Below are 55,999 nucleotides of genomic sequence, written 5' to 3' on the forward strand. Positions count from 1 at the left end.
GGACAAAACTTTCTCAGCAGGCGAGAACGGCAAACCCACCAGGTTTTGCGTTCGGAAGGACCTGTGTGCGATGCCGGTGCTGCAGTTCGACCCGTTCCGCGATATCAGCCGGTTGGCCAACGAGGTGTTGACTGCGGCGCGCACGCCGCAGCCCATGCCGATGGATGCCTACCACCGCGGCGAGGAGTACGTCGTCGAGTTCGACCTGCCTGGCATCGACCCCGAGTCGCTGGAGGTCACCGCCGAGCACAACACGCTGACCGTGCGCGCGCAGCGCAGCGCGACCGAGTCCAGCAGTTCGGACGTGAGCTACCTGGTCACCGAGCGCCCCACCGGCACGTTCGCCCGGCAACTCCAACTCGGCGCCGCGCTGGATGCCGACCGCGTCCGGGCGGAGTACCGCAACGGGGTGCTGACCCTCGGCCTTCGTCCACATGGCTGCCGAGCTCGGCGGCCTGAGCCAGCTGCCATTCCGCGTGGTCGGTGACGCCCGGTTCCGCCGGGGAGAACACCGAGAAGTGCTGCCCGATGATCTCCTCGCTGCGATAGCCCATGATGCGTTCTGCCCCGTCATCCCAGCCATCCACCCGACCGGCCGCATCGAGCGCGAAGATCGCGTACTCCTGCAAGCCCGCGGCCAGCAGACCGAGGCGCGCCTCAGCCTTCGACTGCAGCCGCGCAATCCCACCGTGCCCACCCCGGGTCACGAACTCGGTATCACGTTCCTCGACCATCAGGCCCCGATGTGTTCGATCCTCACCCTGATTTTCGCACCAACGCAGCCGGACTACGACTACAGCTTGCCGTCGAGCAGCACCCCGGGTCGGCTCATCGAGCTTAGGCCTGAAGGTCGACGACGACTTTCAACTCGTCGGGGCCCGTCTCGAAGACTTGGGTCCAATCACCCAGCGGGATCCGGCGGCTGATCAAGGATCCCAGCCAGCTCCGGTCCGCGCCGGCCAGCGCCTGCACGGCTTGGTTGTAGTGGCGCAGGTTGGCATTCACGCTGCCCAGAACGACGTCGTTGTCCAGCATCAACTGGTTGTCGATCGCCGCTGCTGGGAAGGGCACGGTGCGGTGGTGGCCCGTGCTGCCGGTCAGCACCGTGATGGAGTTGCGCGCGGTGTGCCGCAGCACCTCGAACACGACCTTCCCGGATCCGGTCGCCTCGATCACGACATCCGGTTCACAGCCCAGATCGTCCAGCGAGGTGTGGTAGGTGGCGCCCAGCGCGCGCACCAGATCCGGCTTGGGCCCCTCGGTGGCGTGGTCGAGAACGTGCATGTCCAGGCCGCGTTGCGCGCCGAGCAGCGCACCGAGCAGGCCGATCGGTCCGGCGCCGGTCACCAGCGCGTGACGGGGAGCGAAGTAGGCTCGTCTGCCGATCGTGTCGACCTGCTCCCACGCCTTGGCCACCGCCGATGCGGGCTCGGTCAGCACTCCCAGATCACCGAGCGCCGGGGTGACCTTGATCGCGAACTGGGGCTCGACCGTCCATTGCTGAGCACCGAATCCGTCCAGTTCCTTGATGCCGCGCTCGGTGTACTCGCCGTTGAGGCAGAAGTCCCACTGCCCCGCCGTGCACGCCTCGCACGGCTGCGGGTCCGGACGCCGGACGACGCCCACCACGTAGTCGCCCTCCTGGAAACCGCTGACCGCGGGCGCGTGGATCACCCGACCCACAGATTCGTGAAAGAGAACCATCCGGTCTTGCCCCGGCGGCAACACGCCACGCGCGCGTTCGGTGACATCACGATCAATGTCGCAGAACCCCACCAACAGGCCACGCACCAGCAGCTCCCCCGGCTGCGGCACGGGGCCAGGAACCGCGGCGCGGGTGCATGACCTGCGGGAGATCGTGAACGCGATCCTGTATGTGTGCCGGATCGGGATCGCCTGGGAGTACTTCCCGCCCTGAAAGACGGTGTATGACTACTACGCCAAGTGGGAGGCTGGCGGACCGGTGAATCCACCCAAACCTGGCGAACGGAACCACCCGAACAGGACATCAGTACCTAAATCAAGATCAGATGCCCTCTTCGGCCACGCGCTCCCAGGGAGCAACGTCCGCGGGGAAGGATGGACATCAGCCACCGAATGTCCCCATGCGCCTCTTCCTCGGTGTCAAGACCGATGCGCGCGTGTGGTTCCCCGTGGGTGAGGTACGTGACCAACCACTTATCCGCGGCGTGCTCCGAAACGATCTCGAAGCAGCCGTCCTGATGCCAGTGACCGTGCCCTGCGCACCACCGGCCAACGACCTTGCTCATTGACTGCTCATCTCCCCTTGCGGCCATGTTGCCAGCAGCGCCGAACCCTGGGGAGCGCTACCGCCGCACTCAACCACAGGCATGCCGCTGTTCGAACCTCCGAACAGAGGCTTCTGACTCAGAGCTTGCGGTGTCGGCCCGTGGCTGGCTTTGGGTCCGTGACCTCCCCGTCGAGCCAGGTCCGTCCGATAGCCGACAGGTGGCCGCCTCACCCATGTCCCTGTTCAAGGTAGCGCGGAGATACGGCATGTCGGCGCTCAGGTTGGGTCCCTTCACCGGGATGCCAGCACTCCTCCTGCCTGACCAGGGCTGCGTGGCTAGGCTGGGTGAATGGCCGAGCAGCTGGTCACGGAGCGACTCGTGCTGCGGTCGTGGCACGTCGACGACGCCCGAGCGGCACTGGATGTGTTCGGGCACGCCGACGTGGCACGGTGGCTCAGCCCGATCATGGAGCAGGTTCCCGACCTACCGGCCATGCGTCTGCTGCTGCGGCAGTGGATCGCTGAGGACGCCAGGTCGATCCCACCCGCCGGACGATGGGCCATCCAACAGCGCAAGGACGAGCGCGTGATCGGCGGCGCGACGCTGCTGCCCCTGCCACCCGGCAACGAGGACCTCGAGATCGGTTGGCAACTGCATCCGGACGTGTGGGGACAGGGTTATTCCGTCGAGACGACGTACGCGCTGGCGCAATGGGCATTCCAGCACGAGGTCGACGAGATCTTTGCGGTCGTTCGGCCCGGCAACACACGCGCCGCAGCTGCGGTACGCCGCAACGGCATGGAATGGGTGGGGGAAACCAGCAAGTACTTCGGGCTGAGCATGGAGGTGTTCCGACTCCGCGTAGCCGACCTCGACCTGGCGGCCAAACAGCAGCGGCTGCCCCCCGGCTTCGAAGCGGAATGACTCCATCCGCCGGCCTTCGCCAAGTCCGTATACGCGACGCATTGGCAGCCGAGGAGCTCCTGTGTGGATTGGAAGATAGCCGTCACGTGTTGGGCGTTCCATGCAAGCGGAGGCAGAAACAGGCGCCTTCGTCGCCGTTGGGCTCGTACCAGGCGTCTCTGCCGCTGGCTCGGGTGAGGCTGCGGACGATCCACGTCCGAGTCCTGGCTCAGCTTGCTTCCGACGGGTGACATCGAGGAGCGCGGCGACGTAGATGTGCTAGCCGTGCAAAGTCGTGGCGGTGACCCGCATTTCGACCACCCGGGCCCCTCCGTCGGGCCGGATCAAGTCGATCTCGCTGGTTTGGTGGACGACCGTCGGGGCACCGAACGCGCTGCCGACGAGATCTCCGTTTGGACGGGCGAAGAGCATCTCGGCGGCCGGATTGGCGAGACGGATGATCCCTCGCTCGTCGACGGCGACGATCCCGTCCGCCGACGCCTCCACCGTGTCCTGGTTCCCACCGTCGCGAAACCGCGAGCCGGCGGCCCGCTCTGGCTCGGCGCCTGCCCCAGCACGCTGGTCGGGATGAGGGTTACTCATCGGTGCTCGGCCCTTGTGTTTGCTCGGGCCTTGTCGGCCGCTGCGGATCCGCGACAACGCGGGAATTCGCGGGAGGATGTGGGAGACGCCGCGCAGGGGTTCGCCGATGTGCATTGCCGGCGTTGTCGATCGTCACCTGGCGAATGCTGTGGTCATGCGCGGTGCCCCGGGCCTGCACGACGGCGATGGCCTGCTGGATCTCGCTGGCATGTTCGAAGTTGCGGAGCAGAATCCAGACAAGTCACTGTCCGCATGGCGCCACGGTGCTCGGCGTGGACCTCGCGCAGGCGGGGGTGGTCCCAGCGGGGTGGTCCGACGTTCGCCGGGGGTGGTCCTGGGGACCGGGACCACCCCCGCCTGCGCGGGGAAAACCACCCTGCCTGCGCGTCGATGCCGTCCTCGCCGGCATCACCACCGGCCTCACCGTCCGCTACCGGATCCTGGCCAACCCCACCCGCATCGACACCACCGACAGCAAGAAGAAGCGCCGCTGGCTCCGTGGAGACGACGCACTCACCTGGGGTCGCCGTAGTATGTTGTCCGGCGTTCTGGATGAGGACGTGGAGCCCTGTCGGCGGCTGGCCGCAACCCAACATCGGCCTCGGCGACGTCCGGGTTCGCCTCTCGCGCCCAGTCGGCAGCCGACCGGGGCCCGCACCACGGCAGCGGGGATAGCGAATAGCCGGGTGGGTCACATGCGGCTGTCGAAAGAGGCACGTGATCTTGAGAACGTAGGTCCCCGCGAACGTCACGAACACACCATCAGGTGGTCGGAAAAGTGGGCGTACAGCAGGTCCCGCTGCAGGGCGTGCAGCGACTCGCCCTTGTTGAGCTGCCTGGAGGACAGCGTGCCGGAGCCGAAGACCGGGGTCAGCGGCAGCTTCTGGTGGTAGCTGATCAGCGCCAGGTTCGCCGCGCGCAGCGTTTCCTCCCGCACGTACCACTCGGCGGTCCAGGCCAGGATGTCGTAGGAGATGCCGCAGGCATCGGCCATGCGGGTCAAGCCGAGGTTGGTGGAGTGGCTGAGCAGCACCGCGATCAGGTTCCGCTTCAACTCCGGGCTGCGGGACTGCTTGCCGCCGGCGTGGGTGAAGCAGTCCAGGAATCCGGTGCGCTTGTCCAATCTCGATCAGCAGCGACACGATCGGCGCGAACGGCAGCATCTCGGTCAGCTCGGCCTTCAACGCGATCGCCTCGGCCGGGATGTCCTCCGCCGACAGCGGGGAGATCACCAGATCACCCTCGTCGTCCAGGCGCACCGGCCCGTCGCCGTCGGAGAGGGTGGCTTCCAGCTCGCCCAGCGCGGTATGCAGCTCGTCTTCGACTTCGGCCAGGCCCTTGGCGGCGTCGGCGGGTTTGCCGACCAGCCGACAGAACTCCACCCGCTGATCAGCCCACTTGCTCGGGGTGAGCAGGTAGGCGGCCGGGTCGGAGTAGCGGCGCGAACTCGGAGCGGCGAGATCGCGCTCACACACGAGACATTCCACCAGCTCCAGCCCTGGCGGGCTGCCGCTCATCTGCGTGAGCTACTCATGACCTGCGGTCTGCTGCCCGTCATCGACAAGCAGATCTGCCTGCTCGAACGATGGCTCGCCCACCACCTCGCGAGCATCACCAGCAGCGAGCACGCGCAGATCGTCCGCAGGTTCGCCACCTGGGACATCCTGCCCAGGCTGCGAACCCGTGCCGAGCACAAACCCGTCACCCCGGCAGCACGCACGTTCGCAGGGGACCAGATCAGGCACGCCACCGAGTTTCTCGCCTGGCTCGCCACCCGCCAAAAACTCTCGCCGACTGCCGACAGGCCGATATCGACACCTGGCATGCCGGGCACAACGAGCACGGCCGCAACGCCGTTCGCCGTTTCTTGTTGTGGTGCACGGAAAACAAGCTCACCCGGAAATTCGTGCTGCCATCAGCGAAACCCAGACAGGCCGCCCCGCTCACCCGCTCCAGACGGATCGAGCTGCTGCGCCAAGTCCTCACCGACGCCGACGCGCCACTGCGCAGCAGGATCGCCGCAGGCCTCGTGCTGCTCTACGCCCAGCCGGTCAGCCGCATCGTCCGGCTCACCGTCGACGACATCATCCAGGACGACGACCAGGTCCTCATCAGCCTCGGCGACCCGCCGTCACCGGTCCCTCCGCCCTTCGCCGCGCTGCTGCTGGACTACGCGGCCCACCGCGCGAACATGCACACCGCGACGAACCCCGCCGCCACCTGGCTATTCCCCGGCCGCCGCGCCAACCAGCCACTACGCCCCGAATACCTCGCACGGCTCGTCCACCAACTCGGGATTCCTGCCGCCGCCAGCCGCGGAGCCGCAATCCGCCAGCACCTCCAGAACATGCCAGCCCCGATCGTCGCCGACGCCCTCGGCTACCACCCCGTCACCACAACCAGGCTCGCCACCCAGGCCGGCACCACCTGGAGCCAATACGCCCCTGGCGATCACTCACCGCTACATCCACGGGGAACTCGCGAGCGTTGAATACGCGACCTCACCAGTCAGGGACCCCTACCTGGTCAGCGACGCCGCTGGTCGAGGTACGTGAGTGGTTTCGGGTGCTGTGGCACCCAAAAACGCTCACGGTCCTGGCCACTACAACTGTCCACATAGGACATCGTGAAGCTCGGGATCTCCGGCCGCTGGACAGCTCCGCGACTCCGACCTCGGGCCGTGACCGTTACGCTTGCACCATGAGCGTTACCCAGGCACTGCTCGGTCCGCTGCTGGCCAGCGGGGCGCCGAAACCGCTGATCACGCACTACGACGACGCCACCGGTGCGCGCATCGAGCTGTCCCGCGCCACCACCGCGAACTGGGCGGCGAAGACGGCGAACTGGCTGGTCGACGAGCTCGACCTGGAGCCGGGCGCGCCGGTCCTGGTGGCGCTGCCGGCGCATTGGCAGACCGTCGGGGTGCTGCTGGGGGCTTGGTGGTGCGGGGCGCACATCACGGACGACCCGCAGGGCGCCGAGGTGGCGTTCGTTCCGGCGGCCGACCTGGACCGCGGCAAGGACGCACACACGATCGCCGCCGTGGGCCTGGACGCGCTCGGAGCTCCGGTGCGCGACCTGCCCGGCGGCGTCGCCGATTACGCGTCGGACATCCGCGTGCACGGCGACGACTTCAGCCCGCTCTCGCCGGTCGGCGGTGACACCCCGGCGCTGCTGGAGCTGTCGGTCGACGAACTTGTCACCGAGGCGCGGCAGCGCGCCGAATCCTTGCACATCGGCCGCGACGACCGGGTCATGTCCACATTGGAATGGTGGCTGCCGGGCGGGGTGGTGGACGGCTTGCTCGCGGCGCTGGCCGCGCAGGCCTCGCTGGTGCACTGCACCAACCCGGACCCGCAGAAGCTGGACCAACGCCGCTCCGACGAGCGCATCACCGTCGAGCTGAACTAGGGACTGCCCCCGAGCTCGTTCTGCGTGGCGGTGCGGGTAGCGGAATCCCGGACGCCGCATGGGCTGCGGGATCGCCGGTTCACGCATGCCCTTCGGGACTGCCCTCGCCTGACGACGCCTAAGGACCCGCAGAGGTGCAAGAGCCGTTCCGCCGTTTCCTCAAGGTGAAGGGCGCCTCCTGCCAGTCAGGTTGGCTAAAGGCGCCCTTCACAATTCACTCGATCACGCCGCGGCCTTCTCACTGCGCGTCGCCGACTTGCCATTGAACAGCGCGGCGAGCGTGAAGCGCGGACCGCTGAAACCGAGCGCCAGGCTGGCCGCCGCGAGCACCAGCACGTACTCGAAGCCGCCGTCCGCCGAGAAGAAGCCGCCGCTGAGGTGCGCGGTGAAGATCGCGCCCACCATGACCGCCGCGAGCAGAACGCCGGCGACCGGCATCAGCACGCCCAGGATCAACCCCAGGCCGCCGAGCAGCTCGACCAGCGCGGTGAACCACGCCGCCACCGGGGGCAGGCCCATCTTGCCGAACGAAGCGACGACGTTGTCGATTCCGTAGAGCACGAACTTCTGGTAGGCGTGCGCGAGGAATGTCGCGCCCACGACGAGGCGCGCGACCAGGGCCGTCACGTCACGAAGACTGTGCTGCATGGGAAGAACCTTTCGGGGTCGATGTCTGGCGAGACGCCATCAAGCATTGCATGAACCTTCAAGTACTGTTCCCCGCTGAGAAGATCTTCACAGGTCTCCCGCGATCCGGAACGAGTCCCGCGACAAGTCGCCACAAGAGTGGCAAACGAGTAGTACCACCATGAATACTGGCGGGTAACATCGGGGATATCGCTACCGCTGCTGCCCGGTGGGCCGCTGAGCCCGCTCAGTCACGTCGCGGTGCTCGTCGACTGCATCAGCGCGGCCAGCCCGACCGGACCGATCTTCGGACCGTGGATCAACACCGACATCACGCTCTACCTGCACCGGCCGTTCGAAGGCGAATGGCTCGGCATGGAGATCCAGCGGGAAGGGCAACCCACCGGCATCGGCCAGGTCCGATTTCAATGGAAATTGCGGCAACCCCGGGTGGGGTCAGCGCTGGGTGGCCTTCTCCTGGAGGGCGGTGTGCTTGCCGAGGACCATCTCTTCCAGGTCGGACTGGAACTTGGACATGTCCGCGCGCAGGCGGGCACCCAGCTCTCCGGAGTCCGCCGCCAGCGTCCGGACCGCGAGCAGACCGGCGTTTCGGGCCCCGCCCACCGACACCGTCGCCACCGGCACCCCGGCGGGCATCTGCACGATCGACAGCAGCGAATCCATCCCGTCCAGGTACTTCAGCGGCACGGGCACGCCGATCACCGGCAGCACGGTGGCCGAGGCGACCATGCCCGGCAGGTGCGCGGCACCACCGGCGCCGGCGATGATCACCCGGATGCCGCGGTCGGCGGCGGTGCGCGCGTAGTCGAGCATCCGCTGCGGCGTGCGGTGCGCGGAGTAGACGCCCGCCTCGAACGGCACGTCGAACTCGGTGAGCGCGTCCGCGGCGGCCTGCATCACCGGCCAGTCGGAGTCGCTGCCCATGATCACGCCGACCAGGGGGTTCTCGCCTGCCACGCTCGGACCTCTCGCTTCGCTGCGTCGTGTTTCGTCAGTGGATCTGGTGGCCGTCGAGCCATTCGGCGTGCGACAGCCAGTGTGCGGCCAGCCGCGCCTGCTCCCGCACCTCGTCCATCCGGTCCCCGAGTACGGTCACGTGGCCGAGCTTGCGCCCCGGGCGCTCGCTCTTGCCGTACAGGTGGACCTTCGCGTGCGGGTAGCGGGCGAACAAGTGGTGCAGCCGCTCGTCCACGCCCATCTTCAGCTCGATCGGCGAACCCAGCAGGTTGGCCATCACCACGGCCGGCGCGGTCTGCTCGGTGCTGCCCAGCGGGTAGTCCAGCACCGCGCGCAGGTGCTGCTCGAACTGCGAGGTCCGGGAGCCTTCGATGGTCCAGTGCCCGGAGTTGTGCGGGCGCATCGCCAGCTCGTTGATCATCAGGCCGTCGTCGGTCTCGAACAGCTCGACCGCGAGGACGCCGGTGACATCGAGCGATTCGGCGATCTTCAGCGCTAGGCCCTGGGCCTGCTCGACGAGTTCCGCCGACGCGTTCGGGGCTGGCGCGAGCACCTGTACGCAGATGCCGTCCTCCTGCACCGTCTCCACCAGCGGCCACGCCGCGCCCTGCCCGAACGGCGAGCGCGCGACCAGCGCGGCGAGCTCGCGGCGCAGCGGCACCCGCTGCTCGACGAGCAGCTGCGCGCCACTTCCCAACAGCTCGGTGACGGTGTGCTTGGCGCCGTCCGGGGTGTCGAGCACCCACACGCCACGGCCGTCGTAGCCGCCGCGGGCGGTCTTCAGCACGCACGGCCAGCCGTGCTCGGCGCCGAACTCCAGCACGTCGGCGACCTCGGTGACCTCCGCGAACGGCGGCACCGGGAGACCGAGTTCGGCCAGCTTGCGGCGCATCACAAGCTTGTCCTGCGCGTGCAGCAGCGCATCCGGGGCCGGCTGCACGGAAACCCCCGCCGCAGCCAGCACGCGGAGGTGTTCGCCGGGCACGTGCTCGTGGTCGAAGGTGACCACATCGCACCCCTGCGCGAAGTTCTTCAGCGCGTCGAGGTCCGCGTGGTGCCCGATCTCCACGTTCGGCACGATGAGCGCGGCGGCGTCGTCCGCCGAGGTGGCCAACACCTTCAGCGACTGCCCCAACGGGATCGCAGCCTGGTGGGTCATCCTCGCGAGCTGGCCACCACCGATCATGCCGACAACTGGGGTTCCGGTGCGGTGGTCCACCCCGCAAGCCTAAGGCGCGCACGCCCCGCACCCGCGCGGGGACCGCCCCGACGCGACCCACCTCACAGCGCCGAGGTCCTCGGGAATCGGTCCTCCAGTTTCGATTGAAACTGGAGGACAGGCCGACGGCCCCGGACGACTGGGGACTTGCGCAGTTTCATTTGAAACTGCCGTCACAGGGACGCCAGCAGCTCGCAGGCCTGGTCGTGGTCGTCCGGCAGGAGCTCCTCCCGCAGGAGCAACGGCCCGCAACCGTGCAGTGCCGGGTCCGCCGCCAGGCGGTGCTGGATGGTCCAGCGCGCCTGGAGACAGCGGGCCGGCAGCAGCCGGTCGCGCGACGCGAGCACCACCGCCGTCGCGGACCGCAGCAGCGACGTCGTCTCCCCGCCGTCGAACACGATCCGCAGTGCGTCGGCGATCAGCACCATCGCCATCATCCGCGGGTAGTCGTCGGCGTTGACGGCGAGCGACACAGTCACCAACGCGTGCCCATCACCGGCGGCCCGCCCCTCCACGCGGGCCGCCCGGTAGACCTCGTGCAGCCGGGTGCGCAGGTAGCTGGCCGTGGTCAGGCCGGTGAGCGGGTCCTCCACCTCGCGGCCGACCGACATCCGGGCCACCACGTCCGACCAGCCCAGAGCGGTGGCGCGAACCATCGCCGCCGGCACCGCATCCGGGTCGGCGGACACCAGCCCGTCGTGCTCGCCTTCCGACACCGCGTGCAACGCGGCGAGGTCCTGCAACGTCCCGGCGAGGCCGACACCGGCTTCCGCTCGGGACGCGCCGAGATCCGCCAGCGGATCCGCGAGGTCTTCTTCCGCGACGACCGCCGAACACACCGCGTCGACCGCATCCGACGCCCAGTCGCTCGGAAACGGCCACCCCGCCGCTAGGCTCGCGGTGCGCCAGCGCGACCGAAGCGCCCTGCGCCGCCCCTCGTCAGTCATTTCGTCACACCACAGCGGCCACTCCCTCATGCTCAACGCTCCTCCTCTTCAACAACCCGCCGATGGGACGAAGCAGCGGGTCGCCCATGACGGTGGAGTGAATGGCGCGAGCAATAAGATCCAGATCACAATAACCTTCAACTTTTTCGCGTCATGTCATCTGGCGCAGATGATCGTTAGAACACACGGAAAACGGCGAGCGCCCTGCGGGGAGGTAGGTGCGGCGTGGCGACAGTCCCGGCGGAAGTGCAGGGCCCCAGCGACGGTGAACTGCTGGAAGAGGTCCGCAACGGCTCGTCCGCGGCTTACGCGCAGCTGTACGAGCGACACGTCGCAGCGGCGTACAACATGGCTCGGCAGGTCGCGAAGTCCCCGGCGGAAGCCGATGACCTGGTGTCCGAGGCCTTCGCGAAGGTGCTCGACACGCTGCGGGACGGTCGCGGGCCGAACACCGCGTTCCGCGCCTACCTGCTCACGGCCCTGCGGCACACCGCCTACGACCGGACCCGCCGGGAGCGCAAGGTGCAGCTCGCCGACGACGTCGCGGAGGTGTCCGGCGCCGACGTCAGCGTGCCCTTCACCGACACCGCGGTCGCCGGCCTGGAGCGCACACTCGCCGCGCAGGCGTTCGCGCGGCTGCCGGAGCGCTGGCAGACCGTGCTGTGGCACGTCGAGGTCGAGGGCCAGGCCCCGGCCCAGGTGGCGCCGCTGCTCGGCCTGACCCCCAACGGGGTTTCCGCACTCGCCTACCGGGCCCGCGAGGGACTCCGCCAGGCCTACCTGCAGGTTCACCTCGGGCACCTGGACGACGCCGAGTCCGGCGTCGAGCAGTGCCGGGCCGCCGTCGACCGGCTCGGCGCTTGGACCCGAGGCGGGCTGTCCAAGCGGGAAACGACCCAGGTCGAAGCGCACCTCGACGGCTGCTACCGCTGCCGCGCGCTGGCCGCCGAACTCGCCGACGTCAACGGTGCGCTGCGGGTCATCATCGCGCCGCTGGTGCTCGGTGGCTCGGTCACCGGTTACCTCGCGCTCGCCTCCTCCGGCGAAACGGCCACCGGGGCGGCTGTCGCCGCAGGTAGCGCCTCCGGTGTTGGGAGCGCGGCGAGCAGTGCACCCCGCCAAGCGCTCACTGCCGGAGCGGCGACCGCAGTGCTCGCCGCGGCCATCGCCATCGCCTTGACCTCCGGCACGGAACAGCCGGTGCCCGTCGCGTCGACTCCGCCACCCGCGGTCCAGCCGCCACCTCCGGCTCCGCAGCCCCCGGCTCCGCAGTCTCCGGCTCCGCAGCCCCCGGCTCCGCAGTCTCCGGCTCCGCAGCCCCCGGCTCCGCAGTCTCCGGCTCCGCAGTCTCCGGCTCCGCAGCCCGCGCCGCCGCCGGCGACGCCGAGCCTGAACGCCTCGGGCCCGGGCGAGCCGATCCAGCTGGTCGCCGGGGGAGCACCGGCGGCGTTGCCGATCACGGTGAGCAACAGCGGCTCCGGGCGGTCCGAGCCGGTCATCTCGACGCTGAACCTGCCGCCGGGCGTGTCCGCGCAGCTGCCGACCGCCGTGCGGTCCGGGCCTGCCTCGACCACCCCGCAGAGCTGGGTCTCATCGTCTGCCCCGGCCCGCGTCCAAGCCCCGGACGCGCCGTCGGTGAGGTGCACGAACCAGACCGGCTCGATCGCCTGCACCACCGATCGCGGCCTACGGCCCGGCGAGACGTTCGTCTTCGACTACCGCGTGCAGGCCGACGAGTCCGCTACCAGCGGCGATATCACGGCGCGCATCAACGCCGGCACCGAGATCCAGCTGCACCTGCCGGCGGTTCCGGTCGTGGTCCGCCTGCCGGCACCGGTGGACGGCGTGGACGTCCGGACTTCCGCCTGGAACCCGGGCACGCTGCAGCTGTGCGGCACCGGCAGCTTGGACCACGCGCCGTGGCTGTGCAGCCGGATCACGATCGACGTGCGCAACACCGGGACCAGCACCGGGCGCGCCGTAGCCGTGGCCCAGCTGCCCGAGGGCGTCCAAGCGGCCGGGATGTCGCCGCAGTGCGCCGCCGAGCCCGTGGACCAGCGCCGGATCCGGTGCGCCGCCGAGCTGGCCCCGGGCAAGTCCTTCCACAGCGAAATCTGGGTCAGCGCCCTGCCCGGCTTCCCATGGCCGGAACCGATCGGGACCGGTCTCGTCGAGGCCGACCCGGCAGAGCCAACGCAGGCCGGGGCCGAGCCGGACGCCGGTTGGATCATCCGCTACGTGACAATCCCGGTGTCCGGGACCTTGGGTTCGGCCCGCGACAGTGATCCGGTGTCCGTGCGGCTCTGGTACCCGTGGGTGCCGCCTGCACCGCCGGCGCCGGAACCTCCCGCGCCGACCCCGCCGCCCACGAGCACGCTGCCGGAGTGCCCGTGGTGGCCGCCGGGCTGGGGCTACCGCCCGCCATGGACCCCGCCGGGTTGGAGCGACCGGCCGCCGTGGGACGAGCACGGCTGGGGCGACCGGCCGCCGTGGACCCCGCCACACTGCTGGTGGCCTTGGCCGCCGAACCTATCGCAACCGGCCCCGCCGTCGAGCAGTCCTACGACCACCGCTCCGCCGGGCACGACGCCACCGACCACGACGCCACCGCCCAGCAGCACAACACCGCCCAGCAGCACAACACCGCCCAGCAGCTCGACGACGCACAGCAGCTCGACGACGGATTCCACGACACGCCCACACCCGAGTTAAATCGCCGAATGAAGTCGCTCAGTTGGAGTAGCTCCGTAGACTCGAGGACGTGTCCGCTGTCGATTCGGTACTCGCGCGCATCCCGCAGCCGTACCGGTCCCTCGCGATCCGGCACCGCGAGTTGCTCAAGTTCGGGGTCGTCGGCGCGATCACGTTCTTCATCGACACGGGCATCTTCTACGCGCTGAAGCTGACGATCCTGTCGCCGAAGCCGGTCACCTCGAAGGTCATCGCGGTGCTGGTCGCGACGATCGTGTCGTACGTGCTGAACCGGGAGTGGTCGTTCCGCACCCGCGGCGGTCGCCGGCGGCACTACGAGGCGACGCTGTACTTCGTGATCAGCGGCATCGGGGTCGGGTTGTACTCGGCGCCGCTGTGGATCTCGCGGTACATGCTGCACCTGCAGACGCCCTTCACTAGTCGGCTGGTGGAGGAGATCGCCGACTTCACGTCGGGGCAGATCATCGGGCTGCTGGTCGGCATGGCGTTCCGCTGGTGGGCGTTCCGCAAGTGGGTCTTCCCCGCCGAGCAACCCGACCGGCGCCCCTCCCCCCGCGACCGAATCTCAGCCCGCTGAGACCTGTCCGAACTCGTCCCGCCCAGCGCTGCGGGTAGCGGCTTCCGGCCGTGAGTGCCTTGGGGCTGCAAGGGCTGCCTTGGAAGGTGCTGTTTGACGCGAACCGACAGTTCGCGCCACCTACCGACCCGAACAGGCCGCTCGCTTCACACCCCGGCTGGCGCGTCCGGGCCAGGCCATTCCCGATGGGGTCGTTACCGAATCGCCAGGCACGACGGGTTCACAATCAGCCCCTGCCGGTGCCCCAAACCGCTCGCGAGTTTTGAACAGCGGAAGCGTGGTCTTCGCCAGTTAAGTGCGGTGCCGGGTCAGCGGGGGGTGGACTCGCGGTTCCAGGAAACGCCGAGGATGTCGTCTGCTCGGGCGATCGGGAGGAACACCTCGAACATCGCCGGGCGCGCTTGGCTCAGCTCCAGCCGTCCGCCGTCCGCCTCCACCAGGGCTCGGGCCAGCGCCAGGCCGACGCCGGTCGAGCCCCTCCCGGAGAAGCCGCGCTCGAACAGGTACGGCACCAGGGCATCCGGCACACCCGGTCCGGAGTCGCCGACCTCGACGACGACGGTTCCGCCGCCCTGCCTCGCGGCCAGCATCACAGTTCCCTCGCCGTGCCGCAGCGCGTTGTCCAGCAGCACCCCGATCGTCTCCCGCAGGCGCGTGGGGGTGGCCCGCGCGAGCAGGCCTTCCGACACCTTCAGCCGCAGCGTCCGCCCCGCAGCCTTCAGCGGCTCCCGCCACTCCCCCGCGACATCGGTGAGCAGGCTGGACACGTCCAGGGGCTCGGCGTCCCGAGCGCGCGCCGCGGTGGCCGCCGCGAGCAGGTCGTCGAGCACCCCGGAGAGTCGTTCGGCCTGTTCGAGAGCCGCGCTGGCCTCCTCGGCGATCTCCGGGTCGTCCGCCGCGGCGAGCGCCTCCAGCCTCAGGTGCAGCGCGGTGAGCCGACTGCGCAGCTGGTGCGAGACGTCACCCACGAGATCGCGCTCGCGCTGCACCAGCTGCGACAATGCCGCGCCAGAGGCGTCCAGTGCATCGGCGACGCGGTCCAGTTCCGGGACCTGGTGCCGCTGCGGGTCGGCGCGGAAATCGCCGGCACCGAGCCGGGCCGCACGCGCCGCGACGTGCTTCAGCGGGTCGGCGAGCCGCCGGGCGGTGAGCGTCGCGACGATCATCCCGGTGCCGGCTGAGAGCACCACCAGCATCAACACCAACGCCGCCACCTGGAGCTGCTGGGTGCGCACCGGGGCGCTCGGCGCGGCGATCGTGACCGTGCCGCTCTGCACCATCGGCACGCTCTCCACCAGCGGATCCTGCCCGGGATCCGGGCCGTATACGTAGTCGTGCGCCTGCGTGCGCACGATCAGCCGGGCTCCGTCGGGCACCGCCAGCCGCGCCGCGTTGAGGTCGATCGAGCGCTGCGAGGCGATCTGCTCGTCGAGCAGCGTCGCGATCTGCTGCGCCCGGGTGGTCAGGTCGCCGGCCGTGAGGTCCTGGACGAGCTTCAGCGCGCTGAACCCCAGCGGCAGGCCAAGCACGACCGCGGTGACCGCCACCGCGAGTAGCGTGGCCTGCAGGATCCGGCGGCGCATCGCGGATCAGTCCGCGTTAAAGCGGAACCCGACGCCGCGCACCGTGGCGATCCGGGTCTCGTCGAGTCGGCCGTTGCTGTCGCTGAGCTTCCGGCGCAGCCACGAGATGTGCATGTCCAGCGTCTTGCTGCCCTTGCGGTCGGACTCCGGCCAGACCTCTTCAAGGATCTCCTCGCGGGTCACCACCTGGCCGGCGTGCTGCATCAGCACCCGCAGCAGCTCGTACTCCTTGTTCGCCAGCTGCACCTCGTGCTCGTTGACCAGCACGCGGCGGGCGGTCAGGTCGAGCCGGACGCCGGAGGCCTCCAGGGTCTCCGGGGCGCCGCGGCGTAGTAGGGCGCGGATCCGGGCCATCAGCTCCGCGAGCCGGAACGGCTTGGCGACGTAGTCGTCGGCGCCCGCGTCGAGGCCGACGACGAAGTCGACCTCGTCGGTGCGCGCGGTGAGCATCAACACCGGGAGGCCGCGGCCCTGCGCCCGCAGCCGCCGGCACACCTCCAGGCCGTCCATCTCCGGCAGCCCGAGGTCGAGCACCAGGAGATCGATCCCGCCCGAAGCGGCGGCGCGCAGCGTCGATGGGCCGTCTTCGCTCACCTGCACCGAATAGCCCTCGCGCTGCAGCGCTCTGGACAACGGCACAGCGATGGCCGGGTCGTCTTCTGCCAGCAGCACCACGCTCACGCCTTCCAGACTAGAGGGCGCAAATGATCACGTCCGGTGTCCTGGGCGATTCGCCGGAACCGGCTGGTTGCGGGCCCTTCGCGGATCGCCGGGCGCAGCGGCTAGGGTTCCTGCGTGACCCGCGATCTGGACCTCGCCCTGCACCTCGCCGACGTCGCTGACGGGATCACCGTCGGCCGGTTCCGGGCCCGGGACCTGAGCGTGGACCGCAAGCCCGACCGCACACCCGTCACCGACGCGGACCTCGCGGTCGAGGACGCGGTGCGCGAGGTGCTCGGCGCACAGCGCCCGGACGACGTGGTCGCGGGCGAGGAACGCGGCGGCGCTGCCGGGGCGGGCCGGGCGTGGGTGCTCGACCCGATCGACGGCACGAAGAACTTCCTGCGCGGCATCCCGGCGTGGGCGACGCTCATCGCGCTGGTCGACGGCGGCCGACCGGTGGTCGGCGTGATCAGCGCCCCGGCGCTCGGCAAGCGCTGGTGGGCGGCGGCCGGGGCGGGCGCCTGGTGCCGCACCGGCGACGCGGAGCCGGAGCGGATCGGGGTGTCCGGGGTGCGAAACCTCGCCGACGCGTACGTGTCGACGACCCACCTGGGCACGTGGGTGGAGTACCACTCGCGGGAGTCCTACCTGCGGCTGATCGACGCCTGCTGGGAGAACCGGGCGTTCGGCGACTTCTGGCACCACTGCCTGGTCGCGGAGGGCGTGATCGACATCGCCGCGGAACCGATCGTCAACCCGTGGGATGTGGCGGCGGCCCAGGTCCTGGTGGAGGAAGCGGGCGGCACCTTCACTGACCTGTCGGGAAATCCCCGCTACGACGGCGGAAGCGCCCTTTCCACCAACGGCCACCTGCACTCGGAAGCCCTGCAGCTCCTGCAGAAGTAGGGTTCCGGCGGCCGGGCGCGAGGTCGGGCGACGCCCGACCGCCGGGAGGACCGGCGCTCAGTCGGGGAGGGGCAACGCGCCGATCCGGTCTGGGGGTTCTCGACGGGGTCGCAGCAACCGGTGCCGCCCCACGTATTCGGCAGTGGCTCGCCGTTCCTCCTCCGCGGCAAGCGAATCCTGGATCTGCCAGACCGTCGTAGCACCGTCACCGGCACCCGTGTGCTGCCCGGAGCAGTTCCGCACATATCCCGCGACGATGTGGCAGAGGATCAGCAGCAGCGTGCCCGCGCCGACGGCGATGGCGTGCTGCACAGCAGTCCAGATGAGCTCATCGATCATGGTGGCCCCCTCAAAAGTCCCAGTTCCGGCCGGTGAAGCCGCGTTCACCGACCGCATCGGTACACTGTGGACACCGCTCGGTCACGGCTGCGGACCGTGGAGTGCGGCCCGCGAGAGTGGCGAACGGAATCCGCATCCACACCTCGCACAGCGAAGGAACCCACCCGCCGCCGTACTGGGCCCCCGGCCGAACCGGCGTCGCATGCCGCCGATCCAACCCGATCCCCACGATCCAGTAGACCTCTTGCGTCTCACTCCGATACGGATCCGCCAGCATCCTTAACCCCACTTTCGAAGTAATCGCAGATCAACGGCTACGAAAATGGAGATTAAGGAGTTAATCTTGTTTCATCGAATCCGAGACAGTGCAGGTCAGAGCGACGCCGCTCGTCGACTCATCTCACCACTGGGACGCGTTGACACCAGAAACGAAAGGTCGAAGCATGAGCGAGAACGGGCGCGCGTCTCAAGTCGGACTCGGTGTGCAACTGCGGAAACTTCGGGAAAAAGCCGGAATGACCACCCGATCAGTGGCGACCGCGCTTGGCATCTCACCGTCATCGGTAAACAGGAACGAGCTTGGGCAGCGGATGCCGAGCCGCGACGAGGTTGGGGCCCTGTGCGCGCTCTACGGTGTAACCGGAGAGCAGAAAGTTCTTCTCATCGATAGAGCGGGAAAGAGCGCCAAGTCCGCTTGGCTGGAGCTGGCTTCCAAGGTGTCGGATCAGCAAGCGACGATGCTGGTCCTAGAACAAGAGGCGACTTCGATCGTCGGTGTCGAAAACACGCTGATTCCTGGGCTTGCTCAAACAGCCGAGTACGCACGCCTACTAATGTCGATGTCCGCGCTACCCGGTCAGGACTTGGAGAATCGGGTAGCCACCCGGCTCGGGCGGCAAGCAGTGCTGTCGCGGCCGAGCGCCCCGGAGGTCAGGTTCTTCCTCGACGAGGCTGCGCTGCTCCGCACCATGAGCGATGTCCGCATCATGCGTGAACAGCTCGAGCAACTGCTGATCTTGCAGCGCAGGGACAACGTCTCGCTGCGGATGGTGCCGTTGACCGCAACGCCGCACCCGGCCTTGGATGGATCTTTCTCCCTCTACGAGCTGCGCGATGGCACCTCGCACGTCTTCGTCGAAGCCCGCTACTTCGCAGTCGCTCTGACAGAGCCTGCCGACGTGGAGCCATTCATGAAAGCCTGCCAAAAGCTGGACGACTGCGCGTTGGACAAGGAAGAGTCGACCTGCTTGATCAAGGACATCGTGGGGAGGCTCGGCGATGAGTGAACTGGTGTGGCGGAAGAGCAGCCGAAGTGGCTCCGTGCACAACTGCGTCGAGGTGGCGATGACGCCGGATGCGACGGCCGTGCGGGACTCCAAGGACCCCGACGGCGGCACCCTCGCCTTCAACATCGGGCGCTGGCACAGCTTCTTATCCGCCATCAAGGCCGGCCACTACCGGTGAGGCGCCGCGCAGATTGGGACAGGCCGGGTGGCGATTTCGCGCGAAATCGCCACCCGGCAGGCGTGGGGAGTGGCGATTTCGCGCGAAATCGCCACTCCCCAAGGACCTTGGGCGAGCGGCCGGTCAATCCGTTGGTTTGCCCCTGTTCAAGAGGCGGGCGTAGGCGGAGCCTGCCGCCAGGAGGATCAGGCCCGCGCAGAGGAAGGCGATCACCCGGGCGAAGCCGTCCAGGGTCGCCAGGTCGAACAGCAGCAGCTTCGCCAGGGACACCGCGATCAGCACCAGGCCCGCGATGCGCAGGTGCTTCACCCGGACTCCCCGCAGCAGCAACGCGATCGCCGCCACCACCCAGCTCAGGGTGATCAGGATGTGGCCGGTGAGGAAGCTCTCCCGTGCGTCGCTCACCAGCAGGCACGCCGCCATCGTCGCGCTCGCCGTTGCGTACAGCAGCGCCAGTCCCGATGCCGCCCACAGCGGCAGCGACCCCGGCAGTTCCGCCAGCTTCCCGATCCGAGTCGCCGCGACCGGCAGGGCCACCGCCACCAGCGCGACAAGCAGTCCGGCCAGCAGGCCGCGGATCCCGGTGCCGCCGTCGTGCCAGAGGAGCGCGGTGATCGGCAGCTCGTTGAAGAACGCCAGCAGGAACCCGAAGGTCGCGTAGCACGTCGCCCCGAACAGCACTCCCGGGCTCCGCAACAGGAATCCGCCGACGCTGAGCAGCAGCGCTTCGCACAGCAGCGCCGTTCCCCAGCTCGATGAATCCAGGAAGGTCAGGGTCGTCTGCACCGCGGCGACAGCGGCCATGCCGCCGACCGCGGCGACGAACCGGCCCGACAACCGGTTACGGAACGCGGGCGTGAACCGCCCGGCCGCCCAGATCCCCACCAGCAGCACGACCATTGCGGTGCCGATCGCGCCCGCCGCCGGACGCTCCAGCATCAACGGCCCGGTTAGGAAGGCCGGCGTCGGTGCGGCGATGAGCAGACCGATGGCCGTCCCATCTGCATCCGGCCGGGCACCTGCGGTGATCGCCGCGACCGCCACGCCGAGCACCGCGGCGGCGAAGATCGCGACCACGAGCGCGGTGTCGTGAATCCAGATCCCCCGCACGCTAGCTGCCAAAGCAGCCAGCACGGTGGGAACTCCGGCCGCCACCGCGAGGCCAGCCCAACCCCGTCGCACCTGCACCGGGGTCGCCGCGACCTGCACCAGCACTACGAAGCCGACGAGCAGCGAATCCGCCGTCTGCGTGATCAGCGGCGCGCAGATCGCCGAGCTGAGCACCACACCGAGGGCCAACGGCTGCGCCCGCCACCGATCCGCGAGCGCCAGGCCGGCGACGCTGACCGCGAGGCCGACCCCGAGCCCGGTAGGCACCGGCAGGTAGTCGTAAAGCGCGGTGGCCGCCACCACGTCCAGGAACAATGCGCCGAAACCCGTTGTGGCGAGGGCGAATCCGGCGATTCGACCCGCCCCGCCCGACTCGTCGGCCGCGGACCGGCGATGCATCCACCACCCGGCCGGGACCAGCAGCGCGGCGAGCACCGCGCCACCAGCGACCCGCGCGCCCGGCCCCAACCATTCCTGCTGCACGGCGAGCACCAGCAGGAACACCACGCCCAGCAAGGTCACCCCGGCGCCGACCCAGGCCAGGACGCGGCTCGGTTCCAGGTCCGCGCCGAACCGCTGACGCGCATCCCCAGCCGGGACCTGCGACAACCCCGGATACGGCCGCGGTGCCGCCCGCGGCTGCATGGCGGCCGGTTGTTGCGCATAAACCTGATAGTGCTGCGCAGCAGCGATTTGCTGTTCGGGTCCAACCGGATACTGCATCGCAGCCGGTTGTTTCGCCGAAGTATGAGTCTCAGCCGCAGCAGTTTCTTGCTCGGATCCCGCCGGATGCTCCGGTGCTGGAGCCTGACGATGCTCCGCAACGTCAGATTGCTGCTCGGACGTGGCTTGATGCGGCTGCGCAACCGGATACTGCTGCGTTGCAACCGGATACTGCTGCTTTGCAGCCTGTTGCTGGCGCGTTGCAGCCTGTTGCTGGTGCGGGAGCTGTTGTGGCGCCTGCAGCTGGGCTTGCACCATGTTGCCCAGGTACGTCAGCCGCTGGCCGATGGCGTGCAACTCACCTGCGACCAGTTGCAGTGCTTCGCCGGGCTGTTGTTGCGACATGGTCCTGAAGTCTGCGCGCACTCCGGCACACCAGCATCGGTAGCACTACTCAGATGCGATCACAGCTTGATACGGATGCGCACCGAAGCCGGTCGTGAGCCCACAACCAGGCCAGGAACTGCGGAAACCGCGAAACCTCCGGCTCACGCGCGATGTGCGGGGGTGCCCTTCGCCGGCGTGCTGGTGACGTCGACCGGGCCGACGGCCCCGCGCAACGCCTGGGTCCAGGTGAGCCTGCCGAACAGGTAGAAGCACGCCACCTGCTCGCTCGTGAACCGCGCCCAGTCGTAGCGATTCCCCTGCTCGCGCCAGAAGACCTCCCAGGCCGGGGCGCCGTCGACCTCATCGCGCACCAGGCACCAGGCGTCGTCTGCCTCGGCCCCCACGGACACCAGGTCTTCCGGGACGCCCATCGCCACGAGCCAGCCGAGCACGGATTCGGTGTTCACTTCGCGGCCTCCTGCGCCGTCCCGCCATCAGTTGTCGCCGGACCGTCGTCCGCCTCATCGCGCGCGATCCGCAGCTTCGACGCCACGCCGGCCTCGGCCGCCTTGACCTCGACATCGTCCCTGGTGATCCGCTCGGTCGAAGCCACGGCGGTCTTCCCGTCATCCTCCGAGGTCGCCTCATCGCGCGGAGAATCGACGGTCGAAACCACCGCCCCTCCGTCTGACATATCCTCGCGGGCGATGCGCAGGGTCGCCGCCTCGGCGACCTCCCGCGCCTTGGTCAGCTCCACCAGGTAACCGAGCCCGACGAGATCGATCAGCGAATAGGTCGCGCGGTAGCGCTTGCCGCCACCGGGCTGCGCGAACCACGGCGCGGCAACGGCCTGCCACACCGGCAGCGGGCGCATGACCCGATACCGCCGGTAGTCGCGCTCGTCATACGCGGCGGGCAATGACCGCTGCGCGAAAGGCGTTGCAGCGGCGAACAAACTGCGGCCGTCGCCGCTGCCCAGGCAGTCGAGCACCGTGTCCGGCTCCAACACCACCGGCTCCGCCGATTCCACGCCGCCCTCCGGGAACTCCGCCGCCGGCGGCCACGCGTACTCGCTCCGCTCGCCGACGCGTGCCAAGAACCGGCGCTCCCACTCCGGCTCGCTGAGCTCGCCGAGCGGCTCATGGCCCTCGGTGAGCTCCGCAGGCAGCTGCTCGGGCTCGCTCCGCTCGGCCCGATCGCGCTGCGCTGCCGCATAAACCTCGGCCGACCGCGCGCGCTCCAGCGCATCGCTGTCGTCCACCAGGTGCGACTGTGGGTGGTCCTGCGGCGGGAAGCTCAATCCGGGCCGGTCCTCCTCGACCGCCTCCGGCACCGGCAGTTGCCTGCTCGCCCTGCTCGCCGCGACGGGCATGTAGCCGATCGGGAACTGGTGCAGCACGAACGCGACCACATCCGCGTTACGGCTGCCCTGCCGCAACGGGCGCTGCGGCGCGTCCGGCACCGCCGGAGCGGGCGGCTGCGCCGGAGCCGGAAGCGGACGCAACGGAGCGCGCTGCATCCGCTGGTGCGTCTGGGGCTGGTGCGTCTGAGGCTGGTGCGTCTGAGGCTGGTGCGTCTGAGGCTGGTGCGTTTGAGGCTGCGGCGCCTGGGGCTTGTGCGTTTGAGGCTGCGGCGCTTGAGGCGCCTGCGAGCCGGGAGAGCCGAAGGCGATCGGGCCGCGCGGAGCGACCGGCGGCATCGGTGGGCGCGCTGCGGCCGCCGGAGGCGGAGCAGCCGACACCGGCGGAGCCCCCGGCGCACCGGGCTGCGCCACGAAGTGGCCGCCCGGAGCCGCCGGAGGCGGCGGAGCGAAGCCCTGCGACGGCGCGGCCGCGCCCGGCAGCGGCGGCTGCGGAGCCTGCGGCGAAGCCCAGGCGGAGTGCACCGCGTGCGGCGCTGTGCTGGAGGCGGGGTCGCCGCCCTCGGGCGTCCAGCCCGAGCGGGCGGAGTCGCCGATCATCGGGATCGGGCCGGTGCCCGCGTCGGCGAGGCCTGGGGCCCAGCCGCCGGGATCGACCTTGACCGGGCCGGTGTGCTCGGCATCGCCCTGCCAGGGACCTGCGGTTCGTGCAACTTCTTCGACAGCGCCGTGCGCACCTGCTGCGACACCCCCAACTGTTCCGTGCGCAGATCTACCGACACCTTCGACCGCGCCCCCGACGTCCCCAACAGTGTCACGCGCGGCCCGGCCGACGCCCCCCGCAACACCACCAACGGTCTCGTGCGCGGTCCGGCCAATCCCTTCCGCAGCGCCACCAACGGCCTCGTCAGCGACCCGCCCGACACCGTCAGCGGTCTCGCTGGCGACCCGCCCGACACCGTCAGCGGTCTCGCTGGCGACCCGTCCAACACCGTCAGCGGTCTCGTCAGCGACCCGTCCAACACCGTCAGCGGTCTCGTCAGCGACCCGTCCAACGCCGTCGACAGCTCCATGCGCAGTCTCGCCAACAGCACCGGCCGCCCCGGACACAGCATCGGCCCCGTGGGTCACAGCCGCATCCACTGTGGACGATGCTGCGCCCAGGGCGCCACCGTGTGCGGACAACAGGCCTTGCGAGCCGTGCGGTTCCACCAGCACGCCGCTGTCCAGGTCCACCGCCGACGTCAGCGTGTTGTGGACCTGCGCCACGTTCGCCGCCGCGCCGTTCAGCGCCGAGTCCAGCGCGGCCAGCGCCTGCGGATGCCCGGCGGCAGCCGCCTGTTCGGCCGCGTCGGTCTGCTTCGCCAGCACCACCAGTTCCCGCACCAGCTGAACTTTCGCCGCGCCGACCTGCTCGGCCGCGTGGTCCAGGCGGTCCGCAGCGGCTCGGCACTGCTTGGCCGATGACGGCAGCACCCCGTCGTCGGCGACCAACTTGTCCCAGTCCCGGCGCGCCGCCTGGGCGGCCTCGCCGTCGAACGCACCGAGCGCGCCCTGCGCAGTGCGGTCGGCGGCACTGGTGAGCGCCTCGATCGACTTCGCCGCGTCCCGCCACGCCGACGCCGACTCCCGCATCTTGTCCTCGTCGGCTTCCGGCCACTTCGCGCCAGCCCGCGCCGCGACATCCTTGAGTTCGGCGGGAAGTTCGATGCCCACGCGCCGGTCACCCCCGCCCGGCTAGTCGGCCGAGCACGTCGGCGTTGCCGGCGTCGGCCTGCCCGGTCGTGGCGACGGTCGCGGCGAACTTCTCGCCCATGTCGTGCAGCCGCCCGGACATCGCACCGAGGTCGTCCAGCGCCTGGCCGGCGCGCCCGCAATGGGTGCGGGCGAAGCTCACGCCGATTTCGTCGCCGCCCCAGCAGTCACCGGCGACGTCGAGCGCCTCGCGGAGGGTGTCGGCGATCCGCTGCGCCTGCCCGGCGAGGCCGCCGAACTCCCCGGCATGCTTGGTCAGCTGCCCGAGATCACTTCGGAAGCCGCTCATCGTCACCACTTCCGTTCCGCCGGGCCCTGCCGCAACCAGCTCGCATTCGAGAAGTCTTCGTCATCGTCATCGACATTGTCGTCGATGCGCGGCGATTCGTTGCGCCGCGATTCGTTGCGCGGCGATTCGTTGCGCGGCGCCGAATCCGACGCGCCGTCGGCGCGTCCGCCCAGCAGCAGCTCCGGATCAGTCCCGGCAGGCAGCACCTCGGCGAGCACGTCGGCCGCCCGGCGGGACGCCGCCTGCGCCGCCGCCGCTGTCAGCTGCACGATGGTCGCGGCGAGCTGCGCCGGGCGCTGCCGCTCGTAGACGTCGCCGGAGAGGACCACCTCGCGCAGCACGCCCTGCGGCCCGACCACGACCTGCACGCTGCCGTCCTCGGAGCGAGCGGTCTCGGCGATCGAGGACAAGTCGTGGTGCGTCTCGGCGAGCCGTTCCCGACTGCGCCGGTAGTCCGCCATCAGCTCCGCTACCTGGGCACGGTGGTCGGTCGACACGGCCGCTCCCCTCCCTGTTCGCTGGTGGCTCCGTCGCGGGCGCGCGGCGCCCGGCGTCCGGTCGGCAACGGCAAAGCGGTCGTCCGCGGCCGGTGACCGCAGACTGCACCTCGCGACTTGGACGCACGCCGCTGCGCTGATGGTTCCATGCCGGTCGGGGGATTTTTCGCCCGGCCGACCAGCAGAACCGGATTGTCCGATCCGCCCCGGAATCACCGAGTACAGCCTGTGAACACCCTCTCAGCGCGAACCGGGAAAACCGCTGCGACGATGAGACGATGGGCATGATCGCGTACGAAGACCTCGCGCCGGGGCGGGTTTTCGACCTGGGCGACGTGGAGGTCGACCGGGCGGAGATGCTGGCGTTTGCCGAGCAGATCGCGGCGAAGAGCGAGTCATGCGCTTCACCTTCGTCGCGCTGTTCAGCACCCGGGAGCAGCGCTGAGCGTTTCAGCTGTTCATGAGCCGCGAGCGCTTTAGAGCGCTATCGAGGCTGTCGTGTCCCTGAAGCGCCGAGGCTCTTAACACGCCCTAGCGGGGCCGGGGGACCCCGAACTATCCAGGGCAAAGCCCGTGATGTGTGTGAGCGAACGGATCATTCGCGCCACCTACCGACGTGAACAGGCCGTTCGTTCCACACCAGTGACGCCAGGCGTACCGCCGCGGCACACCGAGTTCCCGCACACGTTCTGAAGCTGAAGCGCCCACAGGTACTCCCGGGTGGTTACCGGTCCGGATCTTCGCGGTGGCGCGGGTGCTGGACACGCAGGCCTGCGGTGACCGCCGCGTGCACCGTGCGCGCCAGCCCGGCGCCGACGCGGGAGCGCGGGCCGCCGTAGGGCTCGGCTTCGCCGTCCAGCGGGCAGAGGACCACCGTCGCGTCCGTGACCGTGCCGGTGCCCGCGACACCCGACTCCACCAGGGCTTGTGCCTTGGCCTCGGCGACCGTCGCGACCGCGTTTACCAGCGCCGCCTCGCTGAGCCGTACCGGGGACCAGCACACCGCGTTGATCGTGCCCGGCGTCCAGGCCTGCGCCGCCGGTTCGCGCGCCGCGGCCCAGACGGGGTGGCTGACGCCGGTTGTCACGCTCGCCTGCACACCGCCGTCGACCGAGGTCACCTCGTGGCGCACGTCGACCGCGGTGAGCAACCCGACGCCGCCGCCGGACAACCCGAGCTCATCGGCCATTTCGGCGACGTGGGCCGCCGGATCGGGATGGTCGTAGTCGGTCACCACCGTTGCGTTCAGCACCCACGACCGCGGGCCGATCCCGCCGCCGTGGGTGGCCGACGAGATCGCCAGCCACTGCCGGGCGCAGCGCCAGGCCAGCAGCGGCCGACCGTGCAGCGTGTGCAGCGCCGCGGTCGGCGCGCTCACGAATCTGAAGCGGCGGTTCCCAGGGCCTTGACCACGCGGGACGGGCTAGGTCGGCCGAGCCGCTCGGCCATCCACACGCTGGTCTCCACGAGCTTCCCGAGGTCGACGCCGTGCTTGAGGCCCAGCCCGTCGAGCATCCACACCAGGTCCTCGGTGGCCAGGTTGCCGGTGGCCGACTTCGCGTACGGGCAGCCGCCGAGCCCACCCGCCGAAGAGTCCACTGTGGACACGCCGAGTCGGAGCGCCGCGTAGGTGTTGGCGAGCGCCTGCCCGTAGGTGTCGTGGAAGTGCACCGCCAGCCGGTCCACCCTGACCCCGGCCGCGACGAACGCGCGAACCAGGGCCTCGACGTGCCCGGGAGTCGCCACCCCGATGGTGTCGCCGAGCGACAGCTGCCAGCAACCCATCTCCAGCAGCCGCTTGCCCACCGAAACGACCTGCTCGACCGGCACGGCGCCTTCCCACGGGTCGCCGAAGCACATCGAAACGTAGCCGCGCACGGCCAGCCCTTCGCCGACCGCGCGCTGCACCACCGGGTCGAACATCGCGAACTGCTCGTCCAGGCTGCGATTAAGGTTGCGCTGGGTGAACGTCTCGGTCGCCGCAGCGAAGATCGCGATGTCGCGAACACCCGATTCCAGCGCCCGGTCCAGGCCCCGCGCGTTCGGCACCAGCACGGGGTAGCGCACCCCCGGCGCCCGCTGCAGCCCCGCCAGCAGCTCGGCGGCGTCCGCCAGCTGCGGCACCCACTCAGGGCGGACGAAGCTGGTGGCCTCCAGCACGCCCAGCCCGGCGTCGGCCATCCGCTGCAGGAACTCCAGCTTGACCTCGACCGGGACGACTTCCTTCTCGTTCTGCAGCCCGTCGCGGGCCCCGACCTCCCAGATCGTCACCTCGGTCGGGAGCTCGCCCGGCTCCGGCGAGGCCACCTGCATCGGCAGCCCAAGTTCACGCGGCCCCATCAGTCGTCCTCCCTGGTGCGGTAGCCCCAGTCGTCCCGCGGGTCGTCGTTGACCTCGTGGTACAGCAAGGTGTGCACCCGCTCCACCTGCGGGATGTCGTCGAACTCCAGCGGCTCGTCCGAAGCGGATTCGACGACCAGGGTGCCGCAGCCGAGTATGCGGTCCAGCAGTCCGTGCCGGAACCGCACGGAGTTGATGCGGGACATCGGGATGTCGATACCGGTGCGGGTGAACACGCCCTCGCGCACCATCAGCCGGTGCGTGGTCACCACGAAGTGCGTGGTGCGCCAGCGCACCAGCGGGGCGAGCGTGAACCAGATGATCAGGACCGCCCCGACGACCCCCAGGCCGATCCAGGCGGGCAGGTGCCAGGAGGTGGGCGCGGCCAGCGCCGCCAGGTAGGACCCGCCGCCGACGACCAGGAACAGCACCAGCACCGGAACGATCAGCATCTTCCAGTGCGGGTGCTTGTGCACGACCACGTGCTCGTCCGCGCCGAGCAGGCCGTCTGGGTAGGTCACCGGGTCCTCCTCAGCCTCTTCGCCGGTTGCCGATCACGTTACCGGCTGGGCTCGTCCGATTACGCGGACATCGGTCAAGCCCGTCGCAGGTGCACCACGTCTCCCGCGGACACCGCGGTGGTGCCGCCCTCGGCGGAGCGGACGACGAGCCGACCGGTCTCGTCGATGTCGGTCGCGACGCCGCGCAGCTGGTCATCCGCGCCGAGTTCGACGCGCACCTGCTGCCCGAGGGTGCTGCACAGCCGCCGGTAGCGGTCCAGCAGACCGCTGGCCACCACGTCCCCGGCCGCGCCACGCCACTGGTCGTCGACCTCGGCGAACGACGTGAGCAACGCCACCGCGAACTCCTCGCGATCGACCTCGGCGCCCTCGGCCGCCAACGACGTCGCGGGCAGGCCGCCGGCGCCTCGCGGCAGGTCCTCGCGCTGCTGGAACACGTTGATCCCCATGCCGAGCACGATCGCCATGCCGTCCGGACCGGCCACGGCCTCGGCCAGGATCCCAGCACCTTTCGACCACTCGCCGCCGTCGCCGAGCAGCAGGTCGTTGGGCCACTTCAGCGTGGCGGGGACCCCGGTCGCGCGGTCGACGGTCTCGGCCAACGCGACCCCGGCGATCAGCGGCAACCAGGCGATCGCGGCCTGCGGCACCTTCGGCCGCAGCAACACGCTCAGGAACAGGCCGTGCCCGCGATGCGACGCCCACTGCCGCTGCATCCGCCCGCGCCCGGCATGCTGCTCCTCGGCGATCAGCACGGTCCGGTCGGCGGCACCCCGCCCGGCGGCGGCCACCAGATCGGTGTTCGTCGACCCGGTGGTGGTCACCACGTCGAGCGCGGCAAAAGGACCGCCGTCGACCAACCGAGCGCGCAACCGCTCGCCATCCAGCAAAACCGGAACACCCACCACCCCAGCCTATGCCGCGGCTGAATCCCGCCGTCTTGGGACGATGGTCGCCGCTAGGAGGAGGCCGAATTGGGTTCGATTGATTCGTCCGTACCGCTGCGAGCCATCGTGCGCCGCTGCGAGATGATCCTGCAGTTCGCACCGGCGGATCGATCCGAACTGGATTCCGAGATCGTCGAGGCTGCGCTCGCCCAGTGCCTGATCACCATGGGCGACGCTGGCAGTGATCTTCCTGTCTCGTTCCGGGCGGAGAACGATCACTTCCCTTGACTGACATGAGGCCACGCGTCCGGGTTCGACGCGCCGGCCGACGGGAGCGCGGTCTACGCCGGCCGGTCAACCGAGGACGTCGGCATGATCGGCAAGTCCTACGACGGCACGATCGCCAACGGCGTCGCCGCCAACGGCGTCGGGGGCCTGCGCACCACCGTCGCGATCGTCGCGATCGGCGCGATGAGCTCCTGGTACGACTACTACCGCTCCGACGGCGTGTCGTTCGGGTTCGACCCGGTGGGCCTGACCCAGAGCGTCGAGGAGAGTGGCCGCCCGGATTGCGGCCCGGTCAAGCAGGAGCTGACCGACTGCGCCCCGGCCAACGGCGACGTGACTCCACTGTGGACCGAGCGGGACTACGTGCCGAACGCCGAGCGGGTGACCGCGAGCGTGGGACATTTCTGTCCGGAGCATCCTCAGCCGCCGAAAGACCCGCCCCGGAATTAGAAGAGGTCGTGAGCTGGCACCCCGACCCGGGTTCGCCGCTCGCGTTCGGTGGACTCCGCCTCCAGCGGAACCGCAGCCGCGTCGGCAACTGCAAGCACTAGCATCGGCGGTGTGCGCTTCGTGCTTGCTTCGGCTTCGTCCGCCCGCCTTTCCGTGCTGCGCTCCGCCGGGATCGAGCCGCTAGTCCAGGTCTCCGGCGTCGACGAGGACGCAGTGGCAGCGGCCTTGCCCTATCCCAGCCCAGCCGAGCTGGTCAGCGCGCTCGCTCAAGCGAAGGCAGAAGCCGTGGTCGCCGACATCGCCGCAGCCGAACCGAACGCGGTGATCGTCGGCTGCGACTCGATGCTGCTCATGGCGCACGGGGAGATCGTCGGCAAGCCGGGCACCCGCGAGGCCGCTGCGAAGCGATGGGCGCAGAATGCCGGAACCAGCGGGGAACTGCTGACCGGGCACGCCATCGTCCGACTCCAGGACGGCGAGATCAGCGCGCGCGCCCAGGGGCACCTGAGCACCACCGTGCGGTTCGGCGAGCCGACCGAAGCCGAGCTCGACGCCTACCTGGAGACCGGCGAACCGCTGCACGTGGCAGGCGGTTTCACGCTCGAAGGCTTCGGCGGCTGGTTCATCGAAGGCGTGGACGGCGACCCGTCCAGCGTGCTCGGGATCAGCCTGCCGCTGACCCGCAAACTCCTCGCCGAGGTCGGCGTCAGCGTCGTGACGCTGTGGAGCCCACCGAACACCGAGTGACTCCGGTTCCCGCCACCCAAGTGAATACGAACACAATTCGGTTACCTTCTGGATGGGTCTTCCCGCGCGCGGTTACAAATATTCGCGATGGGAACCCTGCGACGGCTGTACCTGACTTCTCGCCTGCACGTCGATCTGCGACGACAGGCCAGCTCCGTCTGTCTGTGATCGGGCGTTCGGCCCCGCGCTAGCGGCTGCCCCCAGCGAGCGGCGAATCCGCTCCCCACCACCACGCGCACAACTCGTACCTGTACGAGTCCGCGACCAGCACCGCTGCGCAGAACGAGCCCGGAAACCCCCTTCCTCTTCGAAACCTTCCTCCGACACCTCGGAAGATCCCTGTGTCCACCACCGCTGGCAGATCACGCCTGCGTTTCAACCCCAAGCTCTTCGCCGTGGCGGTCATCGCCTCGCTGGTGCTGGGCGCGCTGCTGGCTGGATCGCCAAGCAGACCGACGCGGAATGGCTCGTCACCACGCTGGACACCATCGGCAGCACGTTCACGAAGCTGCTGACCTTCACGGTGCTGCCGCTTATCTTCACGGCGATCGTGGTGGGCATCACCAGCCTCCGCGGCGTCGGCGGCGGTCGCGCCGCGGCGCGACTCGGCGGCAAGACGGCCCTGTGGTTCGCCATCACTTCGCTGATCGCCGTGGTGATCGGCCTGGTGATCGGCCTGGTGATCGGCTGGCTGTTCCAGCCCGGTCGCGGCCTGGTCATCGAGCCCGACCCGGACAAGCTCGCATCCATCGGCAAGAAGACGAGCGGCTCCTGGCTGGACCAGATCACCGGCCTGGTGCCGAGCAACCTGATCCGCGCCTTCGCCGAGGGTGAGACGCTGCAGGTGGTGTTCGTCGCGCTGATCATCGGCGCCGCCGCCTACAGCCTGGGCGACAAGGCCGCCCCGTTCGTCGACTTCAACAAGGCCGCCTTCGAGGTCATCCAGCGCGTGCTGGGCTGGATCATCCGGCTCGCTCCGCTGGGCACCCTCGGCCTGATCGGCAACGCGGTCGCCAGCTACGGCAACGATTTCTTCGTGCCGCTGCTGAAGCTGATCGGCTCCACCTACGTGGCCTGCGCGCTGGTGCTGTTCGCGGTGTACCCCCTGCTGCTGGCGCTCGTGGCCAAGGTCAGCCCGATCCGATTCTTCGCCAAGTCCTGGAACGTGCTGCAGTTCGCGTTCGTGTCCCGGTCCTCCGGCGCCAGCCTGCCGCTGAGCCGGCAGACCGCCCAGGACCTCGGCGTGCCGCCGAACTTCGCGGTGCCGCTGGCCAGCACCACCAAGATGGATGGCTGCGCCGCGAGCTACCCGGCCGTCGGCTCGATGTTCATCGCGAACCTCTTCGGCATCCAGCTCGACCCGGTGCAGTATCTGACGATCATCGCCGTCGCGGTGTTCGGCTCGATCGCCACGGCCGGCGTCACCGGCTGGTTCACCATGCTGACGCTGACCGTCGCCGCGCTGGGCTTCCCGCCCGAGGTGGTGGCCACCGGCATAAATGGGAGTACCGGGTCGGCCACCGGACAGACGTGCGGGGTCGTGAGTGCGCAGCAGGGCTCTAGCACGGTTACGTACTCACGACCCCTCAACGTGGGTAACCTGGCGTTCGTGCACGGGCACGGTGACCGCAGCCAGGATCGGCGACCCGAGGCGCACGCACCGTCGCTGTGATGTCCGCTCGACTTCCGGCTCTTTCGTCACGCCGCTCCCACGCGTTCGATCGCGATGCCGCGCACGGACTTGAGCTCGGACACGAGCTCAGTGCAGACCTTGACCGGCCACGCCGGCAGTTCGAGCCGTGTCTTCCCCAAGTGGATGTGCACCGGGGTCGCGCCGCGGTAGGTACCCAGCGTGTTGCGTAGCTCGGCGATCGTGTCGCTGCTGAGTTTCTTGGTGTCGGCGCGCAGCACCAACGGCGGTTCAGAGCCGGGCGCGTGCTCGGCCGCGGCGATGTCGATCGGCACAGCGTCCGAGGCGAACACGCTGATCTCGCCCTCGCGCTCGTTCACCCGACCCTTGACCGCCAGCGCGTTGTCCTCGATCAGGCAATCGGAGAACATCTCGTAGGACTGCGGAAAGAACAGAACCTCCACGCTGGCGTCGAAGTCCTCCAGCGTGACGATCGCCCACGGCTTCCCGTTCTTGTTGATGCGCCGCTGAATGCCCGAGATCATCCCTGCGATCTTGGGCTGGTCCTTGTCCTTGCCGTAGCCGCCGGGTTCACGTTCACCGCCGACGAGCGCGGCAATGCTGGTGTCCTGGTACGGCGCCAACAACCGCTCGGCACCGTCCAACGGGTGCGCCGAGACATACAGGCCGAGCATTTCCCGCTCGTAGGCGAGTAGCTGCTTACGCGGCCATTCCTCGTCGGTGAATTTCAGATGCGCGAGCGGTGAGGTGTCATCGGCGGGTGCGGTGTCGTCGGCAGTGCCGAACAGGTCGAACTGCCCCATTGCCTCTTGCCGCTTGAGACCGATCACGGCGTCAACCGCGGCCTCGTGGTGCTGGACCAGCGCCATCCGGGTGTGCCCGAGCGAGTCGAACGCACCGGCCTTGATCAGGGATTCCAGGACCCGCTTGTTGCACGCGGTGATCTCGGCCTTGTCGAGGAAATCGGTGAACGAGCTGTAGCGTCCCTTGTCCTTACGGGTCTTGACGATCGACTCGACCACGTTCGACCCGACGTTGCGGATCGCGCCCATCCCGAACCGGATCCGGCCCTCGATCGCGGTGTGCTCGACGACGGATTCGTTCACGTCCGGCGGCAGCACGCGGATGCTCATCCGGCGGCACTCGGACAGGTAGACGGCGGTCTTGTCCTTGTTGTTGGCGTTGGCGGTGAGCAGCGCGGCCATGTACTCGGCCGGGTAGTGCGCCTTGAGGTAGGCGGTCCAGTACGTCACCAGGCCGTAGGCGGCGGCGTGGGACTTGTTGAACGCGTACCCGGCGAAGGGCAGCACCGTCGCCCACAACTGGTCGATGGCTTCCTTCGAGTAGCCGCGCTCGCGCATGCCGGCCTCGAAGCGGGCGAACTGCTCGTCCATCACCTCTTTCTTCTTCTTACCCATCGCACGCCTCAGCAAGTCCGCTTGACCGAGCGTGTATCCGGCGACTTTCTGGGCGATGGCCATGATCTGCTCTTGGTAGACGATCAGGCCGTAGGTCTCGCCGAGAATGTCCTTTAGCGGTTCGTCGAGTTCGGGGTGGATCGGCTCGACGGGCTTCTTGCCGTTCTTGCGGTCGGCGTAGTCGAGGTGCGCGTTGACGTCCATCGGGCCCGGCCGGTAGAGCGCGTTGACTGCCACGACATCCGGGAACTCGGTGGGCTGCAAGCGTTTCAGCAAGCTCTGCATGCCCCCGCCTTCAAGCTGGAACACACCCAAGCTGTCGCCGCAGCCCAACATCTCGTACGTCTTGGGATCGTCGAGCGGGATCTCAAGCGGTTCGATCTCCGTGCCGTGGTTGGTCTTCACCATCCGCACGGTGTCGTCGATGGTGGTCATGTTGACCAGCCCGAGGATATCGATCTTGAGTAGGCCGACCGCCTCACACTGCGGACCGTCCCACCCGGTGATGATCTCGCCGTCGTCCCGCTTCCACAGCGGCAGCACATCGAGCAGTGGCTCACGGGAAATGATGTGCGCACACGCGTGCACACCGGCGTTGCGGATCAGTCCCTCAAGGCCACGGGCGGTGTCGAAGATTTTGCCGATCTGCTGATCGTTCTCGATCAGGCTGCGGACCTCGGTGGCCTCTGCGTAGCGCTCGTGTTGCGGGTCGACGATCCCGGACAACGGGATGTCCTTCGCCGCGATCGGCGCCGGTAGCGCCTTGCTGAACTGGTCGGCGAGCTGGAAACCGGGCTGACCGAGGTGCACGCGAGCAGCGTCCTTGAACGCCGCCTTGGTCTTAATCGTGCCGTAGGTGATGACCTTCGCGAAGTACTCGGTACCGTACTTTTCCTTGGCATACTGGATGACTCGTTCGCGCTGACGCTCGTCGAAGTCGATGTCGATGTCCGGCGGCGAGTCACGTTCGGGGTTGAGGAACCGCTCGAACAGCAGCCCGTGCTGCAACGGGTCGATGTCGATGATGTGCAGCACATACGACAGCAGCGCACCGGCCGCCGAGCCACGACCCGGCCCGACCCTGATCCCGTTGTTCTTGGCCCACCGGATCATGTCGCCGACAACCAGGAAGTACGAGCTGTAGCCCTTCTCCGTGATGACCTTGAGTTCCCACTCCAGCTGGTCGCGGTACTCCTGCGTGAAGCTGTCGCCATGGAACCGGGTGGGGATGAGCTCCTCGACCTCGTCGCGCAGCACCTCGACGTCGGTACGACCGGGCTTGATCTTGGCCTGTGGCATGCGGTTGGTCGCCGCGAACACGTCGTCGTAGCCCTCGACCATCTCGGCGATCAGAAGCGTGCTGTCCGCCGCGCCGGACACCTCGGTGTCCCAGTATTCGCGCATCTCGGCCGACGACTTGATGTGGTAGCCGTCACCGTTGAATTTGAACCGCTCGGTGTCGGCCAGCATCGACCGAGTCTGCAAACACAGCAGCGCGTCATGGTGCCCGGCCTGATCCGCGGTCACGTAGTGGCTGTCGTTGGTCGCCACCGTGCGCAGTTCGAGCTGCTTGGCAATGTCCAGCAGCTCGCCACGGATGTTGCGCTCCATCTGGATACCGTGGTCCATGACCTCGATGAAGAAGCGGTCCGCGCCGAAGATGTCCTTGTAGTCCGAAGCGGCCTGCAAGGCCTCTTGCTTCTGGCCGAGCCGAATCCGTGTCAGGATCTCACCGGCCAAGCACCCGCTCGTCGCGATGATCCCCTCGGAGTGATCGGCGAGCAGTTCCTTGTCCATGCGCGGCTTGCGGAAAAAGCCCTGCATGGAAGCCAGCGACGACAGCTTGAACAGGTTGCGCAGCCCGGTCGAGTTCTGGGCGAGCATGGTCATGTGGGTGTAGGCACCCGCGCCCGACACGTCGCCGCTCTCGCCGTACTCGTCGAGCTCCCGTTTCCCGGTGCGAGCCCGCTCACCCCAGAACACCGGCTTCTTGTGGAAACGGCTCTCCGGAGCGAGATAGGCCTCGATGCCGATGATCGGCTTGATCCCGCTCTTCTTGGCGTTCGTGTAGAAGCTGTGCGCACCGAACATGTTGCCGTGGTCGGTCATTGCCACCGCGGGCTGTTCGAGCCGAGCGACCTCGGCGAACAGCGCGTCGTGCTTGGCTGCACCGTCGAGCATCGAGAACTCGGTGTGCACGTGCAGGTGAACGAACCGATCAGACACGCGGCCATCTCCGGAAAGATCAGATAGGGGGCGGGGGCGGGCAGAGGTCCCACAACTCTAGTCGTCCCACTCGGTGTAACCAGGCAGCATCGGGACCGTGTTGCTACCCCAGCTACACCGAGCCTTCGGGCGGTTAGATCTGGCCGGTGGGTGGCGGCGAGTTGCACCGTGACAACGCGATGGAAACCCACGTAAGACCAGCACTGTGCTGGCGGCGGGTATCGCCACCACGGGAGAACCGCGCCGCCGGGTACTTCACCACGAGTGCTGGCCAGTGGGCGGCGTTCGTCGCCGCCGTGAAGGCAGACGAGTTCGACGTCTGACCCGACGCCGGGAATCCGGTGTTCAACGGCGTTGAACACCGGATTCTCGCATTGTTGGCGAACGGTTCACGAACCCCGGAACCTGGTGGTGAGGCCCCCGATCGGAGGTCCGCCGAACGTAGGATGGGGGTGTGGAAAACGGTCGACGGGGCAAGGACCTCCGGATCGGCGATCCCGAGCGGGAGAGCGCGATGCGGCTGCTCGGCGAACACTTCTCCGCCGGGCGCCTCGACGTCCACGAGTACGACGAGCGCTGCCAGCAGGTCGCGACCGCCCGGTTCCGCTCCGAACTGAACGCGCTGTTCGAGGACCTGCCCGAGCCGTGGCCGAGCTCCCCGCCGCAGCAGACCCCCGCCGCCCGAACGGCGATGCCCCCGGCCGCCGGGAAGATCGTCCTGGCCATCTGCGCGGCGATCATGGTCATCTTCCTGGTCGTGGTCGCCCGGCAATTGGCCCCGATCCTGCTGATCCCGCTGATTGCCGTCCTCTGGCTCTCCTGGCGCCGCTGATCGACGCCGACCGTCACGATCGACCACGTTTCGTTACGGTGAGGTCATGCACAGCTCGCGGATCACCGGGGCGGGACGGCTGAGCGCATTGCTCGCCGTCGGCACACTCACCCTCACCGGGTGTGGCCTGTGGCAGGCGGAGCGAACATCGGACACCGCGGCCCCACTGCCGCCGCCACTGCCCACGACGAGCGCTCCCCCGCCGCTGCCGCCGCGGCCCTTCGAGCTCGCCCTCGACGGGGTGGACCCGTGCCGGCTGCTCACCGCCGACCAGCGCAACCAGCTCGGTTTCGACCGGGCGCCGCTGCCCGGCTCCGAGGTGGGCTTCGGCGACGCGGCCACCTGCAGCTACCGCAACACCACGGCGAAGGTGGGCGCCAGGTTGGCGTTGATCACCACCGAGAGCATGGGGGTGTGGACCGACGACACCGCGCAGGTGGAGGCCTCGCCCGTGGTGATCGGCGCCTTCCCGGCGCTGGTGATCAAGACGCCGGGACTGGACCTGTCCTGCAACGTCGCGGTGGACGTCGCCGAAGGCCAGCACCTCGACGTCCTCTACCGGGACGACGGGGGCCAGCCGCCACCGCCGGTCAATCAGCTGTGCGCCGGGGCCCAGCGGGTCGCCGAAGACGCGCTGGCGAGCCTGGCCGCACCGGAAACGTCCTCGACGAAACCGTCCGCGCCCCGGACCACCAAGCCCCAGTAGCACACGACCGCATGACCCGCTCGGATCAATAATTCCGCCGTAATTGACTCCACGGAGTGACACTGGACGCCGCTCCGGACCTCTGTCGTTCACACTGAGCAACCACCAGAGTGATACTGACCGCGTATGGAGCACTCCCCAGCGTGATGATTGCTGACTACAGTGTTCGGCGGACGTTTAGTAGCTTGAGCGCTCGGGTCCCGGCATTCGCCGGGTGCCCGCGAACACCCGGCCAGGGCCACACCGCCCTGCACCGCCCGGGCGTTCAGGCACAAGGGCCCGCACCCGTCACCTGGGCCCTTACCTGTGGGAGGGGAAAACGTGCCGCTCACTGCTCCGTGGGGCGACAGCTCGACCGAAGCCCTGCCCGGAACGTCGGGGGGCTCGGTGCAAGTCGAGCCCGCCTCCATTCCGAGGCTGGTGAACGCGCTGCAGGAATCGCTGGATGCGGTTGGCCTGCAGATCGAGCACGCCATCACCGAACTGCGCATCCGGCCCTGGGCCGGCGATCCGATCAGCGCCGACGCGGCCGAGGAATTCAACCGGCGCTCCGTCGGCGGCGACGACGACGCGCTGAGCGCGCTGTGCGGTTACCGCGACCAGCTGCAGGCGGCCGCCGAGTCGCTGCGGCTCGCCAGCCGGCAGTACGAACGGATCGACGACGACAGCGCTGCGGGCATCGGCGGAGGTTGCTGATCCCGATGAGCGATCACCGTTGGCAGGGATACCGCCACCCCGAGCTGTTCGCGCAGATCAACGAGGGCCCCGGGCCGGACGGCTCGATCGACAGCGTCCGGCGGTGGGGCGAACTCACCCGCGCGCTGAGCGATATCGACGCCGGGCTGGCCGCTGCCGTGTCATCGGCGATGGCCGGTTGGCAGGGCCTCGCGGCGGACAGCGCCCACGACGGGCTGCGCCCGCTGGGCGACTGGGCGGCCCAGGCTCAGCAGGCCACCAGCGTGATGCGGGACCGGGCCGAACAGCAGGCGGAGTTCATCAGCAAGGCCCGCCAGGACATGCCGCCTCCGGTGCAGATCACCACCGAGGAACCGAGCACCTCGGAAACGCTGCTCACGCACCTCTTCGGCGGGCAGACCGACTACGAGCTGCAGGAAGCCAAGCAGCACGCCGCCGAACAGCGGGCCTTCGACGTGATGCGCACGTACGAGGCTTCGACGAAGGACAACACCACGTCGCTGGCGTCGTTCACCCAGCCGCCGCAGGTGGTGGTCGACGCCCCGATCAGCGGCGGCTCCGGCAGGCAGCAGTACGTGACCATCAGCTGGGACGCCACTTCGGTGCCCGCGGCACGAGTTCCCTCGACGCCGACGACGCATTCCGTGCGAGTCCCCGAGCAGCGACCGGGGCCGCCGGGTGCCGGCGGATCGACGCGCGGCGGTGACGGGCGCTCTGCGGACAAGTGGGCGCGCAAGGACCGCGACGACCCGGTGGACCAGAAGGTGACCGAAAAGGTCGGCCGCCAAGGCGGGTTCTTCGACGAGCCGCAGACGTTGTCCCGCCCGGTGATCGGCGGCGAGCCCGGACAATGACGGTCACCGGCACCGGGCGCCAGCTCCACCTGTCGGCACTGGAGTTCGACGTGCTCATCGAGCACCTCGGATTGGAGACCATGCCGCTGGTACTCAAGGTCCCATCACCCGGACGCACCCACAGCGAACGCGCGAAGCTGGTGGAATCGGCGTGGCGATCGCTGGGCGCCCGCGAACTCGGCCGTCCGACCGGGCTCGATCCGGAACTCGAATGGATGCTGCGGCTGCTGGCCCGCCCCGGCCGCGAGGTCGACGGGCGGATCTGGTTGCGGCGCAGCGTTCGGGTGCTCGCGGCCTCCGATGCCGAATCCGAGCACGCGGTGCTGGCCGTGAAGGACGGGGACACCTTCGGCCTGCGGCCAGCAGCGGCGAGCGGGCTGCCGCGAGAAGCGGTTTCGGTGCTGCCGAGGCTCCGGCCTGGCCCCGGCCGTTCGGTGTCGGTGCGCAGCGGCGATCTCGACGGCGCCGCCGCGGATGCGGGCGACAACGTCGAGCAGCTGCAAAGTGCGTTGCAGCGCCGGGGAATCCGCCCGGACGACGCCGAGATCCTGATGAGCATGGCCGCCGGGGTCGACGCGCGCGGGCAGTTCGGCACTGCCGCCCGCGACCGGGTCGGTCGCCGCGTCCGAGCCGATCGGGTCATCGGCTTCTTCGACACCGCGCACGGCCGGTACGCCCAGCTGCGGCGGGAGTCGCCATCCGGCGACGTGTGGAGCACCGTCGCACCGGTCGACACCCGCCGCCTGATCGGGCACCTCGAGGAGCTGCTCGCCGAGGTGACCGCAGAACCGTGATCCACGACCTGCTTTACTTTTTCACCGCGAGGAAAAGCGCGACCGGAGCCTGTTGGGGCCACCGACCGCGCCGCAGAGCCGAAGATGCCTACACCACCGGTTCGACGATGCGCTCCCGCGCCTCCGGGGCCGCCGAGCGCTTCGCGTCGGCCGCCTGGTCGTCGGGCTGTGTCTGCGAATCCCGCTCCGCCTCGACCCGCTTGGCATACACCTCGACCTCGCGGGCCACGCGCGCGTCGTCCCAACCGAGCGCCTCGGCCATCAACCGCGCGACCGGTTCGGCGCATTCCACGCCGCGGTGCGCGTACTCGATGGAGATCCGGGTGCGCCGGGTCAGCACGTCCTCCAGGTGCAGCGCGCCTTCGTGGCTACACGCGTAGACAACCTCGGCCTGCAGGTAGTTCGGCGCAGCCGGGATCGGCTTGAGCAGCTCGGGCCGCCCGTCGCCGAGGGCGAGCACGTCGTGGATCTCCGAGCCGTAGCGGTCCAGCAGGTGCCGGATGCGGTACGGGTGCAACCCGTGCGCGGCGGCCAACTGGTCGGCCTGGTTGATCAGCGCGTGGTATCCGTCGGCGCCGAGCAGCGGCACCCGGTCGGTGATCGACGACGCCATCCGCCCGGTGATGTCCGGCGCGACGGCGTCCACGGCGTCGGCCGCCATGACCCGGTACGTCGTGTACTTGCCGCCGGCGATCGCCACCAGCCCGGGCGCGACCCGCGCGACCGCGTGTTCCCGGGACAGCTTCGAAGTTTCCTCGCTCTCCCCGGCCAGCAGCGGCCGGAGCCCCGCGTAAACGCCTTCGATGTCGTTGTGGGTCAGCGGCGTCGCCAACACCGAGTTGACGTGCTCCAGCAGGTAGTCGATGTCCTTCTTGGTGGCCGCCGGGTGCGCCAGGTCGAGGTGCCAGTCGGTGTCGGTGGTGCCGACGATCCAGTGGTTGCCCCACGGGATGACAAACAGCACCGACTTCTCGGTGCGCAGGATCATGCCCGACTCGGCCACGATGCGGTCGCGGGGCACCACGATGTGCACGCCCTTGCTGGACCGGACCCGGAAACGCCCGCGCCCGCCGGAGAGTTTCTGCAGCTCGTCGGTCCACACCCCGGTCGCGTTGATCACGGCCTGCGCGCGGACCTCGACCTCTTCTCCGGACTCCACGTCGCGCACCCGGACCCCGGCGATCCGGTCGGCCTCCCGCAGGAAACCGGTAACCTGCGTGGACGTCGTGATCACGGCGCCGTAGCGGGCGGCGGTGCGCCCTACCATCATGGTGTGCCGTGCGTCGTCGGCCTGGGCGTCGTAGTAACGGATGCCGCCGATCATCGCGTTGCGCTTCAGCGCTGGCACCATCCGCAGCGCGCCAGCGCGCGTGAGGTGCTTCTGCCCCGGCACGGACCGGGCGCCACCCATCGTGTCGTAGAGGAACAGGCCCGCGGCGGTGTAGGGGCGTTCCCAGAACCGGTGGGTCAGCGGGTACAGGAACGGGACCGGCTTCACGAGGTGTGGCGCGATCCGGGTAAGCATCAGCTCGCGTTCCCGGAGTGCCTCCCGGACCAGCGAGAACTCCAATTGCTCCAGGTAGCGGAGTCCGCCGTGGAACAGCTTGCTGGAACGGCTGGAAGTGCCTGCCGCCAGGTCGCGGGCCTCCACCAGCGCCACCCGCAGCCCGCGGGTGGCCGCGTCCAGCGCCGCACCCGCACCGACCACGCCGCCGCCGATCACGACGATGTCGAACTCGTCCGAACCGAGCCGCCGCCAGTTCTCCGCCCGCTCGGCGGGCCCCAACGTGCCCTTCAACCGGTTCTCGGTTTCGATTTTGTCCTTGGACACCAGGCGTCCTCCTCGCTCGAATCGCGTCCCACCGCTAACCACCCCGCCGACGCGGAACCCGGACTCGGCGCCAGTCCGGACTGCGGTGGACATCATGCCCGACCTGCACCCTTCATGCCCGGTTCGGCACTCCGCGCATTTCCTGCCTGCTCGACCCGCGCCCCGCGGTCGCGCAGGGCCTCGATATCGGCGCGCGTCGTCTGCGAATCCACAATCACGACGTCGAAGTCCTCGACCGGAGCGACCGCGTGCAACGCTCGCCGGCGGAACTTGGTGTGGTCGACGTAGAGCACCCGCCGCCGCGCCGAGGCCAGCATGGCCTTCTTGATCTGCACCATTTCCTGCTGCGGGTAGCAGCAGATCCCGTCGGTCACGGCGGAGACCGACATGATCGCCAGGTCGACGCGCAGGTTCCGCAACGCGTCCAGGGCCATCCCGCCGACGAACGCGTCGGCCCACGGCAGGTAGTCGCCGCCCACGCAGATCAGGCTGATGCCCGGAACCCCGGCGAGTTCGCCGAACACCCCGCGGTGATTGGTGACGACGGTCGACGGCGCGCGTTCCGGCAGCAGCCGGGCCAGGTACACGCCGGTCGTCGAATCGTCGAGCACCAGCGCCTGCCCCGGCTCGATCAGTTCCGCCGCGGCCCGGGCGATTTCTTCCTTCTCCGCGGTGTTCTGCTGCAACCGGTATTCCGACGCGGCCTCGTAAAGCAGCGAAGAAGCCGCCGAAACGTAGCCGCGGTTGCGGTGCACCAGCCCCTGCGATTCGAGGTCGGCGAGATCCCGGTACACCGTCATCGCGCTGGCCCCGACGGTCTCGACGAGATCGTCGATCCGCATGGTGCCTTCCGCCATGACCAGATCGGTGATCTTGCGCCGCCGGTCCTGCTGCTTCCCCGACGGGCGTCGCCCGGACATCTCGTCCACCTCAAATCCCTGGTCATCGCGAAATCCTGGTCGTCGCGCCTGGGACGGCCCCGCGCGGTCCGGCGCAGCCCGAAGCCGATCCAGCGTCACCATCTAATCTGATAGAAACATCATCAGGGCCGCCTTGTGGCGTTCTTTTTCACAATTTTAGTGGGATCTGCCTTGCGCGTCGATGCCTGGGGTAAGCCCCGCACCGCGGGCTGCTCACCGGGCCCGCGCCACCCGCTGATCGAGATCACCGATCACGGGTCGGGCTCCGCTACTACCAGCCGATACGACGACTAGGCGGTACAGACCAACCTGTTGCCTACGAGTGGCGGCATGCATGGACACGTGTTGCTATGCGGCAGTACCGTCCCGACTCACTCCATCTCGGACAGTCACGAAACCCGCCTGTGCCCACGGCGGCATTAAGAGGGGAACGGCAGAATGAGTCTTGGTGAGATCTTCCTCTGGGAGATGATGGGGACGGCAATACTCACCCTGTTAGGTTGCGGCGTCGTTGCGAACACCGTGCTGCGCAAGAACCGTGGCTACGAAGGCGGTTTCCTGCTCGTCAACTTCGGTTGGGGTTTCGCGGTTTTCGCCGGCGCGAGCGTTGCGGCACCGTCCAACGCGCACATCAACCCGGCGGTGACACTCGGGCTCGCGGTCAACGGCCAAGTGCCGTGGCCGGAAGTTCCCGTCTACATCATCGCGCAGCTCGTCGGTGGCACGCTGGGCGCGATTCTCTGCTGGGCCGCCTACAAGCTGCAGTTCGACACCCACGACGACCCGGCGAACACCCTCGGCGTCTTCGCCACCAGCCCGACCGTGCCGAACGCGCCGTGGAACCTGATCACCGAGATCATCGGCACGTTCGTGCTGGTCTTCTGGATCATCCTCAGCCCGCAGGCGGGTGTCGGCGAAACGCCCGGCGTGCCGTCGTTCGGCAACGCGGCGCTCGGTTACGCCGCGGTCGCCTTCATCGTAATCGGCATCGGAAACTCGCTCGGCGGACCGACCGGGTACGCCATCAACCCCGCACGCGACCTCGGGCCGCGCATCGCCTACGCGATGCTACCGATCCGCCGCAAGGGCTCCGCCGGCTGGGGCTACTCCTGGATTCCGATCGCCGGCCCGGTCATCGGTGGCGTGCTGGCCGGCCTGCTGGCGCTGGCACTGCCCATCACTGACCCAACGCTCCACTGAAGGAAGGTAAGACGAAAATGGCCTCGTACGTCGCCGCCATCGATCAGGGAACCACGTCGACGCGGTGCATGATTTTCGACCACTCCGGCCGAGTCGTGACCGTCGACCAGATGGAGCACCGGCAGATCTTCCCCAAAGCCGGCTGGGTCGAGCACGACCCGAACGAGATCTGGCAGAACACCCGGCAGGTCTGCGCGAGCGCGCTGGCCAAGGCCGACCTGGTGTCCTCGGACATCGCGGCCTGCGGCATCACCAACCAGCGGGAAACCACCGTGGTTTGGGAAAAGACGACCGGCAAGCCGGTCTACAACGCGATCGTCTGGCAGGACACCCGCACCCACGAGATCGTCAACTCGCTGGCGTCCGGCGAAGGCGGCCAGAACCGGTACCAGAGCAAGACCGGCCTGCCGCTGGCGACCTACTTCTCCGGCCCCAAGGTGAAGTGGATCCTGGACAATGTGGACGGTGCCCGGAAGCGCGCCGAGAAGGGCGAACTGCTGTTCGGCAACATGGACACCTGGGTGCTGTGGAACAGCACCGGTGGCCCGGACGGCGGCCTGCACATCACCGACCCGACGAACGCCTCCCGAACGTTGCTGATGGACCTGGAGCGGCTCGAATGGGACGCCGGCATCTGCGCCGAGATCGGGGTGCCGACGGCGATGCTGCCGGAGATCCGGTCCTCGTCGGAGGTGTACGGGACGTTCCGGGAACGCGGTGTGTTCGGGGGAATCCCGATCGCCGGCATCCTCGGCGACCAGCAGGCTGCCACCTTCGGGCAGGCCTGCCTGTCGCCCGGTGAGGCCAAGAACACCTACGGCACCGGCAACTTCGTGCTGCTCAACACCGGGACCGAGCGGGTGATCAGCCAGAACGGGCTGTTGACCACGGTCGGCTACAAGATCGGCAGCAACGACACGGTGTACTGCCTGGAGGGTTCCATCGCGGTCACCGGGTCGCTGGTGCAGTGGCTGCGGGACAACCTCGGCATAATCGCCACCGCCCCGGAGATCGAACAGCTCGCCCGCAGCGTCGACGACAACGGTGGCGCGTACTTCGTGCCCGCGTTCTCTGGGTTGTTCGCCCCGCACTGGCGCTCCGACGCGCGCGGCGCGATCGTCGGCCTGACCCGGTACGTCAACCGCGGCCACCTGGCCCGCGCGGTGCTGGAGGCCACGGCGTTCCAGACCCGCGAGGTGATCGAGGCCATGAACGCCGACTCCGGCGTGCCGTTGAAGTCGCTGAAGGTGGACGGCGGCATGGTGGTCAACGAGCTGCTGATGCAGTTCCAGGCCGACATCCTCGGCGTCCCGGTGATCCGCCCGGTGGTCGCAGAGACCACCGCGCTTGGCGCGGCCTACGCGGCGGGCCTCGCGGTCGGCTTCTGGACCAGCGAGGAGGACATCCGCTCGAACTGGGCCAAGGACAAGCAGTGGGACCCGCAGATGCCGACGGAGCTCCGCGAAAAGCAGTACCACCAGTGGCAGAAAGCTGTTACGAAGACCTTCGACTGGGTGTCCTAAAGACCTACTGTTGCAGTGAATCTACGACAGACGTTTCGGGCTCCCAGGCAGGGTTGATCGCGATACCCGCTGGCCCGTAGCGTCGTTGCGGCGGCGTGATCTGCACCTTGCGAACCAGTCGCGAAAGCAGGTCACGCCGCCGTGTCACTGGGAGCGTGTCCCACTCGCCGATCAGACCCCGCGCAATGACTTGGGCGGGCTCGGCTCCGTTGCCATTGGCTTGCTGTTCCGCAACGGCGAGCCATTCAGCGGGTCCAGAAGCCGCTACTGGGGAAGCCTCGATTCAAGCTGTCGAGCAACCTTTCAGCTTCTCCGCAGGGGTCAGGAACGTCGTCCTTCGTGATTCCGCTGATCTTAATCTGAACGACGCCACCGCCTGCGTCGACCAGTACAGAGCAGATACCGCGACCGGAAGATCCCACCGCGGCGGCGTGGGCAGCGTTGCGCCAGACACCTGAGCAAACTTGTCCGCGTCACGTACCAGCTTGGCCAGTTCCCGAATCTCATCTTCAACGCGTTTGGCGGCTTTCTCGGCTACCTCGGGGTCAAGCGACAACTTGCCCCCTCGCGACTGAGGGCAAAACGGCCAAGCTCACCCGCGAGCAAAAGGGGCGATTCGTGGCGCTGTGCTGGATCGGGCAGATCTTCAAACCCTTCGACGCCCCCAAGCCCGCGTACATGGCTGACTGGGAAGCCATGCCTGAATGGCAGAGGGACACCGACTCCGACATCTTCGAGCGCATCGAGCAAGACGTCGCGTCGCGCTCCGCCTAACGGCCAGTTCCGAACGTATCGAGCGCCCGCCCGGCAACACCTGCCGGGCGGGCGCTCTGGGTAGGTCGTTCGGAAACCCAGTCTTTCGGCAGGGCCGAGTGAAACATCCGTCCACACTGGACATAGTTATCGACCGGCAAGAGGCGCGACCCGCATTCTCGAGGGGTTGCGCCGCGTTTCACGGTCGGTGTTCCCGGGGAAGACCAGCGGCACCGGCCGACCAGCCCCGCGCCTCGACGGCCACATCTGCGAACTGCGCGACGTTGACGAGTTCCGCACCCGGAGAGCTGCGGCGTCTGGCCAACCTAGGGTGCTGACCAAACGCCGCAGCCCATGGACCAGCCATCGACCTGCGAAATCGGTGACTGGGTTTCGGGACGCGAACGTCACTCGCGTGCGTCCACCCTAAACACAACACCGTTTCAGGCAAATACCGATTGGCATATGCCACCCCTTCGGGCGAACGAGAGCCCGCATCGACCGGACGCACCCGTGCCACGAACGAACCGGCCTGGCTACATCACGACTCGCGCCGCCGATAAGCCTTGCTCCGTTCGGCGTCAGGGGACGACCTGGACCTCGTCGCCTGGGTTCAGGGTGTCGAAGAACCGCTTCGCCGCCGTCGTGGACAGGTGCACGCAGCCGTTGGACTGGGCTCGCAGGCTTCCCTCGTGGAAGGCGACGCCGGTGTCGGTGAAGAACACCGAATTCGGCATCGGCGCATTGTTGAACTCGCTGCTGCGGTGGTCGGCGTCCTTCCACTGCACCCGGAAGACACCGGTCGGGGTCTCCGATCCAATCTTGCCGCTGGTGATCGGAACTGGGCCATAGCTGGTGGTCCCGTTGCCCTGGAGCCAGGCCTGCTTAGTCGACAGGCTCACGCACGCCTTGGCGCTCGCCCGGCACGGACTCGGACTGCCGCCCGTGGCCTGCGCGGTGACGACTCCGGCCGCGAGCACACCGCCGGCGACCAGGGCCGCCACGGTGAGCGCCTGCGCTTTCCTGATGCCCATCTTCTCCTCATGCCTTCGCGCATCGCTTTGGGTCCCTGACGATGCCACACGCCGATGCAGCGCCCGATCCGCGAACGGGTCGCGCCACGCCCGAGCGGGCACCCCAAGGGGGAACATGCGGTTTCGCTCGATTGCCTTTATGCACTGGGAAAAACATCGAATCGATACCGAGTGACCAACGTCACTCCCGATACTTGCACGGCGGCGATTCGCACAGTACGCGGCCGCGCACCCGACGTGACCAAGCCGCGTTCGCTCCCCCACGAGCACCTTGGCTCAAACCGTTCTCGGATCGACGAAACCGAACGGCGCCACTTTTCGTCGATCAAGCCAAGCAGGGCACATTCGAGCTTGATCAACTCGGCCCCAGTCCCACGGCCGGCTTGAACCTTCCGGGTTCTGATGATTTGTCCGATTCGAGGTGAGGTCGGCTTGTTCGGGTTCCGCCCGGATCGGCGCGCGTGGAAAGCGAGTGGGATGAAGACCGGGAAAGCAGCTGCAAGCCGCTGCCCGTGGGCACCCGGATCCCGGACGCGGTGGTCGGCGGAGTCGGCGTCTTCGCGCTGGATGCCAGCCATGACACCACTCGTCTCGTGGTGGTCACCCAAAAGGGCTGAGCCGCCGAGCACCTCGGCTTGGACGTTGTGGCCGGGTGGTGCCTGCCGAATCGCACCACCCGGCTCATGGCACCGCCGCGCGCCGGTCGAGGGGCGACTCGTCGCGGCATGGCGGTGTGGCATTTCCGGCTTCGGGAAGTCCGGCGATCGGTCTCCAAGATCACCGGACGTGGCCGTGCATCGTTGGTCGCGCCGGACGAAATCGTTGCTGTCCCGGCAGATCGACTAGCGCGGCGCGTTGCTCGCCGCCAGCAGGTCAGCCAGCACTCTTGATCTGGCTTCGCCGTTGTGCTCTCGGGGTGCCAGGTTCGGTGCACGGCTCTCCGGCAGTGGGCGGAGCCCGAGCCGGTCCGCGATCAGCTCGGCGCGGTAGCCGACCGCGATCCGCACCGGCATTCCGCCCACGTAACCGGATTCCGTGGTCTCCAGGATCTGCACGTCGCCCTGCGCGTCGAACCAGACGATCGGCACATCGGTCCCCATCCGCTGCAGCCCGGCGAGAACGGCGAGGGAAACCATGCAGTCCCCGGGACACCACAGTCGGAACCGCACCTCGGTCGACGGCACGAGCTACCTCGTCCGCGACAGCGGGGTACAGCACGCCGAGGCGCTGCCACACGTCGCCGTGGGGCAGCGGCAGCTCCACTACCGTGAGGTCGGGCGGCAGCGGAAGACCGGGCTCCGGCAGTCGCTCACCGGGGTGGTAAAGCACCGAAACAATCGCCATGGCCCGAGATTAATGGGTCTCGGGCAACGTCGGCGACCGGTTTTCCGGACAGTATCAACGGAAGTCGTCGGCGTGGTCGACGGTCCACTGGGTGAAGGTGCGTGCGGGACGCCCGGTCACCTGCTCGACCGTCCGCACCGGTACCTCCGGGTTCTGCGCGCTCTGCTGCCGGTAGGAGAGCAGCGTGTCTGCGACGCCCGCCGGAACGCCGTCAGCGACCCAGCGGGCGCGGGTTTGCTCAGGAGTCTCCTCCTCAAGCTTGATCTCCCGGCCGATCGCGGCGCCGATCGCCTGCACCTGCTCGCCCACCGTGATGGATTCCGGCCCGCTCAGCGGATAGGACACCCCGGAGTGCCCCTCCTCCAGCAAGGCGGTCACCGCCACTGCCGCTATGTCGTCCTCGTGAATCGGCGACTGCCGCGCTTTGGCGTACGGCTCGCGGACGACGCCTTCGGCGCGGATCGATTCGGCCCAGGCCAAGGAGTTCGTCGAGAACGGGCCGGGCCGGAGGTAGGTCCACTCGAAGCCGCCCGCCGCCACCGCCTCTTCGAGCACGCGGTGCCGCTCGCCGATCGGGTTGTTGTCGGCGGACTCCACCGCCTTCGAGGACAACAGCACGATACGTCGGACGCCGGCCGCCTTCGCCTGCTCGACGAACGTCCCGACGCCTTCGGGCACCGGGAACAGGAAGACGCGGTCGACGCCGGCGAGCGCATTCGCCAGCACATCCGGCTCGGTGAGGCCGCCACCGACGACCTCGACACCGCCGGGCAGCCCGGCCGTTTCCGGCCGCCTGGTCAGCGCCCGCACCGGCGCTCCGGCCGCCAGCAGACGATCGACCACACGACGCCCTACGTTGCCGGTCGCGCCGCTCACCAACACGGTCATGGGGAATCCCCTCGGCTCACTGGATGATCACACCCACGCTAGGACCTCCAGCGCACTCGAAGTCAATCGAACGAGCGGTTCATCCCCGATGTCGGCTTCGAGCCCGATATCCGGTGGGTAGTGGCAAGCCTGGCCGGAGCAGTCCTGCTGCGATCAGGTCGCCCCACAACTTCGCTGGCACCGGTCGATCGAACAGTTCGGCGTTGCCCCGGACCTCCGCGGCCGACCGGGCCCCCACCACGACACTCACGACCGCAGGATGTTCTGCGGCGAAGGCCATCGCAACCTGCGGGACGCTCGCGCCGTGGCGGTGGATCACCTCCGCCATGCGGGCCACGCGCGCTCGCAGTTCCGGCGCGGCCGGGGCGTAGTCGTACATGGCTTCCGGCCCCAGCTCGTCGGTGGCCAGCACACCGCCGTTGAAGACGCCGGCGGCGAGGACCGACACGTTGCGCCGGAGGCACGCCGGCAACATGCTGTCCACTGCGGACTGTTCGAGCAAGGTGTACCGGCCCGCGAGCAGCACCGCGTCCACATCGGTTTCCGCCACGAACCGCTCCAGCATCTGCCACTGGTTCATGCCGACCCCGATTGCGCCGATCACGCCCTGGGCCCGCAGCTCGTGCAAGGCCGGGTACGCCTCGCTGACGGCCTGCGCCCAGTGGTCGTCCGGGTCGTGGATCAGCACCAAGTCGATGCGGTCCAGGCCGAGCCGCCGCAGGCTGTCATCCAACGAGCGCCGCACCCCGTCGGCGCTGAAGTCCCAAACCCTCCGGTGATCGGCGGGAACCTCGAAACCCGCGTCGTCCTGCATCCCCGCGCCTCGCGGATCGGGCACCAGCAGCCTGCCGACCTTGGTGGACACGGCGAACTCGTCCCGCGGGCGCCCGGTCAGGGCTCGGCCGAGCCGACGCTCGGCCAGTCCCAGCCCGTAGTGCGGAGCAGTGTCGAAGTAACGGATTCCTGCGCCCCACGCCGCATCTACCGCACCGAGCGCGGTGTCTTCGTCCACTGCGCGGTACAGGTTGCCGATCACGGAGCCCCCGAACCCCAGCGCCGAGACCGAAACCTCGGACCCACCCAGCCGATCCGACTTCATGCGCCGTGGCTTCTGGGTAACTCCCACACCTGCTTCAACCCGGTGTCCGCGCCCGAGTAGTCGTCCTCGACGGCCAGGAGCTCGGACATCGTGGCCTGCCAGGCGACATTCACGGGGTGGCCGCGCAAGGCACGCCGCATCGCCCGGTAGTCCTCAACCTCCACCACGTGGAAGAGGTCTTGGCCGTCGCGCCAGATCCGCCAGCTGTGCACGCCCGCAGCTCGCAGCGCCGCGTCGAGTTCGGCCGGGATAACCGCGTGCACCCGCTCGTACTCGGCTTCCTTGCCGGGTTTGAGCTTGGTGTGCAAGGCAATTCGCTGCATCTCCAGGTCCCTTCAGTTCTTCCGCAGGCGCAGGCCCTGCATCCCGCCGTCCACCGCGAGCGCCGTGCCGGTGGTGGACCCGGCCGCCGGACCGACCAGGTAGGCGACGACCGCGGCGACTTCGGCCACCGACACGAGCCGCCCGGTGGGCTGGCGGGCCTGCAGCGCACGCAGTTCCGCGTCCGGATCGTCGGCGGCCGCGAGCAGCCGGCGCAACCAGGGCGTATCGACGGTGCCCGGGTTGACGCAGTGGACGCGGATTTCCTCCGACACGTGGTCGGCGGCCATCGCCAAGGTCAGCGACAGCACCGCGCCTTTGCTCGCGCTGTAGAGCGCCCGGTTGGGCAGCCCCGCCGTGGCCGCGATCGAGCAGGTGTTCACGATCGCCGCGGCCGACGACTCGCGCAGATGCGGCAGGCACGCTCGGGTCGTGCGCACGATGCCCAGGACGCTGACGTCGAAGACCCGGCGCCACTCGTCGTAGTGGTTGGTCTCGACCGTGCCCTGCGCACCGATCCCAGCGTTGTTGACCAGGACGTCCACACCGCCGAGCCGATGCGCGACCTGCTCGACCGCCGGGGACACCGACTCCTCGTCGACCACGTCGCAGCGCAGTCCCAGCACGTCCGCCGGCACGCCGGACGGGTCGAGGTCGAGGGCTGCGACCGCGGCGCCGCGTGCGGCGAGCTCGGTGACCACCGCCAAGCCGATACCCGAACCACCTCCGGTGACGACGGCGGTCTGACCGGCGAATTCGCTCATTAGGCCACCGTCCCCCCGGCGATCGACTTCCAAACCGTGCCGTCGGGGTATGCGTAGTCGACCATCGCCTCCGGTCGCAGCTGCGCGGAGAACCCGGGGCGGCTCGGGGCCAGGTAGTTGCCGCCGCTGAGCCTCACCGGGTCGACGAAGTGCTCGTGCAGGTGGTCGACGTACTCGATGACCCGGTCGTCCATGGATCCCGACACCGCGACGAAGTCGAACATGGCCAGGTGCTGCACCAGCTCGCATAGGCCGACCCCGCCCGCGTGCGGGCACACGGGCACCCCGAACTTCGCGGCAAGCAGCAGGATCGCCACGTTCTCGTTGACCCCGGCGACGCGCGCGGCGTCCAGTTGCAGGTAGGACAGGGCGTTCGCCTGCAACAGCTGCTTGAACACGACCCGGTTCGCCACGTGCTCGCCGGTGGCGACCCGGACCGGCGCGATCGCCTGCGCGATGGCGGCGTGGCCCAGGACGTCGTCCGGGCTGGTCGGTTCCTCCACCCACCACGGGTTGAATGGGGCGAGTTCACGGATCCAGTCGATCGCGGTTCCCACGTCCCAGCGCTGGTTGGCGTCGACCGCGATGCGGATGTCCGGCCCGACCGCCTCGCGGGCGATCCGCAGCCGCCGGACGTCGTCCGTCAGGTCCGCTCCGACCTTTAGCTTCACCTGCCGGAACCCCTGCTTGACCGCATCCCGGCAGAGACGCCGCAACTTCTCGTCGGAATATCCGAGCCAGCCCGGAGTCGTGGTGTACGCCGGGTAGCCGCCGTCCCGGAGCTGCGCCGCGCGCTCCGCCCGACTCGGCTCGGCCCGCTGCAGGATCTCCAATGCCTCGCCCGGTGTCAGGGCATCGCTGAGGTATCGGAAGTCGACGAGCTCGACCAGCTGCTCCGGCGCCAGCTCGGCGAGCAGCTGCCACAACGGCTTGCCCGCCCACTTGGCCTTCAGGTCCCAAAGGGCGTTGACCACGGCCGCGATCGCCATGTGCACCACGCCTTTTTCCGGCCCCAGCCAGCGCAGCTGTGAGTCGTGCACCAGCTCCCGCCACATTCCGCCGAGGTCGTCCAGGGTTTCCTTTACGGCGCGACCGACCAGTGCGGGTTCCAGCGCCCTGATCGCCGCGGTCTGCACGTCGTTTCCGCGGCCGATGGTGAAGGCGAAGCCGTGCCCCTCCAGGCCGTCGGTCGAGTCCGTGCCGATCACGACGTAGGACGCCGAGTAGTCCGGGTCCGGGTTCATCGCGTCCGAGCCGTCCAGCTCGCGGGAGGTGGGGAACCGGATGTCGTACGTCCGCAGGCCAGTGATCGTCGCTGGCATCACGTCCACCTCGCTTCAGGCACGTCCGCTCCTCCCGGCAACGAGCGCGTCCCTAAGGTATAGCTACCTCCACCGCGAATTCCAACTTTGAGCCGCAGGATCATCGCAATCGGTCCCGACATGCCGGCGGTCGGCGCGGCGACCATCGACGCGACCGGCGTGCTCGTGCTGCCCGGGTTCGTGGACACCCATCGCCACATCTGGCAGACCGTGGTGCGGCATCGGGGCGCGGATTGGGGTTTCCGACACTACTTAGGGAGACTTTCCACCGCATCGGGCCTCGGATTCGACCGGCGGACGGGTACGCGGGCACCTTGCCGGAGCCTTGACGGCACTCGACAGCAGCGTGACGACCCTCGTGGACTGTGCCCACGTCCAGAACACCCATGCCCATGCCGATGCGGGCCTCGATGCGCTGCGCGACCGGGATCCACGCCGTCTTCGCACACGGCTGGCCGTACACCGATGCGGATTGCTGGCTGACGAACAGCACCGAGCCGAATCCGGCCGACCTGCGCCAGCTGCGGGAGAAGATACCCGTTGACGACGGCCTGCTCACCCTGGCCATGGGCGCACGCGGGCCACGCAGCACGGTCCCTGAAGTCACCACCGCAGACTTCAGGATGGCGCGCGAGCTCGGGATCCCGATCACCATGCACGTCTCCGGCAACGACTACGTAGCCCTGCCGGACGAGCGGGCCTGCTCCTGCCGGATCTCACCTTCGTGCACGTCTCGAGTTGCGGCGACCACGAGCTCGCGGCCGACCACGGCGTCAGCATCTCCATCGCGTCGCAGATCGAGCTGACCAGGCCCGGGCTGGGCCTGCCGACGATCGAACGCCTGCTGCACGCCGGCCTCGCACCAATCCTCAGCGTGGACAGCGAACCGCCGCAGCAGGCGACATGTTCACGTAGCTGCGGATCGCGGTCGAGGCGCGCACCATCGCCCTCAGGAAGGAAACTGTCCACAAGGGAGGTTCTGCGCTGGGCGACCTCTCAGGGTGCAGCAGCCTGCGGCGTGGCAGACCGCACCCGCTCGCTGACGCCGGGCAAGGAAGCCGACGTCGTACTGCCGAGGGCCGATGACGTGAAACTTTCGCCGCTCAACGCATCCGCCGAAGCGCTCGTGCTCGCGGCACACCCGGGCAACGTCGACACGGTGCTGGTCGCCGGCCGGGTGGTCAAGCGCCACGGCAGGCTGATCGGGGACGTGGCGCAGGCCGGGCGGCTCGCTACGGCCGCCAGCGAACGCCTCGGCTAGCCGTGGTTGCTTCGCGTTGCGGAACGGTGGGCCACCGGGGTTGCCCGGCAGCCCACCTCGACATCGGTCGTCACAGCATGGATTCGAGGATTTCGACGGCCCGCCGCAAGCCACCGGCTTCCTGGATCTCCTGCCGCATTTCATTCAACCGCAGCCGAACCACCTCACTCGTGGTGATCTGCTCCAAGGCCTCCCGGAGCTGCTCCGGGGTGACCGTCTCGCAGTCCAGCCGGGTTCCCAGGTCAAGTTCCTCGATCCGGGCCGCGTTCATGAACTGGTCGGTCGCCTGCGGAACCGCGATCAGCGGCACCCCGTGGGACAGGCCCTCCATAGTGCCGCCCATGCCCGCGTGCGTGATGAACGCGCTCGCCTGCGACAGCACCCGGAGCTGTGGAATCCATTGCCGCACCTCGAAATTCGGCGGGAGCTCACCGAGTTCCGCCGGGTCCGTGGACCGCCCGACCGACATCACCACGTGCCAGTCGAGGTCGGCGAACGCCCGCAGGCAATTGCGGTAGAACTCCAACTGGTGGTTGTAGGCCGAGCCCAGCGAGATCACCAGCACCGGACGAGAATCCGGGGCCTGCCAATCCCCCTGGAATGCCCGGTCGGTGAGCATCGGGCCGACGAAGTCGAACGAGTCTGAAACCCGCTCCCCGTACTGGAACGTCCGGGGAATGGTCACGATGCCGCGGCGCGGCTTCCCCATGTCCTGGAAGGTCACCTCGACACCCTGCCGGACGAAGTACTCGTCGTACCTGGCGTGCACCGCGGAGGACTCGGGCGACGGTTCGATGCCGAAGGTCTCCTCGATGCCTTCGAAGTAGACGTGGGTCGGAGACAGCTGGATGCAGGGCACCTGCCATTTCTCGGCCAGTACGAGGGCGGGGAAGGCCGCGATGTCGTACACGATGAGATCCGGACGGTCCGCCGCGTACGCCCGTTCGAGCTGCGGCACTGCGGCCATGGTCTCGTCGAGGAACATCGTCAGGGCCGGGACCTCTTCTTCCGGCCACTCTTGCGTGGCGGCCGAGGGCCCCGGCAACGTCGAGGTGTAGCGGACCGGCGTCGCACCGGCCTCCTCGACCTGTGACGCGAAGTCATCGGTCGTGGCGTACGTGACGCGGTGCCCGCGCTCCACCAGACCGGTGACCAACCCCAGTCCAGGGTTGACGTGTCCGTGCGCCGGGATGGACATGAACGCGATGTGCGCGGGCCTGGTGCGGAAGCTGTTCTGAGCCGTCTTGGCCATCTGGTTCTACTCCTGATCAGAAGCGCCCTCGGTCAGCGAGCAGCGCGAAAGGTAGCTCGGATCGCAGCGCACGACCGCATCAGCCACTCGTCACAGAACATCGGCACGCGGACAGCCGGAGACCAGCAGTCAGCACCCGGGTTTTCACGAGTGTGCACGAATCCCCCGACCGGGGAACGGGATGCGCGTCGAAGCGCCGTGGGTCAGACGGTGAAATCGCCTGAACATCGCCGCGTTCGCGGCGGCTTGATCAGTGGTAGAACTGCTGCCATTGGGCCATCGTTCGAGCCTAACGGACAGCCCGCCCGATGTCGCGTCCATTTCGCCAAGGCGCGCGTGCTGTGCGGCCGGTCACGCAGCGAACACGTTCACCCGCAACGGAAACGGCGAGCGCCGCCCGAACCGCGGCTTAAGTTGGTGGCATGGACGTGATCGAGATCGCGCCGAACCTCCACATGCTGCGGCTCGAATCCAGACAGGCCTACCTGTGGCACGAGGTCCGCTCCGCGACCCTCATCGACACCGTGATCGCCGATTCCGGTTCGGCCAACACGGGGCTGCTGACCGAACTGGGCATCGATCTGGAGCGGATCGTCATCACCCACGGGCACGAGGACCACGTCGGTTCGGCCGCCGAGCTCCGCGCCGCTACCGGTGCGCCGGTGCTGGCCCACGGCGCCGACGCGCCCGTCGTCCGGGGCGAGCGGAAGAAGGCCGAGCCCGTGCTGCTCGATTGGGAACGCCCTCTGCTCGAGGGAGCAACCCTAACGTTTCGCCTGCGCCGCCCTGCCCGGTCGACCACGAACTCGGCGACGAAGACGTGCTGGACTTC

The 55,999-nt window shown here is 68.7% G+C and carries 55 protein-coding genes and 3 pseudogenes (2 of these 58 cut by a window edge); 28 read left to right on the forward strand and 30 right to left on the reverse strand.

What is annotated here, in order from left to right:
* The first annotated feature begins 70 nt into the window (after positions 1-70).
* On the forward strand, positions 71-487 hold the full coding sequence (locus ACRXBZ_RS14615) for an Hsp20/alpha crystallin family protein (protein ID WP_433879592.1): 417 nt from the start codon (positions 71-73) through the stop codon (positions 485-487).
* 350 nt (positions 488-837) lie between these two features.
* On the opposite strand, the gene ACRXBZ_RS14620 is transcribed toward ACRXBZ_RS14615, so the two are convergent.
* Positions 838-1,893: a glucose 1-dehydrogenase gene (locus ACRXBZ_RS14620; protein WP_433883881.1), complete on the reverse strand. Its 1,056-nt coding sequence runs from the start codon at positions 1,891-1,893 to the stop codon at positions 838-840.
* A gap of 707 nt (positions 1,894-2,600) precedes the next feature.
* On the opposite strand from ACRXBZ_RS14620, the gene ACRXBZ_RS14625 reads away from it, so the two are divergent.
* Positions 2,601-3,176 (forward strand): GNAT family N-acetyltransferase, encoded by a 576-nt coding sequence (locus ACRXBZ_RS14625; protein ID WP_433879593.1) that lies wholly within the window; start codon positions 2,601-2,603, stop codon positions 3,174-3,176.
* A 258-nt stretch (positions 3,177-3,434) separates the two neighbouring features.
* On the opposite strand, the gene ACRXBZ_RS14630 is transcribed toward ACRXBZ_RS14625, so the two are convergent.
* Together ACRXBZ_RS14630 and ACRXBZ_RS14635 are read right to left on the reverse strand one after the other, a co-directional pair.
* The gene (locus ACRXBZ_RS14630; protein WP_433879594.1) at positions 3,435-3,758 is read right to left on the reverse strand and encodes a PAS domain-containing protein; all 324 of its coding nucleotides are present in this window, start codon (positions 3,756-3,758) and stop codon (positions 3,435-3,437) included.
* 748 nt (positions 3,759-4,506) lie between these two features.
* Positions 4,507-4,881 (reverse strand): Tn3 family transposase, encoded by a 375-nt coding sequence (locus ACRXBZ_RS14635; RefSeq protein ID WP_433879595.1) that lies wholly within the window; start codon positions 4,879-4,881, stop codon positions 4,507-4,509.
* A gap of 783 nt (positions 4,882-5,664) precedes the next feature.
* On the opposite strand from ACRXBZ_RS14635, the gene ACRXBZ_RS14640 reads away from it, so the two are divergent.
* The gene (locus ACRXBZ_RS14640) at positions 5,665-6,249 is read left to right on the forward strand and encodes a hypothetical protein (protein WP_433879596.1); all 585 of its coding nucleotides are present in this window, start codon (positions 5,665-5,667) and stop codon (positions 6,247-6,249) included.
* 209 nt (positions 6,250-6,458) lie between these two features.
* Complete coding sequence (locus tag ACRXBZ_RS14645; protein WP_433879597.1) at positions 6,459-7,169, forward strand: TIGR03089 family protein; 711 nt, start codon at positions 6,459-6,461, stop codon at positions 7,167-7,169.
* A 222-nt stretch (positions 7,170-7,391) separates the two neighbouring features.
* On the opposite strand, the gene ACRXBZ_RS14650 is transcribed toward ACRXBZ_RS14645, so the two are convergent.
* The 4 genes from ACRXBZ_RS14650 to ACRXBZ_RS14665 all read right to left on the reverse strand — a co-directional run bounded on the left by ACRXBZ_RS14650 (position 7,392) and on the right by ACRXBZ_RS14665 (position 10,940).
* Entirely contained in the window at positions 7,392-7,817 is a 426-nt protein-coding gene (locus ACRXBZ_RS14650; RefSeq protein ID WP_433879598.1) for a DoxX family protein, read from the reverse strand.
* Between the two features lie 435 nt (positions 7,818-8,252).
* Entirely contained in the window at positions 8,253-8,741 is a 489-nt protein-coding gene (purE, locus tag ACRXBZ_RS14655) for a 5-(carboxyamino)imidazole ribonucleotide mutase (RefSeq protein ID WP_433883882.1), read from the reverse strand.
* Positions 8,742-8,808: 67 nt separating this feature from the next.
* Complete coding sequence (locus ACRXBZ_RS14660) at positions 8,809-9,993, reverse strand: 5-(carboxyamino)imidazole ribonucleotide synthase (RefSeq protein ID WP_433879599.1); 1,185 nt, start codon at positions 9,991-9,993, stop codon at positions 8,809-8,811.
* Between the two features lie 173 nt (positions 9,994-10,166).
* Positions 10,167-10,940 (reverse strand): hypothetical protein, encoded by a 774-nt coding sequence (locus ACRXBZ_RS14665; RefSeq protein ID WP_433879600.1) that lies wholly within the window; start codon positions 10,938-10,940, stop codon positions 10,167-10,169.
* A gap of 225 nt (positions 10,941-11,165) precedes the next feature.
* Here ACRXBZ_RS14665 and ACRXBZ_RS14670 point away from each other — a divergent pair, with 225 nt between their 5' ends.
* Positions 11,166-13,652 carry a sigma-70 family RNA polymerase sigma factor gene (locus tag ACRXBZ_RS14670; protein WP_433879601.1) on the forward strand — a complete coding sequence of 829 codons (2,487 nt, stop codon included), beginning with the start codon at positions 11,166-11,168 and terminating at the stop codon, positions 13,650-13,652.
* Positions 13,653-13,701: 49 nt separating this feature from the next.
* Positions 13,702-14,229, forward strand: coding sequence for a GtrA family protein (locus ACRXBZ_RS14675; protein WP_168585275.1), 528 nt, complete (start codon positions 13,702-13,704; stop codon positions 14,227-14,229).
* A 308-nt stretch (positions 14,230-14,537) separates the two neighbouring features.
* On the opposite strand, the gene ACRXBZ_RS14680 is transcribed toward ACRXBZ_RS14675, so the two are convergent.
* Both ACRXBZ_RS14680 and ACRXBZ_RS14685 read right to left on the reverse strand, forming a co-directional pair.
* On the reverse strand, positions 14,538-15,812 hold the full coding sequence (locus ACRXBZ_RS14680) for an ATP-binding protein (RefSeq protein ID WP_168585276.1): 1,275 nt from the start codon (positions 15,810-15,812) through the stop codon (positions 14,538-14,540).
* A 6-nt stretch (positions 15,813-15,818) separates the two neighbouring features.
* A complete protein-coding gene (locus ACRXBZ_RS14685; protein ID WP_168585277.1) occupies positions 15,819-16,493 on the reverse strand; it encodes a response regulator transcription factor in 675 nt (224 codons plus the stop codon).
* 114 nt (positions 16,494-16,607) lie between these two features.
* Between ACRXBZ_RS14685 and hisN the strand changes: the two genes are divergently transcribed.
* Positions 16,608-17,381 carry a histidinol-phosphatase gene (gene hisN, locus ACRXBZ_RS14690; protein ID WP_433879602.1) on the forward strand — a complete coding sequence of 258 codons (774 nt, stop codon included), beginning with the start codon at positions 16,608-16,610 and terminating at the stop codon, positions 17,379-17,381.
* 57 nt (positions 17,382-17,438) lie between these two features.
* Here the strand turns inward: hisN and ACRXBZ_RS14695 are convergent, their stop codons facing one another.
* A complete protein-coding gene (locus ACRXBZ_RS14695; RefSeq protein ID WP_433879603.1) occupies positions 17,439-17,720 on the reverse strand; it encodes a hypothetical protein in 282 nt (93 codons plus the stop codon).
* 443 nt (positions 17,721-18,163) lie between these two features.
* On the opposite strand from ACRXBZ_RS14695, the gene ACRXBZ_RS14700 reads away from it, so the two are divergent.
* Positions 18,164-19,006 carry a helix-turn-helix domain-containing protein gene (locus ACRXBZ_RS14700; RefSeq protein WP_433879604.1) on the forward strand — a complete coding sequence of 281 codons (843 nt, stop codon included), beginning with the start codon at positions 18,164-18,166 and terminating at the stop codon, positions 19,004-19,006.
* Positions 18,999-19,184: a DUF397 domain-containing protein gene (locus ACRXBZ_RS14705; RefSeq protein WP_433879605.1), complete on the forward strand. Its 186-nt coding sequence runs from the start codon at positions 18,999-19,001 to the stop codon at positions 19,182-19,184. Before ACRXBZ_RS14700 ends, ACRXBZ_RS14705 begins: the two co-directional genes overlap by 8 nt.
* 123 nt (positions 19,185-19,307) lie before the next feature.
* On the opposite strand, the gene ACRXBZ_RS14710 is transcribed toward ACRXBZ_RS14705, so the two are convergent.
* From ACRXBZ_RS14710 to ACRXBZ_RS14730, 5 genes are all read right to left on the reverse strand, one after another.
* The gene (locus tag ACRXBZ_RS14710) at positions 19,308-21,017 is read right to left on the reverse strand and encodes a DUF2339 domain-containing protein (protein ID WP_433879606.1); all 1,710 of its coding nucleotides are present in this window, start codon (positions 21,015-21,017) and stop codon (positions 19,308-19,310) included.
* Between the two features lie 488 nt (positions 21,018-21,505).
* Complete coding sequence (locus tag ACRXBZ_RS14715; RefSeq protein WP_190821272.1) at positions 21,506-21,811, reverse strand: hypothetical protein; 306 nt, start codon at positions 21,809-21,811, stop codon at positions 21,506-21,508.
* A complete protein-coding gene (locus tag ACRXBZ_RS14720; RefSeq protein ID WP_433879607.1) occupies positions 21,808-24,420 on the reverse strand; it encodes a TNT domain-containing protein in 2,613 nt (870 codons plus the stop codon). Before ACRXBZ_RS14720 ends, ACRXBZ_RS14715 begins: the two co-directional genes overlap by 4 nt.
* Positions 24,421-24,427: 7 nt before the next feature.
* On the reverse strand, positions 24,428-24,748 hold the full coding sequence (locus tag ACRXBZ_RS14725; protein ID WP_433879608.1) for a WXG100 family type VII secretion target: 321 nt from the start codon (positions 24,746-24,748) through the stop codon (positions 24,428-24,430).
* Between the two features lie 2 nt (positions 24,749-24,750).
* The gene (locus ACRXBZ_RS14730; RefSeq protein ID WP_433879609.1) at positions 24,751-25,245 is read right to left on the reverse strand and encodes a YbaB/EbfC family nucleoid-associated protein; all 495 of its coding nucleotides are present in this window, start codon (positions 25,243-25,245) and stop codon (positions 24,751-24,753) included.
* Between the two features lie 278 nt (positions 25,246-25,523).
* Here ACRXBZ_RS14730 and ACRXBZ_RS14735 point away from each other — a divergent pair, with 278 nt between their 5' ends.
* A complete protein-coding gene (locus ACRXBZ_RS14735; protein ID WP_433879610.1) occupies positions 25,524-25,709 on the forward strand; it encodes a hypothetical protein in 186 nt (61 codons plus the stop codon).
* Positions 25,710-25,969: 260 nt separating this feature from the next.
* Here ACRXBZ_RS14735 and ACRXBZ_RS14740 read toward each other — a convergent pair whose 3' ends face one another.
* From ACRXBZ_RS14740 to ACRXBZ_RS14755, 4 genes are all read right to left on the reverse strand, one after another.
* Positions 25,970-26,623, reverse strand: coding sequence for an adenosylcobinamide amidohydrolase (locus ACRXBZ_RS14740; protein WP_433879611.1), 654 nt, complete (start codon positions 26,621-26,623; stop codon positions 25,970-25,972).
* The gene (locus tag ACRXBZ_RS14745; RefSeq protein ID WP_433879612.1) at positions 26,620-27,585 is read right to left on the reverse strand and encodes a hydroxymethylglutaryl-CoA lyase; all 966 of its coding nucleotides are present in this window, start codon (positions 27,583-27,585) and stop codon (positions 26,620-26,622) included. Before ACRXBZ_RS14745 ends, ACRXBZ_RS14740 begins: the two co-directional genes overlap by 4 nt.
* Positions 27,585-28,106: a PH domain-containing protein gene (locus ACRXBZ_RS14750; RefSeq protein ID WP_433879613.1), complete on the reverse strand. Its 522-nt coding sequence runs from the start codon at positions 28,104-28,106 to the stop codon at positions 27,585-27,587. The genes ACRXBZ_RS14745 and ACRXBZ_RS14750 overlap by 1 nt, the downstream gene beginning before the upstream one ends.
* Positions 28,107-28,180: 74 nt before the next feature.
* Positions 28,181-29,014 (reverse strand): biotin--[acetyl-CoA-carboxylase] ligase, encoded by an 834-nt coding sequence (locus ACRXBZ_RS14755; RefSeq protein WP_433879614.1) that lies wholly within the window; start codon positions 29,012-29,014, stop codon positions 28,181-28,183.
* 105 nt (positions 29,015-29,119) lie between these two features.
* Here ACRXBZ_RS14755 and ACRXBZ_RS14760 point away from each other — a divergent pair, with 105 nt between their 5' ends.
* The 5 genes and pseudogenes from ACRXBZ_RS14760 to ACRXBZ_RS14780 all read left to right on the forward strand — a co-directional run.
* Entirely contained in the window at positions 29,120-29,281 is a 162-nt protein-coding gene (locus ACRXBZ_RS14760) for a hypothetical protein (protein ID WP_433879615.1), read from the forward strand.
* Between the two features lie 78 nt (positions 29,282-29,359).
* A pseudogene (locus ACRXBZ_RS14765) lies at positions 29,360-29,731 on the forward strand (CocE/NonD family hydrolase); the annotation flags it as partial.
* 111 nt (positions 29,732-29,842) lie between these two features.
* Positions 29,843-30,478 carry a Maf family protein gene (locus ACRXBZ_RS14770; protein ID WP_433879616.1) on the forward strand — a complete coding sequence of 212 codons (636 nt, stop codon included), beginning with the start codon at positions 29,843-29,845 and terminating at the stop codon, positions 30,476-30,478.
* A gap of 87 nt (positions 30,479-30,565) precedes the next feature.
* A complete protein-coding gene (locus ACRXBZ_RS14775; protein WP_350942021.1) occupies positions 30,566-30,646 on the forward strand; it encodes a putative leader peptide in 81 nt (26 codons plus the stop codon).
* A 173-nt stretch (positions 30,647-30,819) separates the two neighbouring features.
* Positions 30,820-31,976: pseudogene (locus ACRXBZ_RS14780) on the forward strand (dicarboxylate/amino acid:cation symporter); the annotation flags it as partial.
* A 200-nt stretch (positions 31,977-32,176) separates the two neighbouring features.
* On the opposite strand, the gene dnaE reads toward ACRXBZ_RS14780, so the two are convergent.
* Positions 32,177-35,773, reverse strand: coding sequence for a DNA polymerase III subunit alpha (gene dnaE / locus ACRXBZ_RS14785; RefSeq protein ID WP_433879617.1), 3,597 nt, complete (start codon positions 35,771-35,773; stop codon positions 32,177-32,179).
* A gap of 161 nt (positions 35,774-35,934) precedes the next feature.
* Here dnaE and ACRXBZ_RS14790 point away from each other — a divergent pair, with 161 nt between their 5' ends.
* The 6 genes from ACRXBZ_RS14790 to ACRXBZ_RS14815 all read left to right on the forward strand — a co-directional run bounded on the left by ACRXBZ_RS14790 (position 35,935) and on the right by ACRXBZ_RS14815 (position 39,655).
* Entirely contained in the window at positions 35,935-36,096 is a 162-nt protein-coding gene (locus tag ACRXBZ_RS14790; RefSeq protein WP_433879618.1) for a hypothetical protein, read from the forward strand.
* Between the two features lie 131 nt (positions 36,097-36,227).
* Complete coding sequence (locus tag ACRXBZ_RS14795; RefSeq protein ID WP_223839932.1) at positions 36,228-36,605, forward strand: DUF1707 SHOCT-like domain-containing protein; 378 nt, start codon at positions 36,228-36,230, stop codon at positions 36,603-36,605.
* A gap of 46 nt (positions 36,606-36,651) precedes the next feature.
* Entirely contained in the window at positions 36,652-37,311 is a 660-nt protein-coding gene (locus tag ACRXBZ_RS14800) for a DUF3558 domain-containing protein (protein WP_433879619.1), read from the forward strand.
* 321 nt (positions 37,312-37,632) lie between these two features.
* Entirely contained in the window at positions 37,633-38,007 is a 375-nt protein-coding gene (locus ACRXBZ_RS14805; RefSeq protein WP_190821241.1) for a hypothetical protein, read from the forward strand.
* Positions 38,008-38,012: 5 nt separating this feature from the next.
* Complete coding sequence (locus ACRXBZ_RS14810) at positions 38,013-38,861, forward strand: PPE domain-containing protein (RefSeq protein WP_433879620.1); 849 nt, start codon at positions 38,013-38,015, stop codon at positions 38,859-38,861.
* Positions 38,858-39,655 carry an ESX secretion-associated protein EspG gene (locus ACRXBZ_RS14815; RefSeq protein WP_168585299.1) on the forward strand — a complete coding sequence of 266 codons (798 nt, stop codon included), beginning with the start codon at positions 38,858-38,860 and terminating at the stop codon, positions 39,653-39,655. The genes ACRXBZ_RS14810 and ACRXBZ_RS14815 overlap by 4 nt, the downstream gene beginning before the upstream one ends.
* A gap of 88 nt (positions 39,656-39,743) precedes the next feature.
* Here the strand turns inward: ACRXBZ_RS14815 and glpD are convergent, their stop codons facing one another.
* Together glpD and ACRXBZ_RS14825 are read right to left on the reverse strand one after the other, a co-directional pair.
* A complete protein-coding gene (glpD, locus tag ACRXBZ_RS14820) occupies positions 39,744-41,579 on the reverse strand; it encodes a glycerol-3-phosphate dehydrogenase (protein ID WP_433879621.1) in 1,836 nt (611 codons plus the stop codon).
* Positions 41,579-42,406, reverse strand: a complete 828-nt coding sequence (locus ACRXBZ_RS14825; protein WP_433879622.1) for a DeoR/GlpR family DNA-binding transcription regulator — start codon at positions 42,404-42,406, stop codon at positions 41,579-41,581. The genes glpD and ACRXBZ_RS14825 overlap by 1 nt, the downstream gene beginning before the upstream one ends.
* A 438-nt stretch (positions 42,407-42,844) precedes the next feature.
* Here ACRXBZ_RS14825 and ACRXBZ_RS14830 point away from each other — a divergent pair, with 438 nt between their 5' ends.
* The 3 genes and pseudogenes from ACRXBZ_RS14830 to ACRXBZ_RS14840 form a co-directional block, all read left to right on the forward strand.
* Positions 42,845-43,606, forward strand: a complete 762-nt coding sequence (locus ACRXBZ_RS14830; protein WP_433879623.1) for an MIP/aquaporin family protein — start codon at positions 42,845-42,847, stop codon at positions 43,604-43,606.
* A gap of 17 nt (positions 43,607-43,623) precedes the next feature.
* Entirely contained in the window at positions 43,624-45,129 is a 1,506-nt protein-coding gene (gene glpK, locus ACRXBZ_RS14835) for a glycerol kinase GlpK (RefSeq protein ID WP_433879624.1), read from the forward strand.
* A gap of 567 nt (positions 45,130-45,696) precedes the next feature.
* Positions 45,697-45,903 (forward strand): annotated as a pseudogene (locus ACRXBZ_RS14840) (hypothetical protein); the annotation flags it as partial.
* Positions 45,904-46,463: 560 nt separating this feature from the next.
* On the opposite strand, the gene ACRXBZ_RS14845 reads toward ACRXBZ_RS14840, so the two are convergent.
* A complete protein-coding gene (locus ACRXBZ_RS14845; protein WP_433879625.1) occupies positions 46,464-46,916 on the reverse strand; it encodes a L,D-transpeptidase in 453 nt (150 codons plus the stop codon).
* Between the two features lie 461 nt (positions 46,917-47,377).
* Here ACRXBZ_RS14845 and ACRXBZ_RS14850 point away from each other — a divergent pair, with 461 nt between their 5' ends.
* Positions 47,378-47,533: a hypothetical protein gene (locus tag ACRXBZ_RS14850; protein WP_433879626.1), complete on the forward strand. Its 156-nt coding sequence runs from the start codon at positions 47,378-47,380 to the stop codon at positions 47,531-47,533.
* Positions 47,534-47,758: 225 nt separating this feature from the next.
* Here ACRXBZ_RS14850 and ACRXBZ_RS14855 read toward each other — a convergent pair whose 3' ends face one another.
* The 6 genes from ACRXBZ_RS14855 to ACRXBZ_RS14880 form a co-directional block, all read right to left on the reverse strand.
* Positions 47,759-48,052: an arginase family protein gene (locus tag ACRXBZ_RS14855; RefSeq protein ID WP_433879627.1), complete on the reverse strand. Its 294-nt coding sequence runs from the start codon at positions 48,050-48,052 to the stop codon at positions 47,759-47,761.
* 262 nt (positions 48,053-48,314) lie between these two features.
* The gene (locus tag ACRXBZ_RS14860; RefSeq protein WP_433879628.1) at positions 48,315-49,148 is read right to left on the reverse strand and encodes an NAD(P)H-binding protein; all 834 of its coding nucleotides are present in this window, start codon (positions 49,146-49,148) and stop codon (positions 48,315-48,317) included.
* Between the two features lie 79 nt (positions 49,149-49,227).
* Positions 49,228-50,247 (reverse strand): aldo/keto reductase, encoded by a 1,020-nt coding sequence (locus ACRXBZ_RS14865; protein ID WP_433879629.1) that lies wholly within the window; start codon positions 50,245-50,247, stop codon positions 49,228-49,230.
* On the reverse strand, positions 50,244-50,570 hold the full coding sequence (locus ACRXBZ_RS14870) for an L-rhamnose mutarotase (RefSeq protein WP_433879630.1): 327 nt from the start codon (positions 50,568-50,570) through the stop codon (positions 50,244-50,246). Before ACRXBZ_RS14870 ends, ACRXBZ_RS14865 begins: the two co-directional genes overlap by 4 nt.
* 12 nt (positions 50,571-50,582) lie before the next feature.
* Positions 50,583-51,332 carry an SDR family NAD(P)-dependent oxidoreductase gene (locus ACRXBZ_RS14875; protein WP_433879631.1) on the reverse strand — a complete coding sequence of 250 codons (750 nt, stop codon included), beginning with the start codon at positions 51,330-51,332 and terminating at the stop codon, positions 50,583-50,585.
* Entirely contained in the window at positions 51,332-52,654 is a 1,323-nt protein-coding gene (locus tag ACRXBZ_RS14880) for an L-fuconate dehydratase (protein WP_433879632.1), read from the reverse strand. Before ACRXBZ_RS14880 ends, ACRXBZ_RS14875 begins: the two co-directional genes overlap by 1 nt.
* 724 nt (positions 52,655-53,378) lie before the next feature.
* Here ACRXBZ_RS14880 and ACRXBZ_RS14885 point away from each other — a divergent pair.
* Positions 53,379-53,915, forward strand: coding sequence for an amidohydrolase family protein (locus tag ACRXBZ_RS14885; protein ID WP_433879633.1), 537 nt, complete (start codon positions 53,379-53,381; stop codon positions 53,913-53,915).
* Positions 53,916-53,985: 70 nt separating this feature from the next.
* Here ACRXBZ_RS14885 and ACRXBZ_RS14890 read toward each other — a convergent pair whose 3' ends face one another.
* Complete coding sequence (locus tag ACRXBZ_RS14890) at positions 53,986-55,167, reverse strand: macrolide family glycosyltransferase (protein WP_433879634.1); 1,182 nt, start codon at positions 55,165-55,167, stop codon at positions 53,986-53,988.
* Positions 55,168-55,589: 422 nt separating this feature from the next.
* Here ACRXBZ_RS14890 and ACRXBZ_RS14895 point away from each other — a divergent pair, with 422 nt between their 5' ends.
* Positions 55,590-55,999, forward strand: the 5' portion of a protein-coding gene (locus tag ACRXBZ_RS14895) for an MBL fold metallo-hydrolase (RefSeq protein ID WP_433879635.1). Its footprint extends 19 nt past the window's final position; only the first 410 of its 429 coding nucleotides appear in the window; the start codon lies at positions 55,590-55,592; its stop codon lies beyond the right edge, outside the window.
* A protein-coding gene (locus tag ACRXBZ_RS14900) for an MBL fold metallo-hydrolase (protein WP_433879636.1) crosses the window boundary here: on the forward strand, positions 55,988-55,999 show its 5' portion. It continues 369 nt past the right edge of the window; 12 of the gene's 381 nt are visible here — the first part of the coding sequence; its start codon is at positions 55,988-55,990; the stop codon falls past the right edge of the window. The genes ACRXBZ_RS14895 and ACRXBZ_RS14900 overlap by 31 nt, the downstream gene beginning before the upstream one ends.

It is taken from the genome of Saccharopolyspora hattusasensis (assembly GCF_050972075.1).
GTDB lineage: Bacteria > Actinomycetota > Actinomycetes > Mycobacteriales > Pseudonocardiaceae > Saccharopolyspora > Saccharopolyspora hattusasensis.

Excerpts from the sequence above, each read along its gene's own strand:
- ACRXBZ_RS14615 (WP_433879592.1), top strand. The coding sequence starts at position 71 with ATGCCGGTGCTGCAGTTCGACCCGTTCCGCGATATCAGCCGGTTGGCC.
- ACRXBZ_RS14625 (WP_433879593.1), top strand. The coding sequence starts at position 2,601 with ATGGCCGAGCAGCTGGTCACGGAGCGACTCGTGCTGCGGTCGTGGCAC.
- ACRXBZ_RS14630 (WP_433879594.1), bottom strand. The coding sequence starts at position 3,758 with ATGAGTAACCCTCATCCCGACCAGCGTGCTGGGGCAGGCGCCGAGCCA.
- ACRXBZ_RS14645 (WP_433879597.1), top strand. The coding sequence starts at position 6,459 with ATGAGCGTTACCCAGGCACTGCTCGGTCCGCTGCTGGCCAGCGGGGCG.
- ACRXBZ_RS14650 (WP_433879598.1), bottom strand. The coding sequence starts at position 7,817 with ATGCAGCACAGTCTTCGTGACGTGACGGCCCTGGTCGCGCGCCTCGTC.
- purE (WP_433883882.1), bottom strand. The coding sequence starts at position 8,741 with ATGGGCAGCGACTCCGACTGGCCGGTGATGCAGGCCGCCGCGGACGCG.
- ACRXBZ_RS14665 (WP_433879600.1), bottom strand. The coding sequence starts at position 10,940 with ATGACTGACGAGGGGCGGCGCAGGGCGCTTCGGTCGCGCTGGCGCACC.
- ACRXBZ_RS14680 (WP_168585276.1), bottom strand. The coding sequence starts at position 15,812 with ATGCGCCGCCGGATCCTGCAGGCCACGCTACTCGCGGTGGCGGTCACC.
- ACRXBZ_RS14695 (WP_433879603.1), bottom strand. The coding sequence starts at position 17,720 with ATGATCGATGAGCTCATCTGGACTGCTGTGCAGCACGCCATCGCCGTC.
- ACRXBZ_RS14700 (WP_433879604.1), top strand. The coding sequence starts at position 18,164 with ATGAGCGAGAACGGGCGCGCGTCTCAAGTCGGACTCGGTGTGCAACTG.
- ACRXBZ_RS14705 (WP_433879605.1), top strand. The coding sequence starts at position 18,999 with ATGAGTGAACTGGTGTGGCGGAAGAGCAGCCGAAGTGGCTCCGTGCAC.
- ACRXBZ_RS14710 (WP_433879606.1), bottom strand. The coding sequence starts at position 21,017 with ATGCAGTATCCGGTTGGACCCGAACAGCAAATCGCTGCTGCGCAGCAC.
- ACRXBZ_RS14725 (WP_433879608.1), bottom strand. The coding sequence starts at position 24,748 with ATGAGCGGCTTCCGAAGTGATCTCGGGCAGCTGACCAAGCATGCCGGG.
- ACRXBZ_RS14735 (WP_433879610.1), top strand. The coding sequence starts at position 25,524 with ATGGGCATGATCGCGTACGAAGACCTCGCGCCGGGGCGGGTTTTCGAC.
- ACRXBZ_RS14745 (WP_433879612.1), bottom strand. The coding sequence starts at position 27,585 with ATGGGGCCGCGTGAACTTGGGCTGCCGATGCAGGTGGCCTCGCCGGAG.
- ACRXBZ_RS14775 (WP_350942021.1), top strand. The coding sequence starts at position 30,566 with ATGGGAACCCTGCGACGGCTGTACCTGACTTCTCGCCTGCACGTCGAT.
- ACRXBZ_RS14800 (WP_433879619.1), top strand. The coding sequence starts at position 36,652 with ATGCACAGCTCGCGGATCACCGGGGCGGGACGGCTGAGCGCATTGCTC.
- ACRXBZ_RS14810 (WP_433879620.1), top strand. The coding sequence starts at position 38,013 with ATGAGCGATCACCGTTGGCAGGGATACCGCCACCCCGAGCTGTTCGCG.
- ACRXBZ_RS14815 (WP_168585299.1), top strand. The coding sequence starts at position 38,858 with ATGACGGTCACCGGCACCGGGCGCCAGCTCCACCTGTCGGCACTGGAG.
- glpD (WP_433879621.1), bottom strand. The coding sequence starts at position 41,579 with ATGTCCACCGCAGTCCGGACTGGCGCCGAGTCCGGGTTCCGCGTCGGC.
- ACRXBZ_RS14825 (WP_433879622.1), bottom strand. The coding sequence starts at position 42,406 with ATGTCCGGGCGACGCCCGTCGGGGAAGCAGCAGGACCGGCGGCGCAAG.
- ACRXBZ_RS14830 (WP_433879623.1), top strand. The coding sequence starts at position 42,845 with ATGAGTCTTGGTGAGATCTTCCTCTGGGAGATGATGGGGACGGCAATA.
- glpK (WP_433879624.1), top strand. The coding sequence starts at position 43,624 with ATGGCCTCGTACGTCGCCGCCATCGATCAGGGAACCACGTCGACGCGG.
- ACRXBZ_RS14845 (WP_433879625.1), bottom strand. The coding sequence starts at position 46,916 with ATGGGCATCAGGAAAGCGCAGGCGCTCACCGTGGCGGCCCTGGTCGCC.
- ACRXBZ_RS14855 (WP_433879627.1), bottom strand. The coding sequence starts at position 48,052 with ATGGTTTCCCTCGCCGTTCTCGCCGGGCTGCAGCGGATGGGGACCGAT.
- ACRXBZ_RS14860 (WP_433879628.1), bottom strand. The coding sequence starts at position 49,148 with ATGACCGTGTTGGTGAGCGGCGCGACCGGCAACGTAGGGCGTCGTGTG.
- ACRXBZ_RS14865 (WP_433879629.1), bottom strand. The coding sequence starts at position 50,247 with ATGAAGTCGGATCGGCTGGGTGGGTCCGAGGTTTCGGTCTCGGCGCTG.
- ACRXBZ_RS14870 (WP_433879630.1), bottom strand. The coding sequence starts at position 50,570 with ATGCAGCGAATTGCCTTGCACACCAAGCTCAAACCCGGCAAGGAAGCC.
- ACRXBZ_RS14875 (WP_433879631.1), bottom strand. The coding sequence starts at position 51,332 with ATGAGCGAATTCGCCGGTCAGACCGCCGTCGTCACCGGAGGTGGTTCG.
- ACRXBZ_RS14880 (WP_433879632.1), bottom strand. The coding sequence starts at position 52,654 with ATGCCAGCGACGATCACTGGCCTGCGGACGTACGACATCCGGTTCCCC.
- ACRXBZ_RS14890 (WP_433879634.1), bottom strand. The coding sequence starts at position 55,167 with ATGGCCAAGACGGCTCAGAACAGCTTCCGCACCAGGCCCGCGCACATC.